Below are 57,671 nucleotides of genomic sequence, written 5' to 3'. Positions count from 1 at the left end.
CGCAGCTCCAAACGCGACGAGCTGGGCTTCTCCCGGCACGAGTTCCTCGGCCAGTTCGGCATCGGGCTGCTCTCCTGCTTCCTGGTCGCCGACGAGATCCGGGTGGTCACCCGGCACGCCGACGAGCCCACGGTGCTCTGGACGGGCTGGTCCGACGGCCGGTACGCGGTGCGGCTCGCCGAGCCGGAGCAGGCCCGCGACGAGCCCGGCACCACAGTGACGCTGGTGCCCCGGCGCGACGCCGACCAGTGGCTCGGCGTACCCACCGTCACCGAGCTGGCCCGCCTCTACGGCAGCCTGCTGCCGGTCGACGTCCGGGTCGGCGACACGCCGACCACCGCCGGGCCGCCGCCGTGGCCCACCACACCCGGCGCGCCCGTCGACCGCGCCGGGCTCCAGCGGTACGCGCAGGAGCTGCTCGGGTTCGTCCCGTTCGACGTGGTGCCGCTGTCGGTGCCCGAGGCCGGCCTCACCGGAGTGGCGTTCATCCTGCCCGCCGCGGTGAACCCGGCCGCCCGCGCCGGGCACCGGGTCTACCTCAAGCGGATGCTGCTCAGCGAGCACGCCGACGGGCTGCTGCCCGAGTGGGCCTTCTTCGCCCACTGCGTGGTCGACGCGAGCGAGCTGCGCCCCACCGCGAGCCGCGAGGCGCTCTACGAGGACGCGCTGCTCACCTCCGTCCGGGAGGCGCTCGGCGACCAGATCCGGGGCTGGCTGGTGCGGCTGGCCAAGCACGACCCGCGCCGGCTCGGCGAGTTCCTCCAGGTGCACCACCTCGGCGTCAAGGCGCTCGCGATGCACGACGACGAGATGCTGCGGCTGGTCGACCAGTGGTGGCCGATGGACACCAACGTGGGCACGATGACGCTCGCCGAGTTCCGGCAGCGCCACGGCGTGCTCCGGTACGCCGCCGGCCTGGACGAGTTCCGCCAGCTCGCCGCCGTGGCCGCCGCGCAGGACCTGGCGGTGGTGAACGGCGGCTACACGTACGACACCGAGCTGATCGAGCGATTGCCCACAGTGGATCGATCGGTGCTCATCGAACGGCTGGAGCCCAGCGACCTCACCACCCGGTTCGAGATCCTCGACCCGGCGACCGAGCTGGCCCTGCGGCCGTTCCTGACCGGCGCGCAGCGGGCGCTGGAACGGCTCGGCTGCGAGGTCGTCATCCGGGCGTACGACCCGGTCTCGCTGCCCGCGCTCTACCTGGTGTCCCGCTCGGCCGCGTTCCACGACCAGCTCGCCGCCAGCCGGGACAAGGCCGACGAGCTGTGGGGCGGAGTGCTCGACGCGCTCGCCGCCTCCGCCCCGCCGGACCGCCCGCAACTCGTGCTCAACCACCGCAACCCGCTGGTCCGCCGGGTGACCACGCTCGCCGACCCGGAGCTGGTCGGGCTGGCCGTCGAGGCGCTCTACGGGCAGGCCCTGCTGCTCGGGCACCACCCGATCCGGGCGGCCGACGCCGCGCTGCTGAACAGTTCCTTCCTCGGCCTGCTCGGCCGGGCCGTACCGGGAGTGACCCGTGACTGACGACGACCTCTGGCGCATGCACCACGAGATCGAGACCATGCCGTACGGCCCGGGGCAGATCGCCGCGCTGGAACAACTGCTGCGCCGCGCCGACGCGGGCGACGACCGGCACCTCGCCTTCGCCGCCCGGGTCACCGGCACCACCGCGTACGTCTACGGCGGCGAACCGGCGAAGTCGTTCGTCACGTTCTCCTGGTGCCTGTCCGAGTACGACAAGGATCCGCAGCCCTACCACCAGGGCTACACGCACCAGCTGCTCTGGGCCTTCAAGTACATGGTCAACGCCATGGTGAAGTTCCCGGAGCTGCCGCTGGACCGGACGTACGCGGTGCTCGACGACATGGAGCGGCGCTACCGCGACGCCGGGCACTCGTTGCAGGCGGTCCACAAGCACCGCTACCTGGTCGCCGCGCACGTGGGCGATGAGGACGCGGCGGAGCAGTGGTACCGCAAGTGGATGACCACGCCCCGCGACACGCTCTCCGACTGCGCCGGCTGCGACCCGACCACGCAGGTCGCGCACCTGGTCCGGCTGGGCCGGCACGAGGAGGCGGTGGCCCTCGCCGAGCCGGTGCTCGCCGGCCGGCTGACCTGCAGCGAGCAGCCGCAGGGGATCCTCACCGCGCTGCTCACGCCCTACCGCGAGACCGGCCGGGGCGACGCCGCGCGGGACGCGCACCGGGAGGCGTACCGGCGGCTGCGCGGGCACCTGGCCAACCTGTGGGACGTCGCCGAGCACATCGAGTTCTGCACCGCGACCGGCAACGAGGCCCGCGCGCTGGAGCTGGTCGAGCGGCACCTGGACTGGCTGGACCGGGCACCCACCCCGGCCGCCGCGATGCACTTCGCGGCCGCCGCGTCGGCGGCGCTGCGTCAGGTGCCGGCCGAGCTGACTGTGCACCGTCGCGCCTCCGGTGACCGGCCGGCCGCCGACGTGCCGGTGGGCGCGCTCGCCGACGAGCTGGCCGGTACGGCCACCGGGCTGGCCGGGCGCTTCGACGCGCGTAACGGCACCACGCACCAGTCCGCGTTGATCGCCCGGAAGCTGGTGGCCGGGCCGGAGGGCGAGCACCTGCCGCTCTCCGCCAGCGTGCGCCGCCCGGTGGTGCCCGCGCCGCGTACCGCGCCGGACGACCGGGCGACGACCGAGCCGCCGGTCAGCGTGCCCGCCGACGCCGGCGCCGACGAGCTGCTGGCGCTGGCCGAGGAGTGCTGGCGTACCAACTGCCGGGAGGGGCTGGGCACCGTGCTGCGCGCGTACGACGAGCGGTACGGCGACGCCGACCTGCCGCCGGCCACCCGGGCGTGGCGGCTGGAGCTGCGGGCGGGTGAGCTGTCCCAGGAGGACGACGACGGCGTGGCGGTGGCGACCGCTGTCAACCGGGAGGCGCTGGCCGCGTGGCGGGAGGTGCCGGACCCGCTGCGGGCGCAGGTGGTGGCCGGGCGGCTCGGTGTGCTGCTGAGCATGACCGAGGAGAGCGCGGACGAGGGGCTGACGCTGGCCCGGGAGTCGGCCGCGTACCTGGCCGCGCACGGCGAACCGCGGGATCGGGCCGCCGGTTGGGACCGGCTCGCGCTCGCCCACGTGCACCGGGAGCGGTGGGCGGAGGCGCTCGACGCGCTCGACCGCGCCGACGCGGAGGCGGACGCCGATCCGTGGCTGGCCGGGCGGGTCGCGCTGCACCGCACGCACGTGCTGGAGCAGTTGGAGCGGGCCGAGGAGTTCCGGGACGCGGCGGCACGGTCCCGCCGGCTCGCCGGCGAGCTGGGCGACGCCGAGATGCTGACCAGCGCCTGCCTGGCGTACGCCCGCTCCACCGACGATCCGGCCGACGCGGTGGCCGCCTGCGACGAGGCGCTGACTGTCGCCCCGGCCGGCGCCCACCTGCCGCTGCGGGTGACCCGGGGCCGGGCGTTGCTGGCCGCCGACCGGGCCGGCGAGGCGGTGGACGATCTGGCCGAGGCGGTCACGCTCTGCGTCGAGCAGGGGCTGGAGGGCGACGCGCTGCTGCGCTGGGAGCTGGCCGAGGCGTACCGGATGGCCGGCCGGCTGGCCGAGGCCGCCGAGGTGGCCGAGGAGGCGGTGCTCGGGCTGGACCGGGCCGGTGCGCAGGCGGAGGCGGACCGGTGCCGGCACATGCTGTCGGGGATCTACGCGGGGCTCGGTGAGACGGATCTGGCGCTCGCGGTGCTCGACACGTTGGCGGAGAACCTGGACGGGCCGGACAATCTTCCCCGCCGGGCGCAGGTGCTGGAGGAGTCCGGCGGCCTGCTCTACGACGCCGACCGGGACGCGCTGGCCGCGCAGCGGTTCGCGGCGGCGGCCAGCGCGTGGCGGCTGGCCGGATTCCAGGTGGACGAGTTGCGGGCCCGGCGGCGGGAACTCCTCGCCCTGCACTGGTCCGGTGACCTGCCGGCCGCGGTGGCCGCGATCGAGGGGGTGGACGCCGCGGCGGCCGCGGTCTCCGGTCAGCCCGACGAGCCGCCCGTGGTCACGTACGAGCGGGCGATGGCCGCCGACGCGGTCGCCCGGGTGCTGATCGGCGAGGACCGGCTCACCGCCGCGCTGGACCGGCTGGAGGGTGTGCCGGGGCGGCTCCGGTCGATCGAGGCGTTCGGCGAGGCGGCGCAGGTCGAGGTGCTGACCGGCGAGCTGCTGTTGCGCGACGGCCGGCCGGAGCAGGCCGAAGGGCTGCTGCGTCCGGTGCTGGGTGGTCTGCCCACCGGCTCCCGGCCCGCCGCGCATGCCGCCTGGCTGCTGGCCCGCGCGCTCGACGACCAGGGCCGGCCGGCCGAGGCGGCGACGGTCCGCGCCGAGCACGGCATCGAGGAGGACTGAGGCGACTGCCGGGTAACCGCGGCTGCTCTAGATCGACGCCGAGGTCTAGGCTGATCCGGTGGCGGTGGAACAGCAGGCACGGGGGACGGCGGGCACGGCCCGGCGCCGGTCCCGGCGGGACGAGATCCTGGAGATCGCGGTCGGCCTCTTCGCGGCGCGCGGCTACCACGGCGTGTCGATGGACGACATCGGCGCGGCGGCCGGTGTCACCGGGCCGGCTCTCTACCACCACTTCGCCGGCAAGGAGGCGATGCTCGTCGCCGCGCTGGTACCGGTCAGCGAGGGGCTGCTCGCGGGCGGGCGGGAGCGGGCCGCCGGGCACCCGGACGACCCGCGTGGCGCGCTGGAGTCGCTGATCGACTTTCACGTCGAGTTCGCGCTGGCCAACCCGGCGGTGATCGCCCTGCACCTGCACGAGCTGGACCGCCTTCCGGACGAGCCGCGCCGGCGCATCCGCCGGCTTCAACGGATGTACGTCGAGGAGTGGGTGACGGTGCTGACCGCGCTGCACCCCGGCCTGCCGGACGGCGCGGCCCGGGTGCTCGCCCACGCGGCGTTCGGCCTGATGAACTCGACGCCGTTCCTCGGTGGCGAGGTCGATCGCCGGCGCCGGGCCGAGCTGCTGCGCGGCGCGACGCTCGCGGCCCTGCTCGCGCCCACCGACCCGACCTGACACGCCGCCCGGACCTTAACGCATGTTAAGAAGAGACCCCGGCTTTGCGTCGAGAAGGGGTCACGTCCGTGCAGAAGATGATCGAATCGTTGTTGGTCGCCAACCGGGGGGAGATCGCGCGCCGGATCATCCGTACCGGCAGGCGGCTCGGGATCCGGACGATCGCTGTGCACTCGGAGGCCGACGGCGCGCTGCCGTTCGTGACCGAGGCCGATGAGGCGGTCTGCGTCGGCCCGGCGAACCCGGCGCAGAGCTACCGGAACGTCGAGGCGATCCTCGAGGCCGCCCGCAGCACCGGCGCGCAGGCGATCCACCCCGGCTACGGCTTCCTGTCCGAGAACGCGGACTTCGCCCGTACCGTCGAGGGGTCGGGCCTGATCTGGGTCGGACCCGGCGCGGACGCGATCACCGCGATGGGCGACAAGATCAACGCCCGGAACCTGATGGCGGCGGCCGGGGTGCCGGTCGCGCCCGGCACCACCGAGCCGGCGGCCGACCTGGACGCGGCGGTCGCGGCGGCCGCGGAGATCGGCTACCCGGTGATGGTCAAGGCCGCCGCCGGTGGCGGTGGCATGGGCATGGGCGTGGCCGCCGACGAGGCGGCGCTGCGCACCGAGTACGACAAGGTCCGCGCGTTCGCGGAGCGGATGTTCGGCGACGGCTCGGTGCTGATCGAGCGGTACTTCCCCCGGGTACGCCATGTCGAGGTGCAGATCCTCGGCCTGGCCGACGGCCGGGTGGTGGCGCTCGGCGAGCGGGAGTGCTCGGTGCAGCGGCGCAACCAGAAGCTGGTCGAGGAGTCGCCGTCCCCGGCGGTCTCGCCGGAGCTGCGCGAGCGTTTCCTGGCCGCCGCGGTACGGGCCGGCGAGGCGGTGAACTACCGCAACGCGGGCACCGTGGAATGTCTGCTCGATCCTTCGACGCAGGAGTTCTTCTTCCTGGAGATGAACACGCGGCTGCAGGTCGAGCACCCGGTCACCGAGTACGTCTACGGCGTCGACCTGGTCGAGGAGCAGCTCCGGGTGGCGGCCGGGCTGGCACCGACGTTCGACCCGGACGCGCTCGCCCCGCGCGGCCACGCCATCGAGCTGCGGATCAACGCCGAGGACCCGAAGCGTTTCCTGCCCGGCCCGGGCGCGATCACCACCTGGAACGAGCCGGCCGGCGCCGGCGTACGGGTGGACTCCGGCTACGTCGCCGGCAACACGGTCACGCCGTTCTACGACAGCCTGATGGCCAAGCTGATCGTCAGCGGGGACACCCGCGAGGAGGCGGTCGAGCGGGCCCGGGCGGCGGTCGCCCAGTTCGAGATCGCCGGCCCGAAGTGCAACCTGCCGTTCTTCGCCGAGCTGCTGGAGAACCCGGAGTTCCTCTCCGGCGACTACGACACCGGCATCGTCTCCCGGATGCGCTGACCTTCGACCCGAACGAGGTGAACCTGATGGCGGAACTCCCCGACTCCGTGAGCATCCGTGAGGTCGGCCCCCGGGACGGCCTCCAGAACGAGGAGCCCATCCCCACCGACGCGAAGGTGCGGCTGCTCGACGCGCTGTCCCGTACCGGGGTGCGGCGCATCGAGGCCGTCTCCTTCGTCCACCCCCGGGCGATTCCGCAGATGGCCGACGCCGACGAGGTGTGGCAGCGGGCGGAGAAGGCCGACGGGGTGCGCTACTCCGCGTTGGTGCCGAACACCCGGGGCGCGCAGCGGGCGCTGGCCGCCGGCTTCACCGAGATCGAGGTGGTGGTCTCGGCCAGCGACACGCACAACCGGCGCAACGTCAACCGCTCCACCGACGAGTCGCTGGACGACATCGCCGAGCTGATCGACCTGCTGCACGGCGCGGGCGCGACCGCCGAGGTGATCGTGGCGACCAGCTTCGGCTGCCCCTACGAGGGCGACGTGGACCCCCGCCGGGTCGCCGCGATCGTGGACCGGGTCGCCCGCGACGGCGCGGACCGCGTCGCCTTCGGCGACACCACAGGCATGGGTACGCCCCGGCGCGTCCGCGAGCTGGTCACGGCGGTGCGGGACGGCAACGCCCACCTGCCGGTGCTGCTGCACTTCCACAACACCCGGGGTACCGCGCTGGCGAACATGCTCACCGCGATGGAGCTGGGCGTCACCGAGTTCGACGCCAGCGTGGGCGGCCTCGGCGGCTGCCCGTACGCGCCGGGCGCCAGCGGCAACCTGGCCACCGAGGAGGCGGTGCACATGCTGCACGACATGGGCATCGACACCGGCATCGACCTGGACGCCCTGATCGCTGCCGCCGAGCTGGCCGAGACCCTGGTGGGCAAGAAGCTCCCGTCGGGAGTCCTCCGAGCCGGCCCCCGTACCCGCCTGACCCCCCTCCCCTCCTGACCGTTTTGCGCGTTGATCAAGGAGTTTGTGTCCTCATTCGGCCGCGCGGAGGACGCAAACTCCTTGATCACGGGAGTGGATGGGTGGGGGTGCGAGGAGCGGGTCGCCGGAGAGGGCAGCGGTGGGGTAGCCTAACGATCGTTCAGGTCGGTGGCGCCCTGCGCGGGCGGTGGCAACGGGAGTCGGCGTGACGCTCGACGGTGAGGCACTGGAGCAGCTGCGCAAGCGCGCCCGCGCCGGTGGTGCGGACAAGTACCACGCGGCGAACGCCGCGAAGGGCAAGCTGTTCGCCCGGGAGCGGGTGGCGTACCTGGTCGACGAGGGCTCCTTCGTCGAGGACGGGCTCTACGCCAACGCGATGGCCGACGGGCTGCCCGCCGACGGCGTCGTCACCGGCACCGCGACCATCGACGGCCGCCAGGTCTGCCTGATGGCGAACGACTCCACGGTCAAGGCCGGCAGCTGGGGCGCGCGTACCGTCGAGAAGATCATCCGGATCATCGAGCGGGCGTACGCGACCGGCGTGCCGATGGTCTACCTGGTCGACTCGGCCGGGGCCCGGATCACCGACCAGGTCGACCTGTTCCCCGGCCGGCGCGGCGCCGGGAAGATCTTCTGGAACCAGGTCCGCGCCTCCGGCTCGATCCCGCAGGTGTGCGCGCTGTTCGGGCCGAGCGCGGCGGGCGGGGCGTACATCCCGGCGTTCTGCGACGTGGTCGCCATGGTGGACGGCAACGCCAGCATGTACCTCGGCTCCGACCGGATGGTCGAGATGGTCACCGGCGAGAAGACCACGCTGGAGGCGATGGGCGGCGCCAAGGTGCACTGCGCCGAGTCCGGCGTCGGTCACTTCCTCTGCAAGACCGAGAACGACGCGCTCGACGTGGTACGGACCTACCTGTCGTACCTGCCGTCGAACTGGAAGCAGGACCCGCCCGCCGCCGAAGCGGTGGACGCGCCGGAGAAGGCCGACCTGGCCGCGCTGGTGCCGGCCAGCGAGCGGCAGGCGTTCGACATGCGCCGGTACGTCAAGGGTCTGCTCGACTCCGGCAGCTTCTTCGAGATCCAGGCGCTGTGGGCCAAGGAGCTGACCATCGGGTTCGGCCGGCTGAACGGCGAGGTCGTCGGCGTGGTCGGCAACAACTCGATGTTCAAGGGCGGCGTGCTCTTCGTCGACTCGGCCGACAAGGCGACCCGGTTCGTGCAGCTCTGCGACGCGTTCAACGTGCCGCTGCTGTTCCTGTCCGACGTGCCCGGCTTCATGGTCGGCAGCGCGGTGGAGAAGCAGGGGATCATCAGGCACGGTGCGAAGATGATCACGGCGATCTCCGAGGCGACCGTACCCAAGATCTGTGTGGTGGTCCGCAAGGCGTACGGCGCGGGTCTCTACGCGATGGCCGGCCCCGGCTTCGAGCCGGACGCCACGATCGCGCTGCCCACCGCGAAGATCGCGGTGATGGGCGCGGAGGCCGCCGTCAACGCGGTCTACGCCAACAAGATCGCCGCCATCTCCGACGAGGCCGAGCGGGCCGCGTTCGTGGCCGCGAAGCGCGAGGAGTACGAGCGCGACATCGACGTGGTCCGCCTCGCCAGCGAGCTGGTGGTGGACGCGATCGTCGAGCCGCACGAGCTGCGCGCCGAGCTGGTACGCCGGTTCGCCGCCGCGCGCGGCAAGGAGCGGCACTTCTCCCGGCGCCGCCACGGCGTCACCCCCGTCTGACCCGGTAAGGAAGGGCCCCCTCTTAACGCCTGGTGCATGTAAAGGGGCCCCTCCTAACGCTTCAGCCGCTCACGGCGTCACGAGCGCCCGGCGGCCCGCCCTTTCCAGGAGGATCGACATGGACTTCCGGCTCGACGAGGAGCAGCAGGCGCTGCGGGAGAGCGTCCGGGAATTCGCCCGCGAGGTGGTCGCGCCCACCATCGCCGAGCACTACGAGCAGCACACCTTCCCGTACGAGATCGTCCGTCAGATGGGCAAGATGGGCCTGTTCGGGCTGCCGTTCGCGGAGGAGCACGGCGGTATGGGCGGCGACTACTTCGCGCTCTGCCTGGCCCTGGAGGAGCTGGCCCGGGTCGACTCCAGCGTGGCGATCACGCTGGAGGCCGCGGTGTCGCTCGGCGCGATGCCGATCTACCGGTTCGGCACCGAGGAGCAGAAGGCGCAGTGGTTGCCGAAGCTGCTCAGCGGTGAGGCGCTGGCCGGGTTCGGGCTCACCGAGCCGGGCACCGGGTCGGACGCGGGCGGCACCCGGACGCGGGCGGTCCTGGACGGCGACGAGTGGGTGATCAACGGCTCGAAGGCGTTCATCACCAACTCCGGCACCGACATCACCGCGCTGGTCACCGTCACCGCAGTCACCGGTACGCGGCCGGACGGCGGCAAGGAGCTGTCCACGATCATCGTGCCGTCGGGTACGCCCGGCTTCACCGTCGCGCCCGGCTACTCGAAGGTCGGCTGGACCGCGTCGGACACGCACGAGCTGACGTTCGACGACTGCCGGGTGCCGGCGACCAACCTGCTCGGCGAGCGCGGCCGGGGCTTCGCCCAGTTCCTGCGCATCCTGGACGAGGGCCGGATCGCCATCGCGGCGCTCGCCGTCGGCCTGGCCCAGGGCTGCGTGGACGAGTCGATCAAGTACGCCAAGGAGCGCCAGGCGTTCGGTCAGCCGATCGGCAACTACCAGGCCATCCAGTTCAAGATCGCGGACATGGAGATGAAGGCGCACACCGCCCGGCTGGCCTACTACGACGCCGCCGCGCGGATGCTCGCCGGTGAGCCGTTCAAGCGCCAGGCGGCGATCGCCAAGCTGCACGCCTCCACCGTCGCGGTGGACAACGCCCGCGAGGCGACGCAGATCCACGGCGGGTACGGCTTCATGAACGAGTACCCGGTGGCGCGCTTCTGGCGCGATTCCAAGATCCTGGAGATCGGTGAGGGCACCAGCGAGGTGCAGCGCATGATCATCGCCCGCGACCTCGGCATGTGAGAGGCGCACTCGTCCGTGTCCTGTCGGATAACGGCAGGGGACGGTCGGGTGGGTGACGATGGGCTGTGGAGCGTCGGAGTCGATCCGTACTCTTCGTGCCCATGACTCCGGATCATGACGGTGCGCGGAGCCCAGGCGGTCGCACCGGTCTGTCCGATCTGTTGCGCGGGCACCGGCTCGCCGCCGGCCTGACCCAGGCCGAGCTGGCGGGCCGGGCCGGCGTGGGCGTGCGGACGGTCCGCGATCTGGAGCGAGGGCGGGCCGTCCGCCCTCAGCGCACCACAGTGGATCTGCTGGCCGACGCGCTCGGCCTGGCCGGTGACGACCGGCGGGAGTTCGTCGCCACCGCCCGGCCCACGCCGGCCCGGCCCGGACCCCGCCTCCCCCACACCGCAGCCGCCGGACCGTCGGCCGCGCCGGTCGCGTTGCCCCAGCCCGTACCCCTGGTGGGCCGCGACCGGGACGTGGCCGAGGTGTCCGGTCTGCTCGACGCCCACCCGGTGGTGAGCCTGGTCGGGCTCGCCGGGGTCGGCAAGACCGCGCTCGCCGTCACTGTCGCGCACGCGGTGGCGGCCCGGCACCCGGGCGGTGTCAGCGGGGTGCTGGTCGGGGAGGGCTCGGACGTCGCCGACGTGCTCGCCGCGTCCGCGTCGGTGTTCGGTGTGAACCGGCTGGCCGACCTCGCCTGCCGGCTCGACGGCCGGCCGGCGTTGCTGGTCGTCGACGCGGTCGACCGGGCACCCGAGCCGGTGGCCGGGGCGCTTCGCGCCCTGACCGCCGCCGCGCCGGATCTCCGGGTGCTGGTGACCGGCCGCCGCCCGGTCGGGTTGCCCGGCGAGCTGGTCCGCCCGGTCGCGCCGCTCGACGTGCCACCGGCGGACGCCGCGCCCGCCAACCGGGCCGACCTGGATCGCTGGCCCGCGGCGGCGCTGTTCGCCGCCCGCCTCGCCCAGGCCCGCCGCGAACCACCCACGGCGGCCGAGCTGCCGGCGCTCGCCGCGCTGGTACGCCGCCTCGGCGGGCTGCCGCTGGCGATCGAGCTGATGGCGGCGCGGGGACGCATCCTCGACGTCACCGAACTGCTCGACCGCTACGGCGACCGCGTGCTGGACCTGACCGGCGCCCATCCCGGGTGGGAGCCCGCCGCCGACCGATCGGCCGGCACGGTGACGCTGCGCGAGGCGGTGGCCAGCAGCTACCACCTGCTCGCGCCCGCCGACCGGGCCGCGTTGCGGCGGCTCTCCGCGTTCCGTAACCGCTGGTCGGTCGAGCTGGCCGAGGAGCTGCTCGCCGGGAGGCTGCTCGCCGGGGAGCTGCTCGCCGGTGGCGGCGAGCGGTGGGACGCGGCGCCGATGCTGGACCGGCTGCGCGAGCTGGGCCTGCTCAGCGTCCGGGGCGCCGGCCCGTTCCGGTTCCGGTTGCTGGACGCGGTCCGTGACTTCGCGGCCGAGCAGGCCGACGTCGAGGGCGAGACCGCCGGGATCCGGCTCCGGCACGCCGCGGTGATCGCCAGGTTCGTCCACCGCACCGCGCCCGGGCTGGTGGGCGCACAGTTGTCCGGCGCGGTACGCCTGCTCGACGAGGCGACGAGCGACATCACCGCCGCCCTCGCGTACGCCGCCGAGCATGCGCCGGAGACGGCGCTGCTGCTGGCCGCGTCGCTGCCCCGGTGGTGGCGGCTGCGCGGGCGGGACGTCTCCGGCCGGCGCTGGCTGCGGCGGCTGCTGGCCGATCCGCGTACCGCCGGCACCCGGTCCACGCTGCGGGCCTGGGCGATGCTCGGCGCGGCCCGGCTGGCCGCCGAGCACGGCGCGGGCGCGGAGGAGTTGCCGGCCGCCCGGGCCGCGCTCGTCATCTTCGCCGAGGCGGGTGACGTGGTCGGGGAGCTGTCGGCCCGGTCCGTGCTCTGCGTGCTGCTGCGCGGGCTCGGTGCGCACGACGAGGCCCGTGAGCAGGCCGAGGCCGCGCTGGCGACGGCCACCCGCCACGGCCGGGTACGCGAGATGGCCGTTGCCCAGTCGCACCTCACCTGGCACGACGTACGCGCGGCGCGGCTGGCCGACGCCCGGCGGCGGCTGGCCACCGTGGACCGCCTGGCGGCGCAGTGCGGCGACCGGCGCCTGCGCCTGCTGGCGCGGGCCGATCAGGCCGAGCTGACCCGTCTGGAGGGCCGGTACGCGGAGGCGGTCGAGCAGGGCCGCCGGGTGGCGACCGCGCTCGCCGAGCTGGGCGATCCCCGCCGACAGCGACGGACGGTCGGCAAGGTCGCGCTGGCGCTCGCCGGCCAGGGCCGGGGCGACGAGGCGCTGGCCGCGGCCGCCGAGCTGTGGCCCTCGGGTGCGGTGCCGGGCCAGCGGCGGCCGCCGGTCATGGAGAGCCTGAATCCACCCGGCGCGGTGGCGGACGCACGCGCCGAGGACGCGCTGCGTGGGCTGATCGAGGGGCACGTGGCGCTGCGCCGGGGGGACCGGGAACTGGCGGTGGAGTGGTTCGCGGCGGCGGCCGACGCGGCGGTGGGCGGCGCGGGCCGGCGCGACCTGGTCGAGGCGCTCGTGGGGCTGGCGGTCAGCAGCGGGGACCCGGCCGTGCTGGACCGCCTGGACGCCGCTCGGCGGGCCACCGGCGTCAGCCTGCTGCCGCAGGAGGAGGAACTGCTCTTCTCCCTGGCGGCCCGGCGTCAGAAGGCACGCTGACCAGCGGCTGCGTGCGCTAGGAGGCGGAGGGCGCGGGGGTGGCGCGAACGAAGTAGCCCCCTGGTGCTGCCCCTCGCTCGACGCTCGCGCCAGCACCCCCCGGTGCCCCCCGCTCCGGGAAGACTACCGATGGGCTGCAAGAGATATGGGGGCTTTTGCGCCCCTTTGCCCGACTGTTTGAGCGGTTCTGCCGGTCATTCTGCCGGTGACCCGCCGGTATCAATCGGCGGATAGTGGAGCTGTGGACCGTCAGGCGGCGTCCTCGTCCGGCTCGGTGCTGCCGGCCGTGGCACCCGGGTGGACCGCGTCCCGGACCCGGCGCAGCCCGTCCAGCAGCCCGTCGAGCTGGCTCGGGTCGAGCTGGCCGGTGAACCACTGCTCGATGATCCGCAGGTGGCCGGGAAGGATGGCGTCCAGCCGGCTCAGGCCCGCTGCGGTCACCACCGCGAAGGAGCTGCGGCGGTCGGACGGGCAGGCGCGCCGGCGGATCAGCCCGTCCCGCTCCATCCGGTCCACCACGCGGGTCACGCCGCTGGTGGAGAGCGAGGTCTGCGCCGCCAGGTCGGTCATCCGCAGCTGGTTGTTGGGTGAGCGGGCGAGTCGGGTGAGCACCTCGAACTCGACCGGGGAGAGGCCGTGCTCGTCGAACTGGGCGGCGAACCGGGCGGAGAGCCCGGCGTGCGCCTCGACGAGGAGGCCGACGGCGGTGATCCGGGGATCGTCGAACACGTTCTGGTCCACGCCACCATCCTAGCAACACTTGACACAGGGAATATTGCTGTAGCTATAGTTGCTCAGTCAGTCGTTGGGATACTAAAGCGTTTTCCCCGGAGGAGAGCACCATGACCAGCAGCACCGAGGCGACTACCCGCGACTGGGAGGGTCTCACCATCCCCACCCCCGGCACCTATCTTCTGGATGCCGCGCACAAGCGTGTCGGATTCGTCGCCCGGCACATGATGGTCAGCAAGGTACGCGGTGAGTTCGCCGACGCGACCGCCACCATCACCATCGCCGACGACCCGATGCAGTCCACGGTCACCGCCAGCATCCAGGCCGCCAGCATCAACACCGCACAGGCGGACCGCGACGCGCACCTGCGCAGCCCGGAGTTCCTCGACGTCGAGCAGTACCCGACGCTGGAGTTCCGCAGCACCGAGGTGAAGTCCCGCGACGGCAACGAGTTCGTGCTCGTCGGCGAGCTGACCATCAAGGGCGTGACCCGTCAGGTCGAGCTGGAGGTCGAGTTCGAGGGCGTCGGCCGCAGCCCCTTCGGGCAGGACATCTTCGGCTTCTCCGCCTCCACCGAGATCGACCGTGAGGACTTCGGCCTGACCTGGAACGTGGCGCTGGAGACCGGCGGCGTCCTGGTCGGCCGCAAGGTCAAGATCGAGATCGAGGGTGAGGCCATCCGCCAGGGCTGAGCCCGGCCAGGCCCGCGGGGCCCGCACCGTCCGCCGACGGTGCGGGCCCTTCCCGTGTACGCGCAGCGGGTGCGAATCGTCACCCGATGTTCTCCGGCGGACCGCGCTGGTGGGGGTGCCGACGGGGTACAGGTGCAGATCTGCCGCCCGTACAGCGGGCTGCGGACGGGGCGCACTTACGCGCACCACGTGAATGGTTCACAATGCGTTGCGGAACGGTACGGTTCCGTCGCACCGGCGTCGGGAGGACACATGGGCAGAGACGTCGACCAGGGCGCCTTCTCCCGCGAGGATCGGGTCCGCTACCGGCAGAAGGTCCGGCGCTGCCTGGACGTCTTCGCACTGATGCTCGACGACTTCGGCTTCGACGCCGACCGGCCGATGACCGGGCTGGAGATTGAGCTGAACCTGATCGACGCCGCCGCGGAACCCGCCATGCGCAACGACCAGATCCTGGCCGACATCGCCGACCCGCTGTTCCAGACCGAGCTGGGGCAGTTCAACCTCGAACTGAACGCCTCGCCCCGGCTGATCGAGGGCAGCGGCTTCGCCGACTACGAGCAGGACCTGCGCAGCAGCCTCAGCCGCGCCGACGAGCGGGCCGCCAAGTCCGACGCGACGATCATGATGGTCGGCATCCTGCCCACGCTCACCGAACGCCACCTGGTCGCCGACAACCTCTCCACGAACGAGCGGTACCGCGTCCTCAACGACCAGATCGTGGGCGCCCGGGGCGAGGACATCGAGCTGGACATCAACGGCGTCGAGCGGCTGCGTACGCACACCGACTCGATCGCGCCGGAGGCCGCCTGCACCAGCCTCCAGTTCCACCTGCAGGTCGCGCCGGACAGCTTCGCCGACTACTGGAACGCGTCCCAGGCGATCGCCGGCGTCCAGGTCGCCGTCGGGGCCAACTCGCCGTTCCTCTACGGCCGGCAGCTCTGGGCGGAGACCCGGATCGCGCTGTTCCAGCAGGCCACCGACACCCGCCCGGACGAGCTGAAGGCCCAGGGAGTACGCCCCCGGGTGTGGTTCGGGGAGCGCTGGATCACCTCGATCTTCGACCTGTTCGAGGAGAACGTCCGCTACTTCCCGCCGCTGCTGCCGATCTGCGAGGACGAGGACCCGGTCGAGGTGCTGCACGCCGGGGGCGTGCCCCAGCTCGGTGAGCTGCGGCTGCACAACGGCACCGTCTACCGCTGGAACCGGCCGGTCTACGACATCATGAACGACCGCCCGCACCTGCGGGTCGAGAACCGGGTGCTGCCCGCCGGCCCGACAGTGGTGGACATGCTCGCCAACGCGGCCTTCTACTTCGGGCTGGCCCGCGGCCTCGCCGAGGCGGACCGTCCCATCTGGAGCCAGCTGACGTTCAGCTCGGCGGAGGAGAACTTCCACGCCGCCGCCCGGCGCGGCATCGAGGCGGTCCTGCACTGGCCGCGCCTCGGCGACGTACCGGTGACCAAGCTCGTCCTCGAGACGCTGCTCCCGGTGGCCGAGCAGGGGCTGGACCGGTTCGGCGTCGCCCCGGCCGAGCGGGACCGCCTGCTGGGCGTGATCGAGGGCCGTTGCCGTACCGGCCGCAACGGCGCGGTCTGGCAGACCGAGACGGTGTGGGCGGCCGAGCGGCACCGCGGCCTGGACCGCGAGGCTGCCCTGCACCACATGGTCAAGCGCTACGCCGAACTCCAGCGCAGCAACGAGCCCGTACACACCTGGCCCGCCGACTAACCCCGCCCCCGCCCCCGCCCCCGCCCTCCCGCCCCCCGCCTCGCCGATCTTGGAGTTGTGGCGCCTGGGATGCCCTTGTTGGGCGGTTTGGGAGGCACCACAACTCCAAGATCGATGGGAGTGGGCGGGATTCGGGCGAGCGCTGAGGAGCCTCGGGGTACTACGAGGGCTTGTCTGAACGTGACGAGGGACCGTCCTGGCTGGTCTGCGGGTGGTCCAGGGCTTCGGGCTGGCGCTGCGGCGGGACGGCCCGACCCCGACGGCCGGTAGCCGACCGGGTGGCACGGCCCTTCTCCGTTCCGGTCCGGCCGACGGCTACGCCAGGCTCGGCTGCGGCCGTCGCCTCACGCGTGCCGGCCGAGGTGTCCGGTGCCTTGTCCGTCCCGGCCGCCCAGTCCGCCGACCGGTCCGACGCTGACCGGTCCGACGCCGACCGGTCCGACGCCGACCGGTCCGACGCTGACCGGTCCGATGCTGACCGGTCCGACGCTGACCGGCCGACCGCTGACGGGCTCGACGGATCTGCCGCCGACGGACCCGACGTGCCGACCGCTGACGGGCTTGACGGATCTGCCGCTGACGGGCGGGCCTTCCGCGCCCCGAACAATCCGGTCGAGCGCCGGCGCGACACGCCCGACGGGCGTTCACCGGAGCTGCCCGCCGACGACGTGCCGGACGGGTCCGACGCGGATTCGGCCGGCTCCGACGGCCCGTCCTTCGAGGCCGGGTCGCCGGTCGCCGGGTCGGCCTCGCCGACGACCGGGTCCGGCTCGCCGGTGCGCTGGCGCGGAACGGTGACCCGCTCGGCGGCGCGACGCTCGGCGCGCTGGGCGAGCGCGGCCGTCAGCATCGAGCCGCCGACACCGGCGATCACCGCGTACGGGGCGATCAGGTGGGCCGACAACTGCTCGGCGGCGATCCCGGCGAGCCGCGGTACGGCGAGCAGGTACGCCAGTGCCACGAGCAGCGGTCCGGCCGCTCCGGAGGCGGCCGCGCCGACCCGTACCTCGGCGGCGCGGGCCGCGCGCCGGGCCGCCAGCACGCCGATCACGAGCGCGGAGAGCACCGACAGCAGCGCGCCGGGCCAGTAGAAGTAGTCGCGGATCCAGAACGCGCCTCGGTCCGCGCTGATCTGCCAGATGCCGAGTTGGGCGGTGGTCAGGCCACGGCCGGCGATCACCCCGTCGACCACCGACACGACGGCGAGCAGCCAGAGCCAGCCCGAGGTGGCGATGAGGTTGGTGGCGGCGGCGCGGGTGTGCAACGCCCAGGTGGCGAGCAGCATCCCGAGAAGCAGTCCGGCTCCCGCGTACGCGGCGGCGACGGTCTGCGGCGCGGACACGTCCGGCACCTGGGCCGCCCGCGCCGGCACCGCCACCAGCAGTACGGTGACGAGCGCGCCGACAGCTGCGGCGAGCACCAGCGCGAACCGGGGCGGCCGGCCCTGCGACTCGTCGTCCCGGCCCCGCAGGCGCTGGGCGCAGACCGCGCCGGCGATGACCGAGGTCGCCGCGATCCAGGTCGCCCACGCGAGGCTCGCCACCCAGGCCGCCTCGATCCGTACCGCGCCGGTCGGCGCCCAGTTGATGATGCCCAACCCGTACCCGAAACCGAGCTGCGCGGCGCCCGCGCCGGCAGCGACGCCGAGCGCGGCGGCGGTCGATCCTCCCCAGCCCCGACTGACCATGCCGGGGAGCGTAACGTCCCGAGGTCGGCGCGGCGAGTCGTGGCGACACGCCGTGACCGTTTGGCAGCGGTGGATACGGTCGTCGATGAGCGGGGGCGGGGGAACATGACGGACGAGCGGCAACCGGACGGCGACGGCACCGGCCCGGGACGGGCCCGGCTGTTCCTCGGGGGTGGCCTGGCAGTGGTTCTGCTGGCGGTGATCGGGGGCAGCGCCGGCTGGATCCTGGCCGGCGACCCGGACCGTCCGGCCGCCTCCGGCGAGGCCACGCCGGTTGTCACCGCCTCGACGTCCGCGCCGGCCACCACGCCTCCCGCGACCACGGCCCCGACCGGTACGCGGACGAGCACGCCCGCCGGGCTCACCGTGCCCGAGGTGGTCGGCGTCGACTTCGAGCAGGCCCGCCGGGAGTTGCGTGACCGCCGGCTCGGCTGGCGACTGGTCTTCGGCACCGGCGCCGGACGCTCGGTGGAGCGCGCCTCCCCGGCGCCGGGTACGCCGGTGAAGCGCGGCGTCACCGTCTCCCTGTTCGTGACCGGACCGGCCCCGGCGGTCAGCGTGCCCGACGTGGGTGCGCTGTCCTGCTCCGACGCCGCTGACGATCTGGTGGACGCCGGGCTCTATCCCCGCTACGGCACTGGTCGCCAGGGCCCGGTCACGGCACAGGAGCCGGTCGCGGGCAGCCCGGCGCGGTGGAACGACCAGGTGGTGCTGACCTGCGGCGACACCCGGTCCGAGTCGCCGTCCGCCACCCCGTCGCCGACTGGCTGACCGGCGCGGGCGCGCTGATCCCGGCCGACCTGGCGGTGGCCCGTTACGGTGGACGATCGAGGGCCGTGCGCCCCGTCCCGGTGGGGAAAGGACGTGCCATGAGCGACGACCGTCAGGATCCTCCCGCCGGTGACGCAGACGAGACCCGCGCCATGCCCCGGCATCCGGCCGGGGAGGACGCCGACGCCACCCGCGCGATGCCGCGCGACTCGGGCGGAGAGGACGTCGACGCGACCCGCGCCATGCCGCGCAATGCCGCCGGGAGCGACGAGACCCAAGCGATGCCGCCGGACGCGGGCGGTGACGCAACCCGTCCGCTGCCCGGCGGGCCGTCGCGGCGTCCGTTGGACGCCACCGCACCGCAGGAGCCGGTGGGCGCCTGGTCTGGCCGGGCCGGGGTGCCGCCGCCGCGACCGGCCGGCTATCCCGAGCCCGGGGGCGAGTGGTACGGCGACGAGCAGGCCGGACGCCGCTGGTGGATGCCGATCCTGCTGGGCATCCTGGCGCTGCTCCTGCTGGGCTTGATCGGGGCGGGCGTGTGGCTGGCGCTGCGTGCCGCCGACCGGGACTCGGATCCGGGCACGGTGCCGTCGGCGGTGCCGAGCACCTCGGCGCAGACCAGTGCCGCCCCGACGAGCGCCGCGCCGAGCAGTTCCCCGCCGAGCACGCCACCCACGACCGAGGCGGTCGAGGTGCCGATGCCACCGCTTGTGGGGCTGCCGGAGGCCGCCGCCCGGGCGGCGCTCGACCGGCTGGACGTGGACTACCGGGTGCAGCGGCGGGCGTCGGACCGGCCGGCCGGCACGGTGATCTCGACCGATCCGGAGGCCGGCTACCCGGTGGGCGAGGACGACCGGGTCACCATCGTGGTGGCCGTACCTGCGCCGCCGACCGCCGGCCCGAGCTCGCCGGGTTCCGCCCCGGCGACCACCACCACGCCCTGACGTCCACGACCGGCGTCGGAACGTTCACCACTGACGCCGGCGGGCGCCGACCAGCCCGAGGCCGGCGAGTGAGATGGCGAGCCCGAGCAGGCCGGAGTAGAACAGCGACCGGCTGAGGTCGTCGGTGGGGTCGGTGGGCCGCTCGGCGAGCGTGCCCTCGCCGCCTCCGGTGCCCGCGGGCGGCGCGTCGGCCTCCGGATCGTCCTCGTCCTGCGACGGGTCGGTGGGAGACCAGCCGTCGTCCTCGCCGGCCGCCGGCCGGGCGTCCTCGCCGGATGCGGCTCGGCTGTCCTCACCGGCCACGGTGATCTCCGGGGCCGGTACCGGCTCGGCGAGCTGCTGGGTGGCGGAGAAGGCGGGGTGCCGCACCACGAGCGCGAGCGCGGTGGCCACGACGAGGAAGGCGAACAGCCCGAGGGCATAGCCGACACGGGACCGGTGGTGCCGCCGCGCGGCGGGCAGATTGACCATGACCATCCCAGGTTCAGGGTCCGTGGCGCGCGGGTGGAACATGCCGGGGTGGGCGTACCGATTCTATGGCGTCGGCACGCCCTCCCGACCGGGAATCGTGAGGTCAGCCCACCCGGACCGGAGTCCGGACCACCGGGCGGCGGGCCGTCCGGACGGTGTGCTGCCGGGGAACCGGCGCAGCGTGGACCTGCTGCAACCCCTCTTCGAGTACGAAGATCGACCGCCGGTTGACCGCGTCCCCCGCCGCGTTCAACTCGTAGCCGTCGAGCCAGAGCCAACCGTCGTAGGTCGGCCAGTCGAGAATCCGGATCACCCGGAACATGATCGGTCGGAAGAACTGGACACTCGCCGCGCGCGTCACGTGCAGTACGTCACCGGAGCGGGGAAGCACATGGGCTCCTGGGGAGGGTCGGCCGGTCGTCGGGACCGGCGAGGCTGAACGAGGTCGGTGCGGTCCGGTGACGGGGGTCTGCCTCGTGGACCGGCGGTCGTTTGGCGGTGCTGGTCGGGCCGTACCCGCGGTGGCGGACCGCCACCCGACCATCACCCGGCTGCTCCCGGTTACCGCTCCCGCCGCCGCAGCCAAGCTGGCTTGCAGCGACGGGGTCTTCATTCCGGGGCAGGTCGCACGGCGCGGGACGGCTCCCCTCCGGCCGTCCCACGGACCGCGGTGTCACCACGCCCGGAGATCGTTCGAAGACGGTGAGTAACCCGTGCCATACGGACAGAGTGCTACAGCGACGTGCGACATGCAAGTTGCACGTCGTGTTTTGCGGATAGGTGAGGAGGACACGTGAACGGGAAACTTGAAGCGTCAGGTATCGGGGCGTCACACTGGACGCCGGTTTCGCCCGTCGCGGCCGGTCGACGACCGGCACCACCCCTGCCGCGAACGCTCGCCCGCCGCCCGCCGGTCGCGCCCGCGGTGGGTGCGGAATCGGGGCGCGACCGACCGGAGGTAGCCGGGTGACTGTGACGCAGTCGCGAGCCGAGGAGATGCCGTGACCGAACGGCGCAGCCCCACCATCCGGCGGCGCCGGCTGGGGGCGGAACTCCGCCGGCAGCGCGAGGCCGCGGGCATCACCATAGAAGCGGTGGCCGAGCAGTTGGAGTGCTCGGCGTCGAAGGTCTCCCGGATCGAGACCGGCCACACCACCGCCACGCCGCGCGACGTGCGCGACATGCTCCGTATCTACGGAGTCGTCGGCGCGGAGAGCGACGAGCTGGTGCAGATCGCCCGTGAGGCCCGGCAGAAGGGCTGGTGGCATCCGTACAGCACGGTGCTGGTCGGGGCGTACGTCGGCCTGGAGGCCGCGGCCAGCTCCATCCGGGCGTACGAGCAGCAGGTCGTGCCGGGGCTGCTGGAGACCGAGGAGTACGCCGGCGCGATGATCCGGGCGGCCCGGCCGGACTTCACCGCCGAACAAGTAGACCAACGGGTGCGTGTCCGATTGGGCCGTCAGTCGTTGTTGACGCAGGACGATCCGGTCGATCTGTGGGTGGTGCTCGATGAGGCGGTGCTGAGCAGGCCGGTTGGCGGCGACGCGGTGATGCGTGGTCAGCTCAAGCGGCTGGTGGAGGTGGCTGAACTGCCGAACGTGACAGTGCAGGTCCTGCCCTTCGAGGTGGGCGCGCACGCGGGCATGGACGGCACCTTCACGATCCTCAGCTTCCCCGAGCCGAGTGATCCCGATGTCGTGTACGCGGAGAACGCCACGGGTGGGCTCTTCCTGGAGAAGAGCGACGAACTGCAGAAGTACAGCTTCATCTTCGATCACATTCGAGCAGCGGCCATACGCCCGGAGGAATCCATCGCACATATCGCGAAACTGGCAGAGGAGCCACTGTGGAAATGGCGACCAAGGAGTTCCCCGTGGACCTGACGCAGGCGACGTGGTTCAAGAGCTCGAAGAGCGGGCCGAACTGCGACAACTGCGTGGAGGTCGCGTACGTGACCGGGGCGGTCGGGGTCCGGGACTCGAAGAACAAGACAGGCCCGGCCCTGATCTTCGCTCCGGACGACTGGCAGACCTTCGTCGCCCGCGCCCGGGGCGGCGCGTTCGGCCGGAGCTGACCGGCACCGCAGCGTGGTCCCGTCCGGCAGCGTTGCCGGGCGGGACCATTCGCGTCCGGACGCCGCACCCGTCGCCAGTTTCGATCCGCCTCGTTGAACCGCACGGATCGGCAACCGAACGAGGCAGGCGAGACGGATGACGACGATCGGTTCAGAGAACCTCACCAGCGGCCCGGGCAAGCCCGAGCGGTTCGGTGGCAAGTACCGCGGCGCCCGCCGGGACACCGTCCTCACCGAGGTGGTCTCCGGCGACGGCGAGGAGGCCCGCGAGGGTGGCGTGCCCGAGCAGGCCGCGACGCCGCTGTCCCTGCCGTCGCTGGACCCCAACCCGCTCACCGAGCCGTCGTTCCCGCCGAGCGGCTGGCCGATCGAGCAGCAGGAGTCCCTGGTGGACCATCCGCTGCTGCGCGGTCTGCTGATGGAACTGCCGCCGAAGGGCAGCGTCCCTCCGCCCGGCTGGCTGGACCGTTGGTTCGAGGCGACCCGCGCGATCCTGGAGCTGCTATACGTGCAGGGCGCGAGCCGGTCGCGCTGACACCGGCTCGGCCGCCGGCATGGCCCGCTCGGCGAGCCGGTTGTGCCGCAGCGCGTGGCGTACCCCGATCGCGCACACACCGAGCACCGCGACGGTGATCACCGGGCCGGCCACTCCGGGCGCGGCGAGCAGGTCGACGCCGAGCGCCGGCAGCACGGCCACCAGCACCGCGAGCGCCGTCGCCTGCAACGGCAGCGCGATCAGCGGATGCGCCGCGGCCGCGCGCAGCCCGTGCGGGGCGGGCGTTCCCGGCGCCGCCGCGAACGCGCCCGCGCCGGAGCGCAGCCGCCGGACCCGCCGTACCGTGCAGACCGCCACCACGGCCGCCGGCGCCGCCGCGAGGCCGAGCGCGGCGGCGGCCCGGTCCACAGCGGTGTCGCCGGCGCTCTGCAGGCCCGCGGCGAGGACCGCCGCGGTGAGCGCGAGGCCGGTCAGCACCAGGGCGGACAACCATCCGGTACGCCGGCGCAGCGCGCGGGCGCGGTCGAGCCCGGGCAGGCCCTCCGCGACCAGTCCGGCGGCGAGCCAGACGGCGGCGACGGGAAGCAGTACGGCGAGACGGTCATCCATGCCCCCTAGCCTTGCCCGTTTCGACGTTCGGCGAATCCGGGACGGCACCCCGGTTCGCCCCGTACCCGGGCCCGTAGGGGTGGGGGCGGCTCAGACGTCGAACGTGGCGGGACGCCCGGTGGCCGGCGCCGGCGGGGTGGCCTTCCACAGGCCGGTCTTCTGGGCGGCGAGCCGGGCCAGGTAGGCCGGGTTGAGGATGACGTACCGGCGCCACAGACGCTTGGGTTCCAGGCCGAGCCGCCAGAACCACTCCAGCCCGGCGCGCTGCATCCACGGTGGCGGGTTGCGCAGCAGGCCGGCGTGGTAGTCGAAGGCCGCGCCGACAGCCATCAGCGGCATGTCCAGCAGCGGGCGCATGGCGTACGCGAAGACCTCCTGGCGCGGGCAGCCCAGCCCGACCAGGACGAGGCGGGCGCCGCTGGCCCGGATCCGGTCGGCGATCTCGGCGTCCTCGCCCGGGGTGGCGGCGCGGAACTTGGACGGCTCGACCCCGGCGATCTTCAGCGCGGGGAACTTGCGCTCCAGCGCCGGGACCAGCCGGGACAGCGTCTCCTCGGTGGAGCCGTAGAGGTAGACCGGCAGCCCCTCCTCGGCGAACCGGGCGAGCACCCGCAGGGTCAGCTCCGGCCCGTAGACGCGGTCGGTGAGCCCGGCGCCGTGCAGCAGGTTGAGCGCCCAGCGCACCGGCTGACCGTCCGGGGTGACCACGTCGAACGAGTTGAGCCGGGCGTTGTGCGCCGGGTCGAGCACGCCGGTCATCACGCCGTGCACGGCGAGCGCGGTGAGCGCCAGTGGGCGGCGTTCGTGCGCGGCCGAGACCACGGCCTCGGTGGCCCGGGCGTAGTCGGTCGCGTCGACCCCGACGCCGAGGACGTTGCGCTTGGTCCCGGCGCTCATGCCTTCGGCACCCACTTGTCGACGTTGGCCTCGTAGATCTCGCGGAGGATCATCGGCACGTCGTACGTGATCTTCCAGGACGGGTAGTGCTCCTCGAAGCGGGCCATGCTGCTGACGTACCACTGGTGGTCGCCGGTGCGGGCCTGCTCGACGTAGTTGATCCGGGCCTCGCGGCCGGTGATCTCCTGGGCGATCCGGAACGCCTCGATGTGCGAGGTGTTCGAGTGCCGGCCGCCGCCGAGGTTGTAGACCTGGGCCGAGCGCGGCTCGCGGAAGAACGCCTCGAAGGCGGTGAGCACGTCGTGCGAGTGGATCGCGTCCCGGACCATCTTCCCCTTGTAGCCGAAGAGGTTGTACGTCCGGCCCTCCATCACGCAGCGCATCAGGTACGCCAGGAAGCCGTGCAGCTCGGCGGCGGAGTGCGCCGGGCCGGTCAGTGTGCCGCCCCGGAAGCAGGCGGTCTTCATGTCGAAGTAGCGGCCGTACTCCTGGACCATCACGTCCGAGGCGACCTTCGAGGCGCCGAAGATCGAGTGCAGCGACTCGTCGATCGACATGTCCTCGGTGATGCCGTCGTACCAGCGGTGGTCCTCGGGCAGCTCGTAGCGGGTCTCCAGCTCGATCAGCGGCAGCGAGTTGGGCCGGTCGCCGTACACCTTGTTCGTGGAGCAGTGGATGAACGGCGCGTCGATCGCGTGCCGCCGGGTGTACTCCAGCACGTTGAGCGTGCCGCCGGCGTTCACGTCGAAGTCGGTGAACGGCTCCTTGGCGGCCCAGTCGTGGCTCGGCTGGGCGGCGCTGTGGATCACCACGGCGATGTCCTTGCCGTACCGCTTGAAGACCTGCTCCAGGCCGTCCCGGTCGCGGATGTCCACGGCGTGGTGGGTGTACGCGGAGCCGAGGTCGGCGGCGAGCCGGTCCAGGCTCCAGGCGGTCGAGCCGTCCTCGCCGAAGAAGTACCGCCGCATGTCGTTGTCGATGCCGACCACGTCGAGACCCAGTCCGGCGAAGTGCCGGGCCGCCTCGGAGCCGATCAGACCGCCGGAACCGGTCACCAACGCGACAGTCACACGCCACTCCTGGTCCGTGGGAGGCAGGGAAACCATCGGAGCATAGCGTGACGTCCGAAACGCCCCGATACGAAGCAAGGGCCCCGCTGTGTGCGGAGCCCTTGTTCTGGTGGGGATGGGGGGAGTTGAACCCCCACGTCCTTTCGGACACACGGACCTGAACCGTGCGCGTCTGCCATTCCGCCACATCCCCGTGGCACGACCCGGAACACCATATCGCATCCCGCGCCCGCCATCTGCGACGGGTGCCGGGACATATTACGCTGTCCACTGGCCACGCCACGAACGATCACCGCTCGTGGCGGGCGAAACTTTAGCACGTCCGCGGGCCTGGTCACGAACGGGCCGACGGCAGCCGGCCGAGCGGCGTGTGAGCTGCGGAGGCGGTGTCCGGATACCATCATTGCCTCGGGACCCGAGGAGGAGCCGGTGAGCGTGCTGCAACGCTTCGAGAAGCGTCTGGAAGGCCTGGTCGAGGGGGCCTTCGCCAAGGTCTTCAAAGGGGTGGTCCACCCCGTGGAGATCCTCAACGCCATGCAGCGGGAGGCCGAGGCGCACAAGGCGATCCTGGCCGGTGGGCGCACCCTTGTGCCCAACCGCTACGTGATCGATCTCTCGCCCTACGACCACAGTCGGCTGGCGCCGTACGCTGCCGCGCTGGCCCAGGAGCTGGCGCAGTCGCAGGCCGAGTTCATCGGCGAGCAGGCGTGGACGGTCTACGGCGACGTGATCGTCGAGGTCGAGCGCGGTGAGGGCCTGGACACCGGCATGTTCAGGGTCACCGCCGAGGTCTACACCGGCGGGGACGTCGCCCCGGTCTCCGCGCCCGGCGGCTACGACGCCGGCCCGGCGTACCCGGCGTACGACCAGGGCGGCGGCTACGGCCCTCCGCCCGGTCACGGCGGTGGCCGCAACGTCCGCCTGGTCTCCGGCGACGGCCGCACCTACCCCCTCCAGATGGGCTCGACCGTGATCGGCCGCGGCGACCAGGCCAACCTGCGCCTGCCCGACGTCGGCATCTCGCGACGCCACGCCCGGCTGGACTTCGACGGCGGGCAGGTCGTGCTGACCGACCTGGGCTCCACGAACGGCACGATGGTCAACGGCCAGCGCGTCTCGGCGGTCGCCCTCAACCCCGGCGACATGATCCAGCTCGGCACCACGACGCTGACCTTCCGCGTGGACGGCTGATCCCCGTTGCCGGAGCTCGTCATCACCGTCGCCCGGTTCGGGTTCCTCATCCTGCTGTGGATCTTCGTGTTCACGGTCGTCGGTGTGATCCGCCGGGACCTGTTCGCGGGCGCCCGGTCGGGCCGCCTGGTGGCCGCGCCGCGGGGGATCGGCGCGTCGACCGGGCAGGCGGGGAAGCCGGCGAAGGCCAAGCGCGGCCGGGCCGCCCACCAGCTCGTGGTCACCGCCGGCCAGCTGGCCGGCACCCGGATCACGCTCGGCGAGGCCCAGATCACCATCGGCCGGGCGGAGGACTCGACGCTGGTGATCACCGACGACTACGCCTCGGCGCGACACGCCCGGCTGGTGCCCCGTGAGGGGCAGTGGTACGTCGAGGACCTCGGATCGACTAACGGCACCTATCTCGATCGCGCTAAGGTCACCGGACCAACCCCCGTCCCCCTCGGCGTGCCGATCCGGATCGGCCGCACTTCCCTCGAATTACGGCCATGACTCTGACCCTGCGCTACGCGGCCCACAGCGACCGCGGTCTGATCCGAGACGGCAATCAGGATTCCGTCTACGCCGGACCGCGGCTGCTCGCCGTGGCCGACGGCATGGGCGGCATGGCCGCCGGTGACGTCGCCAGCAACATCGTCATCGGTGCCATGGCGCCGCTCGACGAGGACGTCCCCGGTGACGCCCTGGTCGACGCGCTCCGCTCCGCCGTGGGCACCGCCAACCAGCAGCTCCGCGACACCGTGGACGCCAACCCGCAGCTGGAGGGGATGGGCACCACGCTCACCGCGACCCTCTTCTCCGGCAGCAAGCTCGGGATGGTCCACATCGGTGACTCGCGGGCCTATCTCCTGCGCAACGGTGAGTTCGCGCAGATCACCAAGGACGACACGTACGTCCAGATGCTCGTCGACGAGGGCCGGATCAGCGCGGAGGAGGCGAGCAGCCACCCCCAGCGCTCGCTGCTCACCCGGGCGCTCGACGGCCGCGACATCGACCCGGAGTACAGCGTCCGGCAGGTGCTGCCCGGCGACCGCTACCTGATCTGCTCCGACGGGCTCTCCGGCGTGGTCAGCGCGGACACCATCGCCGACACCATGCGGGAGTACCCCGACCCGCAGCGGTGCGTGGAACGCCTGGTGCAGCTCGCGCTGCGCGGCGGCGGCCCGGACAACATCACCGTGATCATCGCCGACGCCACCGACCAGGACATCGTCGAGGCGTCCCCGATCGTGGGCGGCGCCGCCGCCCGGGACCGCGGCATGGCGACCTCGGCCGACGACTCCACCCCGGCCGCCCGCGCCTCGGCGCTGTCCGCGCCCCGGCCACCCGTCCCCGAGGAGCCGGCGGACAACCGCGACGACGAGCCCGACGGCCGGCGCCGCCGACCGCTGCGCACCGTCGCGATGGTGCTGGCGCTCGCGGTCATCGTCGGCGGCGGCGTGTTCGGCGGCTGGACGTACACCCAGCGGCAGTACTACGTCGGCGCCACCGACGACGGCCAGCTCGCGGTCTTCCGCGGCGTGCCCGGCCAGGTCGCCGGGCTGGACCTGTCGAACGTGCACGAGCGCAGCGACGCCCGGCTCGACGACCTGACGCTGGCCGCCCAGGAGCGGGTGAAGCAGGGTATCCAGGCCCGCAACGAGCCGGACGCCGAGCGCCGGCTGGCGGAGCTGACCAGCGACGACCCGGGCAACCCGAACCTCAAGCCGCTCTGCCCGCCCGACCCGACGCCCGGTGTGACCAGTCCGACGCCGGTGGCCACCACCGACCCGCTGCCCCCGCCGAGCGGCAGCCCGCTCCCGTCCACGCCGCCCGTGGGCGCGTCGACGCCCACCCCCGACGCGCCGACGCCGACGTTCACCACCACGCCCGACGCCGTTCCCTCCGACACCGTTCCGCCGGCCGATCCGGCGGGTTGCCGGTCGCCGCAGTGAGTGCCGGCTCGATCCCGAGGACGTATCCGTGACCGCAGCCGCCGTACCGGCCGCCTCGCCCGCTTCGACGGGCGAGCAGTCCGGCGTACGCCTGGCCCGGTCCCGGCGTAACGCCGAGCTGTCCCTGCTCCTGCTCGCCATGGTGCTCGTGGCGGCGTACGCGGCGATGGTCGAGGCGAAGGCGCTGGACACGATCACGTCCGACTTCTGGATCCCGGCCGCCGCGCTGGGGCTGGTCTTCCTCGGCCTGCACCTGGTGATCCGCTGGCTGGCGCCGTACGCCGATCCGGCGCTGCTGCCGGCGGTGGCCCTGCTCAACGGCATCGGCGTGGGCTTCCTGCGCCGGTACGACCTGGCCAAGGCCGCGCCCGCGGAGCGGGAGGACCTGGCCATCTTCGCCGGCACCGGTGGCCGGCAGCTCGCCTGGACGCTGGCCGCCGTGGTGCTTGCCGCCGGGCTGCTGGCGATCCTGCGCGACCACCGGTCGCTGTCCCGGTACGCGTACACGCTGGGCCTGGCCGGCATCGTGCTGGTGATGATCCCGGCGGTGCTGCCCAGCCGCTTCTCCGAGATCAACGGCGCCAAGCTGTGGATCAAGTTCGGCGGGTTCTCCATCCAGCCGGGCGAGTTCGCCAAGCTGGCCCTGCTCACGTTCTTCGCCTACTACCTGGTGCGCAAGCGTGAGGTGCTCTCGCTCGCCAGCCGGCGGGTGCTCGGCATCGACTTCCCGCGCGGGCGCGACCTCGGCCCGGTGCTGGTGGTGTGGCTGGTCAGCCTCCTGGTCCTGATCTTCGAGAAGGACCTGGGCACCTCGCTGCTCTACTTCGGCATGTTCGTGGTGACGCTCTACATCGCCACCGAGCGGGTCAGCTGGCTGCTCATCGGTCTGATCCTGTTCTTCGGCGGCGCCTATCTGGCGTACGTGCTGGGCAGCACCGTGGGCGGCCCGTTCGCGAACTTCTACGACCGGGCGCAGATCTGGCTCGACCCGTTCGCCGAGCCGTACGACCGGGGTTACCAGTTGGTGCAGGGCCTGCTCACGCTCGGTACCGGCGGTCTGTTCGGGGCCGGTCCGGGTGGCGGCCAGCCGACGCTGCTGCCCGAGGTGCAGACCGACTTCATCTTCGCCGGCATCGGTGAGGAGATCGGCCTGTTCGGTCTCTCCGCGCTGCTGGTGATCTACCTGCTGATCGTGGAGCGGGGCCTGCGCGCCGCGCTGGCGGTGCGGGACTCGTTCGGCAAGCTGCTCGCCGGTGGCCTGGCGTTCACGCTGGGCCTGCAGGTCTTCGTCATCGTCGGCGGCATCAGCAAGCTCATCCCGCTGACCGGCCAGACCACCCCGTTCCTGTCCGCCGGTGGCTCCTCGCTGATGGCGAACTGGCTGCTGATCGCGGTGCTGCTGCGCGTCTCCGACGGTGCCCGCCGACCGGTGACCGGTGGTGGCGGCCCGGCGGCCCGGCCGTCCGGTGGTCCACCCGAGCAGTTGCACGGCGCCCCGACGGAGGTGATCCGACCGTGAACGCCCCCCTGCGCCGCGTCGGCGTGGTCGTGATGGTCCTGTTCGGGCTCCTCTTCGCGAACCTGAACTGGATCCAGGCCTACAAGGCCGACGAATACCGCAACAGCGACTACAACGGCCGGGTCCAGGTCGCCGAGTACGACCGCAAGCGCGGCAACATCGAGGTCGGCGGCACCGCGTACGCGCTCAGCAAGGAGACCGGCGGTGAGCTGAAGTACCAGCGCACCTACCCGGGCGGTGAGATGTACGCGCACGTGCTCGGCTGGAAGCCGGTCAACGGCAGCGCGAGCGGTATCGAGCGGGTGGAGAACGACTTCCTCGCCGGCACCAGCGACGCGCTGATCGCCAACCGGATCAAGGACATGTTCACCGGTGACGAGACCGGTGGCGGGAACGTGGTGCTGACGCTGTCGAAGCGGGCCCAGGAGACGGCGTACAAGCAGCTGAACGACAACCAGGTGGGCGCGACGAAGGGCGCGGCGATCGCGATCGACCCGCGTACCGGCGCGGTGCAGGCGCTGGTCTCCATGCCGAGCTTCGACCCGAACCCGCTGGCCAGCCACAACAGCACCGAGGCGGACCGGGCGTACAACACGCTGGAGAAGGACAAGGATCGGCCGCTGGCGAACCGGGCGCTGTCCGAGACGCTGCCGCCCGGCTCCACCTTCAAGATCATCATGGCGGCTGCCGCGCTGGAGAACGGCGTCGGCCAGCAGACCCGCATCCCCGCCGGCTCCAGCTACACCGCGCCCGGCGCCGGGCAGCCGATCCGCAACGCCGCGCCGTCGATCTGCCCCGAGTCGCAGGTGACGCTGCGCGAGGCGGTCACCGAGTCCTGCAACACCGGCTTCGCCCAGCTCGGCGTACGGCTCGGCGCGGACAAGGTGAAGGAGAAGGCCAAGCAGTTCGGCTTCGAGCAGGACGACCTCACCGTCGGCCAGCTCGGCGAGGGTGGCCTGCCGGTGGCGGCCAGCCGCACCGGCGACATGCAGAACCCGGACGGCAGCACCGACCCGGCCGCGCTCGCCCAGTCGTCGATCGGCCAGAACAACGTGCGGATGACGCCGCTGCAGGGCGCGCTGATCGCTGCCGCGGTGGCCAACAAGGACGGCAAGCAGATGCGTCCGTACCTGGTCAAGCAGTTGCTCGGGCCGGACCGCACCACCGTCTACGACCCCGCCCAGCCGCGCGAGCTGCGCCGCCCGATCAGCGGCCAGGTCGCCGCCGACCTGCGCGACATGATGCAGAACGTGGTGAAGGAGGGCACCGGCCGCCGGGCCGCCATCGACGGCTACCTGGTCGGCGGCAAGACCGGTACCGCGCAGTCCGGCCCGAACACCCCGGACCACGGCTGGTTCATCGGCTTCGCCCTGGACAAGGACGGCACGCCGCTGTCCGCCGTCTGCGTCGAGCTGGAGCAGGCGGGCAACGGCGGCAGCGCCGAGGCGGCCCGCATCGCCGGCCGGATCATGGCGGCGGCCATCGCGGACTCCGGGAGGCGCTGACGTGCTGAGCCCGGGGGTGAAGCTCGGCAACCGCTACCGCCTCGACGAGCGGATCGCCAGCGGTGGCATGGGCGACGTGTGGCGCGGCACCGACCAGGTGCTGGGCCGTACCGTCGCGGTCAAGAGCCTGCTCCCCGCGCTGCTGGACGAGCCGGGCTTCGCCGAGCGGTTCCGCGGCGAGGCGCGGACCATGGCGACCATCAACCACCCGGGCGTGGTCGACGTCTACGACTTCGGCAGCGACCAGCACATCGCGTTCCTGGTGATGGAGTACGTCGAGGGCGACGCGCTCTCGGCCACGCTCAGCCGGGTCGGCCGGCTGACCCCGGCGCGGACCATGGCGCTGCTGGCCCAGGCCGCCGACGCGCTGCACGCGGCGCACGAGAAGGGCATCGTGCACCGCGACGTGAAGCCCGGCAACCTGCTGGTCCGGCCGAACGGCACGCTCGTGCTCACCGACTTCGGCATCGCCCGCTCCGAGCTGGTGGGCCAGCTCACCGCCGCCGGCTCGGTGCTCGGCACCGCCTCGTACATCTCGCCCGAGCAGGCCACCGGCGCGGTGGCCACGCCCGCCTCGGACGTCTACGCGCTCGGCGTGGTCGCGTACCAGTGCCTCGCGGGCCGACGCCCCTTCGAGGGGGACAACCCGCTCGAAATCGCCATGAAGCACGTTCGGGAGACGCCCCGGGCGCTTCCGGCCGACATCCCGCCGCAGGTCCGGGCCATCGTGGAGCGGGCCATGGCGAAGGACCCTTCCGCCCGCTGGCCCAGCGCCGCCGCGCTGGCGAGCATCGCCCGGCAGGCCAAGCTCGCGCTCTCCCAGGCGGCCCGCGCCGGACGGCCCATCTCGGCCGCGCCCGCCTCACCGGCCGCACCCGTCGCACGCGCTCAGGTGCCGACCGCTCCCCGGCCGCAGCCACCGGCCGCCGCCGCGCATCCGCAGCCCCGTCCGCCGGTCTCCCCGGCCCGTCCGCCCGTTTCGCCGGCCCGCCCGCCGGTGACGCAGCGCCCGGCCGTGATCGCCCACCCGGCCCCGATGCCCCGCCCGCCGGTGGCGCCGCGTGGCGCGGCACCCGTACCGCAGCGGCCCGTGCCCCAGCACAACCCCATGCCGTACGCGCGCCCGGCCGCGCCGCCTCCGCCCCGGCGCTCCCGGTCCGGGCTCTGGACGACGGCGATCGTGGTGGCCGTGCTGGTCATCCTCTGCTCGGGCGTGATTTCGTTCCTGTACCGGAAATACGGTGCTACCGCATCCGCTCCGGCGAGTGTGAGCGTGACCTCCGGCGCGGTGCGGCCGCACGGAGGCGACTATCCGGTCCGCACGTCGTACCGTCGTGAGGTACGCCTCCTGCCGGCCGACGGCGGTACGACGACGAGCGAAGGACGAGACACGCGATGACAGCGCAGGCCCGCCTGCTCGGTGGCAGGTATCAGGTCGGCGAGCTGCTGGGCTACGGCGGCATGGCCGAGGTGCACCGCGGCCGCGACCTCCGGCTCGGGCGGGATGTCGCGATCAAGATGCTCCGTGCCGACCTGGCCCGGGATGCCACCTTCCAGATGCGGTTCCGCCGCGAGGCCCAGAACGCCGCCTCGCTGAACCACCCGGCCATCGTCGCCGTCTACGACACCGGTGAGGAAACCGGCCCGACGGGCGAAACCCTGCCGTTCATCGTGATGGAGTTCGTGAACGGCAGGACGCTCAAGGAGGTCCTCGGCGTCGAGGGGCGGCTCCAGCCGCGCCGGGCGCTGGAGATCTGCGCCGACATGTGCGCGGCGCTGGAGTTCAGCCACCGGCACGGGATCATCCACCGGGACATCAAGCCCGGCAACGTGATGCTCACCCAGACCGGCCAGGTCAAGGTGATGGACTTCGGCATCGCCCGCGCGCTGGCCAGCGGCGCCACCACGATGACGCAGACCAGCGCGGTCATCGGCACCGCACAATACCTCTCTCCCGAGCAGGCGCGCGGCGAGGCGGTCGACGCCCGCTCCGACGTCTACGCGGCCGGCTGCGTGCTGTTCGAGCTGCTCTGCGGCCACCCGCCGTTCGTCGGCGACAGCCCGGTCAGCGTCGCGTACCAGCACGTGCGGGAGCAGCCGCCGACGCCGAGCACGATCAACCCGGACGTCAACCCGGCGGTCGACGCCATCGTGCTCAAGGCGCTGTCGAAGAACCCGCTCAACCGCTACCAGAGCGCCGGTGAGATGCGGGCGGACCTGCTCCGCGCCGCTGCCGGCCGGCCGGTGCTGGCCACCCCGGTGATGCCGGCCGAGGAGACCATGCCGATGGGCGCCGCCGCGGGCGGCTACCAGCAGGCGCAGCAGACCCAGATGATGGGCCCGCAGACCCGCCCGCAGCCGGTGGCGCGGGTCGGCGATCCGGGCAAGCGAAAGAGCTCGTCCTGGGTCATCGCGGCGTTCGCCGCGCTCGGCGTGCTCGCGGTGATCGCGCTGGGGACAGCGCTCTGGCTCAACCAGGCCGGCAACGAGAAGGTGTCGGTGCCCCAGCTGGTGGGCCGGTCGGCGGACGACGCGAAGGCCGCGCTCACCCAGGCCGGGCTGCGGTACGGCACAGGCGATCCGGTGCAGAACACCACCTGCGAGAAGGGCTCGGTGGTCGAGCAGAGCCCGACGTTCGGCCAGCGGGTGGACAAGGACACCGAGGTCACCGTCAAGGTCTGCACCGGTCCGGGCCAGGTGACCGTCCCCACCGGGCTGAAGGGCAGTACCTACAACGCCGCGAAGGACCGACTGACGGAACTTGAGCTGGTTCCCGTTCGCGAGGATGTCAACGACAGCGCGCCGGAGGGTCAGGTCATTTCCGTCTCGCCCACCGAGGGCAGCTCGGTCGCCGAGGGCAGCAAGGTGACGCTCAAGGTCTCCAAGGGCAACGTCGGCGAGGTGCCGACCGTCATCGGCTACACCGAGGAGCAGGCGACACAACAGCTCAAGGAGGCCGGCTACACGGTCCGGGTCCGGGAGGGCAACGAGGTCGACCCGTCCCAGGCGGGCAAGGTCAGCAAACAGTCGCCGGCCGGCAAGACGAAGCTGGCCAAGGGCGAGCGGGTGACCATCGAGGTCGACGTGCCGCGCGAGGACGAGGAGCCGACCAGCCCGACGCCGAGCGGCAGCCCCAGCACGACGCCGACCACGCCGGGCGGTGGCGGCGGCAACGGCGGCGGCAGTGGTTTCCCGTTCCCGACCATCGCGCCCAGCCGTACCGAACGCTGAGCATCACCTGACCGACGACGCGGCGGCGTCCCCGATCCCGGGGCCGCCGCCGCGCCCGTCCCAGCGCCCGCCCCTTCCCCGTCGATCATGAACTTGACGGCGACAAATCGGGCGTCGAACGCCGTCAACTTCATGATCGTCGGGGCGAGCGGTCAGGCTGCGGCGAAGGCGGCCCGGCGGCGGGCGTCGACCTCGGCGGCCAGCTCCGGGGCACGCTCCAGCGCTTCCGGGAAGCCGCAGGCGGCCAGCCAGTTCGCCAGCATGAGGTGACCGCCCTCGGTCAGCACCGACTCCGGGTGGAACTGCACGCCCTCGATCGGCAGCGTCCGGTGCCGCATCGCCATCACCACGCCGGAGCCGGTCCGGCCGGTGACCTCCAGCTCGTCCGGCAGCGTCTCGGGCAGTACGGCGAGCGAGTGGTAACGGGTGGCGGTGAACGGGTCGGGCAGGCCGGCGAGCACGCCCACGCCGTCGTGGCGTACCTCGGAGGTCTTGCCGTGCAGCAGTTCCGGCGCGCGCGCCACTGTGGCGCCGAACGCCTCGCCGATCGCCTGGTGACCGAGGCAGACGCCGAAGATCGGGAGCTTGCCGGCGTACTCGCGGATGACGTCCAGGCAGATGCCGGCCCGGTCCGGGCTGCCCGGACCGGGCGACAGCAGGATGCCACCGGCGCCCGCCCGGCCCACCTCGGCGACGTCGATCTCGTCGTTGCGCCGTACGTCGCAGTCGGCCCCGAGCTGGCCGAGGTACTGCACGAGGTTGAAGACGAACGAGTCGTAGTTGTCGATCACCAGGACACGCATCGGGGTCACCTGTTCGGGGTGGGGGGCGGGGCGTTGTTCGTCTCGGTGCTGTACGGCAGCTCCTCGTCGCCGGGCAGCCCGGTCGGCTCGGTGAGCCCGCCGTCACCCGGTACGCCGGAGTCCTGGGTGACCTGCACGTCGTCGAAGGGCAGCAGCGGCTCGGCCCACGGGAACACCACGAACCAGAGCAGCGCGACGGTGGCGGTGGCCAGCAGCAGCGAGCCGATCAGCTTTCCGGGCAGCCCGAAGGGAAGTTTCCGCCAGATCCAGGAGTACACGGCTCACGTCTCCAGTTCGGCCGGGCGGCCCGCCGACTTGGCCTGGACGGTGTCCAGCCGGGCGTGGATGATCAGCCGCTGGTAGTTGTCGAACTTCGGGTTGCAGGTGGTGAGCGTGAGCAGCTTCTCGGTGGGCTTCTGGCCCGGCTTGCCCGGCACCGGCGCGACCACCTCGACCTGGGACGGCTTGACGATGCGCTGCTCGTACACGCGGTAGACGAGCCAGTCGGTGCGGGTCTCGACCACTATGGCGTCGCCGGTCTTCAGCTCGTCCAGCCGCCAGAACGTGGAGCGGATCCGGTGGCCCGCCACGGCGAAGTTGCCCACCTCGCCGGGCATGGCGCTGTCCGGGTATCGGCCCGGGGCGTACCGGATGTCGTTGGGGGTGACCCCCTCGACCACCACCCAGTGCTTGTCGAACTTGGGGATGTAGAGGCCGGCGACCGGTTTTCCGTTGGCCGGCGGCTTCGGCTTCACGGTCGGCCCGGTGGTCGGGGCGACCGTCGGGTCCGCGCCCCACTCCTGGGCGAGCTGGCTGTTCAGGTCGCTCTGGTGGGCGTCGACGATGACCGCCTTGCCCCAGATCTCGTAGCCGGCGAAGAGGAGCACCACCAGGCCGAACGTGATGAGCAGTTCGCCGGCGCCGCGTACGACGGTGCGCAGCCGGGAGCCGGCGCTGGGGCGGGTCAGCTCGGAGTAGACGCTCCGGTAGCCCTCGCCGGTCTGCTCGGGCCGCAACTGCACCACCCGCTCGCCGCGCCGGGGGCGGGGCGGCTCGGCCGGTGGCTCGTCGCCGCTGTCCGCCGCGTCCGGCGCCGGAGGCACCGCGCCCATCAGCCCGGTGGCGTCCATCCGGGGGTCCGCGGGCGGCCGGGTGACGGCGGGCAGCACCGCCGTCGCTCCCGGGTCGGCCGGCGGGGTCCGGTCCGCGTCGGCCGGGCCGCCGAACCGGGGTACGCCGGGCGCACCGGCCGCCTGCCGTCCCTCGCCCCCCGGCGTACGTCCTCCGTTCTCCCACGGCTGCGGGCCGGTGTGCGGCGGCTGGGCCCCGCGCACACCGCGTTCCGGCGGGAGCGCGCCGCCGGCCGGGCGGGCGGGATTCTGGTGCGCCGCCGGTCCGTACGCGCCCGGCCGCATCTGCCGCTCACCCGTCCCGGGCGGGGCATCGCCGGGTCGCGTCCGGCGTTCACCCGCCGGGGGTGGGACGTCGCCCGGTCGCGTCGTGCGTTCGCCCGTCCGGGGCGGCACGTCGGCCGGCGTGGCGGGACGCATCCCGGGCCCGCGCTGGGGCGCGGCCGTGTGCTGCGGTGGACCGCCCGGCTGGCCGGTGCCGGGTCCGGCCGGCCCGGCGAAACGCGCCGGGCCGGGCCCGCCCGCGCCCGGACGGCCGGGCGATCGGTGCGCCGACTCGGGGATCCCGTCACCGGAAGGCTGGAACCCGGACTCGGGAACTCTGCCACCGGAGGGCTGGAACCCGGATTCGGGAATCCCGCCGGCGGAGGGGCGGAACCGCCTGTCGGCCTCGACGTGGTGCGGGCCGACCGGCGGATGGGCCTGGTTGCCCGGCCAGGGCGGCGGAGCGGACCGTGGCGGGCCGGGCGGTGGCGGGGCGGTCGACGGTGGGGCGGTCCGTGGCGGGGCGGGCGTCGGTGGGAACGGGCCCCGTCGCGCCGGAGAGGTGTGCGACGGTCCGGCGTCGGGCCAGGGCAGGTCGAGCGGGGGCGGCGACGCCGGGGCGGGGGCCGGGCGCTCGACCTTGGGGAGGAACGCGGTGGGCTCCTCCTGGCGGTCGTGGCCGCGGCGGTCCCGGGGGTCGCCGCCGCTCACCGGGGCACCGTCGCCGACTGCAACGCGGTGGAGTCCTCGAACGCCGGCACGGTGACTGTGGAGACGCGCTCGACGTAGCCGAGTTGGTAGTGCTCAGCCACTTCCTTGAACACCCGCACTCCCTCAGAGGCGGCGAGCGCCCGCTGGAGTTCCGCGGGGTCGCCGATTGCCACGATCTTGAAAGGAGGGGAGTACACCCGGCCGTGCAGCAGCAGGGTGTTACCGACGCAGCGTACCGCGCTGGTGCTGAGCACGCGGACGTTCATGATTGACATGGCCTCCGCGCCGCCGGCCCAGAGCGCGTTGACCACCGCCTGGACGTCGCCCTGGTGCACGACCAGGTCGTCGTTGCTGGCGCCCTTGGGCAGCGGCTGGTCGGGCCGGCGGTCGGCGTCGTTCAGCTCGACCGTCACGCCGCTGCCGGTGAGCGCGGTGAACCCGGCGGCCTGCCGGCTCGCGGCGGCCCGGTCCCGTTCGGTCTTGATCGGCCCGTCGGCGCCGGCCAGCGCGGCGGTCTGCTCCTCCACCTCGGTGCGGAGCCGGGCGGCCTTCGCCTCGCTCGCCGCCACCTGCTCCCGGCGGTCCTCGATCAGCTGGGTGAGCTGGGGACGACGGTCCTCGCGCAGCGGCGTGCCGCCCGCGGTGGTGGCGGTGGTGGTGAACAGCAGCCCGGCCGCGGCGGCGATCAGGGGTACGCCGATCGACCAGCCCGGACGGCGCTGGCGGGCGCGCCGGGGCAGCAGGGCGGCTGCCGCGCGGCGGAGGACCTTCTGCCAGGAGGCGGCGCCGGACGTGTACTCCACCGGGCGTTCCCTTTCCCGTCGTCTCGTTCCGGCTCGCGCCGATGCGAACCGACCTGATCGACCCGGAAAGTCCGCTCTTTCCGGTTACTGAGTGCACCGGCCTGGCCCCATTCGTGGCCTGGACGGTCCGTCGGGACTACGCTAGCTGTCGAACATTATTGGCCATGGACCGTCGCCCTCGCGCCCGGTTGTCAGGCCGGACGAGGTCGTACCCCCCTCTGGAGAGCGTCGTGCCCAAGTCTCAGGTCCGCAAGAAGAAGGTGTACACCCCGCCCACGGACGTTCGTCCGACGGCGACGGCGTCGACGCGCAAGCCTAGCCCGGTCTGGCTGCCGGTCACGGCGGTCGCGCTGATCGTGATCGGCATCGGCTGGCTGGTGCTCTACTACCTGTCCGAGCAGGCGTACCCGGTCGCCACCTGGGGTTACTGGAACCTCGCTGTCGGCTTCGGCGCGATGGTCTCCTCGCTGATCCTGCTCTCCCGCTGGCGCTGAGCCGGCCGCCCGTCGACCCGGCGTAGGTCACGCCACGCCGCCCCTGCCAGGCGCTTCGTCGCCGCTACACCTAAGGTGTGCGCAGGGCGGCGTGGCCTGGTGCGAGAAGACTCACGTTACTGCTGGGTAACCTTGCGCGTAGGCTGCACGGACAAGCAGCAGACCGGGAGGCCAACTCGATGGGCAGCGTCCAGATCGTCACCACGATCCTCGCGGCCGCCATCACCGCTGTCGCGGTGTGGCTTGCGGTGCGCGCGGTCATGAAGATGACCGCCGTCATCCGGCTCGGTCAGCCCGCGCCGGAGCGCTTCGGCGACAAGGGCGCGCGTACCAAGAAGATGCTGGTGGAGACCGCAGGTCACACCCGCATGCTGAAGTGGAGCGTGGTCGGCGCCGCTCACTGGTTCGTGATGGTCGGCTTCATCGTGCTGTCGCTGCTGGTGCTGGAGGCCTACTTCGAGGTCGTCTCGACCGGTGGCGGGTTGCCGATCATCGGGCACTGGACGATCTTCGGCCTGGTCACCGAGTGGATCGGCATCCTCGGCCTGGCCGGCATCCTGGTACTGATGGCGATCCGCCTGCGCAACCGGCCGGGCCGCGCGGAGAACCGCTCCCGGTTCACCGGTTCGAGCATGTGGCAGGGCTACTTCGTCGAGTGGGTCGTCCTGCTGGTCCTGATCTTCGGGTTCGTGATCCGGGGCTTCAAGGTCGCCACCGACCACTTCGAGTACCCGGTCTGGGCCGCCCCGCTCAGCCACGCGATCGGCTCGGTCCTCCCGAACTGGGAGGCCGGCGTCAGCGTCGCCGCGCTCATCAAGATCTGCATCTCGATGACCTGGCTCATCGTGATCTCGCTGAACGTCACCATGGGCGTGGCCTGGCACCGCTTCCTGGCCTTCCCGAACATCTTCTTCAAGCGCGACCCGGAGAAGCCGGCCGGCTCGGGCCTCGGCCCGCTGCGCCCGATGACCAGCGAGGGCAAGCCGCTGGACTTCGAGGAGGCCGACCCGGAGAAGGACCAGTTCGGCGTCGCCCAGGTCGAGCAGTTCAGCTGGAAGGGCCTGCTCGACTTCAGCACCTGCACCGAGTGCGGCCGCTGCCAGTCGCAGTGCCCGGCCTGGAACACCGGCAAGCCGCTGTCGCCGAAGCTGCTGGTGCTGAGCCTGCGCGACCACGCGTACGCCAAGGCGCCCTACCTCCTGGCCGGCGGCGGCAAGGACCTCGCCGGCGAGGAGAAGGCGACGCAGGAGCAGCTGGCCGGCGTCGACGTGCTCGCCATGGCCGAGGCCGACCGGCCGCTTATCGGCACCGCCGAAGAGGGCGGCGTCATCGACCCGGACGTGCTCTGGTCCTGCACCACCTGTGGCGCGTGCGTCGAGCAGTGCCCGGTGGACATCGAGCACGTGGACCACATCGTCGACATGCGCCGCTACCAGGTGCTGATCGAGTCGAGCTTCCCGTCCGAGGCCGGCGTCATGCTGCGCAACCTGGAGAACAAGGGCAACCCGTGGGGCGCCCCGCAGAACACCCGCGAGGACTGGACCAAGGGCCTCGGGTTCGAGGTGCCGCGGGTCGGCGAGGTCGACGACTTCGAGTACCTGTTCTGGGTCGGCTGCGCCGGCGCGTTCGAGGACCGGGCCAAGAAGACCACCCGTGCGGTCGCCACGCTGCTCAACGAGGCGGGCGTCTCCTTCGCCATCCTCGGCGAGGGCGAGACCTGCTCCGGTGACCCGGCCCGCCGCATCGGCAACGAGTTCGTCTTCCAGATGCTCGCCCAGCAGAACGTCGAGACGCTGAACGAGGCGTTCGAGGGCCGGGAGAAGAGCAAGCGCAAGATTATCGCCACCTGCCCGCACTGCTTCAACACGCTCGGCAACGAGTACGGCCAGCTCGGCGGCGAGTTCGAGGTCGTGCACCACACCCAGTTGCTGGCCCACCTGGTCAGCGCCGGCAAGCTCACCCCGGTGCAGCCGGTGGACGGCGGCGTCACCTACCACGACCCGTGCTACCTGGGCCGCCACAACCGGATCTTCGCCGCGCCGCGTGAGGTGCTCGGCGATTCGATCCAGGGCGAGCTGACCGAGATGCCGCGTAACAGCGAGCGCTCCTTCTGCTGCGGCGCCGGCGGCGCCCGGATGTGGATGGAGGAGAAGATCGGCAAGCGGATCAACGTGGACCGGGTCGAGGAGGCCATGTCCACCGGGGCGAAGACCATCGCGGTCGGCTGCCCGTTCTGCTCGACGATGCTGAACGACGGCGTGAACGGCAAGGGCGCGGGCGAACAGGTCGAGGTGGTCGACGTGGCCAGCGTGCTGCTGCGCTCGGTCAAGCCGGAGGCCCCGGCCGGTGAGCCGGAGGTCGCGCCGAGCGCGAGCTGAGGCGTACCCCGGCAGAAGCCGGACCACGACGGCGGCGGCACCCGTGCGGTGCCGCCGCCGTCGCGCGCCACGGGGGCCCACCGTCGGCGCTCGCGTGCCACAATCACGCCCATCGACGGCCTTCTTCTTCTGACGCTGTTGCCCCTGGTCGGTTTCGTGCTGCTGACCGCCGGCAACGCCTTCTTCGTCGCGGCCGAGTTCGCCCTCGTCACCGTGGACCGGGCGGAGATCGACAGGCGGGCCGGCGAGGGCGACGGCCGGGCCGCCACGGTACGCCGCGCGCTGCGCGAACTGTCCTTCCAGCTCTCCGGCGCGCAACTCGGCATCACCCTCACCGCGTTGCTCACCGGCTACCTCGCCGAACCCGCGCTGGCCCGGATCTTCGCCCCGCTGCTGCATCCGCTCGGCGGCGCGGAACGCTTCTCCGGCCTGCTCGCGCTGGCCCTCGCCACGCTCATCTCGATGCTCTTCGGCGAGCTGGTGCCGAAGAACCTGGCGCTGGCCCGCCCGATGCCGGCGGCGCTCGCCACCGCCGCGCCGATGCGCGCGTTCTCCCGCATGTTCGGCTGGCTGATCCGGCTGTTGAACGAATCAGCCAACCGGCTGGTGCGCCGCCTCGGCGTGGAGCCGCAGGAGGAGCTGGCCAGCGCCCGCTCCCCGGAGGAGCTGGGCCTGCTCGCCGCCATCTCGGCGCGGGCCGGCGCGCTGCCGCCGGACACCGCGATGCTGCTGCGGCGCACGATCCGCTTCGGTGACAAGCGGGCCGCCGAGGCGATGACGCCCCGGGTGGACGTGACAGCGCTGCGCGCCACCGCGTCCGTCGCCGACCTGCTGGACCTCTCCCGGCAGACCGGCCGGACCCGGTTCCCGGTCTACGAGGAGACGCTCGACCTGGTCACCGGCGTCGCCGGGGTGCCCGACGCGCTGGGGGTGCCGCTGGCCCGCCGGGCCGTCACCTCGGTGGCCGCGGTGGCCCGGGAACCGGTGTACGTGCCGGAGAGCCTCAACCTGAACGGGGTGCTGGCCGCGCTGAAGGCCGCCGGGGCGGACCTGGCGATCGTGGTGGACGAGTACGGCGGCACCGACGGCGTGGTGACGGTGGAGGACCTGGTCGAGGAACTGGTCGGGGAGATCGCCGACGAGTTCGACCCGGACGCGGTCGACGACGCCGGGCCGGTGGAGCTCACCGTGCCGGGCGGCGAGCGGACCGTCCTGGCCGACGGCGTGCTGCGCGCCGACGAACTGGTCGAGCAGACCGGGTTCCGGCTGCCCGACGGGCCGTACGAGACGCTGGGCGGCTTCCTGATGGCGCGGCTGGGCCACATCCCGGTGCCGGGCGAGACGGTCGACGAGGCCGGGTACGAGTTCACGGTGGTGGAGGTCGACCGGCACCGGATCGAGCAGGTGCGGGTGGTGCGCCCCGAGGAGCCCGACGACGGTGCCTGAGCTACTCGTGGCGGTGGTGTTGCTGCTCGGCAACGCGTTCTTCGTGGGCAGCGAGTTCGCGCTGATCGCCTCCCGCCGTACCGTGATCGAACCGCTTGCGGCGACGTCGAAGCGGGCCCGGTGGGCGCTGGCCGCGATGAACCAGATTCCGCTGATGATCGCCGGAGCGCAGCTCGGCATCACCGTCTGTTCGCTCGGCCTCGGCGCGATCGCCGAGCCGGCGCTGGCCCACCTGCTGGAGGGGCCGTTCGCCGCGCTGGGGATGCCCGCCTCGGCGGTGCACCCGGTGACCTTCGTCATCGCGCTGGCGGTGGTGGTGTTCCTGCACACGGTGGTCGGCGAGATGGTGCCGAAGAACATCACGCTGGCCGGTCCGGAGCCCTCGGCGCTCTGGCTCGGCCCGGCCATGCTGGCGTTCTGCCTGGTCACCAAGCCGCTGCTGCTGGCGATGAAGTGGGCGTCCCGGCAGGTCCTGCGGTGGTGGCGGGTGGAGGCGACAGACGCGGTGAAAACCGTGTTCACCGCCGAGGAACTGGCCGGGCTGGTCTCGCAGGCGCGTACCGAGGGGTTGCTGGACGCCGAGGAGCACGCCCGGATCACCGGCGCGTTGGCCCTGCACAGCCGTACGGCGGCGGACGCGCTGCAACAGTGGTCCACTGTCACCACAGTCGCCGAGGACGTCTCACCGGCGTCGCTGGAGGTGCTGGCGACCCGCACCGGCCGGTCCCGCTTCCCGGTGGTGCAGCGGTCCACCCGCCGGGTGCTCGGTTTCGTGCACGTGAAGGACGTGCTCGGGTACGCCGGCGCGAGTCGCCGGGCCCCCGTGCCGGCCGCTGTCTACCGGCCGCTGGCGGTGGTGCCGCCGGACCGTACGCTCGCCGACCTGCTGCTCGCGATGCGCCGCGAACGCCGCCACATGGTGCTGGTCAGCGACGGACGGCGGCCGATGGGCGTGGTGACGCTCGACGACGTATTGACAGCCATCGTCGGAAGATGAAATGAATACCCTTGGTGTGCAATCGATTGCGGATACGTGATTGAACAAACGGTCGCCTTGATTCCACCGGACGCCTTCCCTAATGTGGGGCACCGACCGCTGTGGGTCGTCTGCCTCGATCTTCCCTCTCGCGAGGCGCCCGGCGGTCGGTTGCAAAGGAGTCCGTGCCGGTGGCAACCACGCCCCCTCAACGTCACGCCCCGAGCGCTCCACCCGGCCGACGTGCCGGGTTCCACCGGATGGCACGCCGTCTGGTCACCCTGGTCGCGGCCGCCGCGGTCGGCGCCGGGATGCTGACGGCTCCGGCGCACGCGGCGCCGTCGGTGGACGAGATCGACGCGCAGATCGACAAGCAGTGGGAGCAGCTCGAACCCACCATCGAGCAGTTCAACAAGGTCCGCTCGCAGCTTCGCGCCAACCAGAAGAAGTCCAAGGCGCTGAAGGACAAGATGGTGCCGCTGGAGCTGGCCTCCACGCTCGCCATGAACAAGGTCGGCGACATCGCGGCCCGCTACTACATCCAGGGCCCGTCGCAGGAGCTGGGCGCGCTGCTGGTGAGCACCAAGCCGGGCACGCTGGCCGAGCAGCTGGTCATGCTGGACCGGATCGCCGACGACCAGCGCCGTCAGATCGCCGGTGTGCTCAAGGTGCGGGACGAGTACAACAGGCAGAAGGAGAAGCTCGACGAGCTGATCGAGCTGGAGACCAAGCAGCAGAACGACCTCGCGGCGAAGAAGAAGCAGATCGACTCGGAGATCAAGCGACTCACCGCGATGCTGCCGGTGACCTCGATCCGCCCGGCGGGCTGCCCGAAGATCGACGGCGTGGTGAGCAGCGCCGCGCGTACCGCGATCGCGACGGCGTGCGCCCAGGTCGGCGACCCGTACGTGTGGGGCGCCACCGGCCCGAACGCGTTCGACTGCTCCGGCCTCACGCAGTACGCGTACAAGGCGGCGGGCATCTCGCTCACCCACTTCACCGGCGCGCAGTGGAACGAGGGCCGCAAGGTGTCCCGTTCCGAGGCGCGCCCGGGTGACCTGGTGTTCTTCGGCTCCGATCTGCATCACGTCGGGCTCTATCTCGGCAACGGGGTGATGGTGCACGCGCCCCGGACAGGCAAACCGGTCCAGGTGTCGAGCATCAACACCCAGCCGCTCGCCGGCTTCGTCCGGGTCACCTGACCTCGGTCACACCGAAAGGCCCCCGGTCCGCATGGACCGGGGGCCTTCGCGTTCTCGGGGAGGGGTCAGCGCGGCGCGCCGACCGGGGACGGCAGGATCAGCACGTCGTCCAGGTTCACGAACATGATCCGGTGGCCGAACTGGACCTGCACGTACTGGTTCTTCCCGCGTACCACGGTCCGGTCACCCGGCGCGGAACCGTCGAACGAGACCGCCCGGTAGTACTCGCCGGGCAGCACCCCGCCGACCGCGTACCGCTGGCCGGCGGCGAACGTGTACTGCAGCGGAGAGATGGCCTGGTACGGGATGGTGTCCGGGTAGGCGGACTGCTCCGGGTAGGCGCGGCCGTACACCGGGATGGTGGCCTTGCCGGGCCGCGGGGTCACCACGAAGCCGGTGGCCCACTTGGCGGTGGGCGCGGAGGCCGGGTTGTGGAACCACGCCTTCTGGCCGAGGTACCAGATCGCGGTCCAGTCGCCCTGCCGGCCGGCGAGCGCGTACGTCTGGCCGGCCGAGGCGCGGGCGCCGTGGTCGGAGATGTACATGGTGTCCGGCGTGCCGTCCGGGCGCAGCCCGAGGTCGTTGACGAGCGGGGCGTCCGGGCTCGGCGCGGTCCGCAGGATCACCGCGGAGGAGCCGCGCGAGGGGCACGGCTGCGCCGGCGGGGTGGGCGTCGGGACGCCCGGCGGCTGCTGGTTGCAACCGGTGAACGCGGGCCGGTTGGTGGCGAAGTCCGGGTCGATGGTGACCAGGCCGGTCTTCGCCGTGCCGGTGCCGCGGAACGGCGCCTTCATCAGGTCGAAGTAGTGCGACCAGTCCCAGTAGGGCCCCGGGTCCCAGTGCATGCCGCCCACGTTGGCGGCGGTGATGCCGGGCACGTTGTCGTGGCCGATGATGTGCTGCCGGTCCATCGGGATGCCGAACTTCAGCGCCAGGTGGCGGACCAGCTTGGCGGAGGTGCGGTACATCGCCTCGGTGTACCAGGTGCCCTGGCCGGCGAAGCCCTCGTGCTCCAGGCCGATGGACTTGGCATTGACGTACCAGTTGCCGGCGTGCCAGCCGACGTCCTTGGTCTTGATGTGCTGGGCGATGTAGCCGTCCACCGAGCGCAGCGTGTAGTGCCAGCCCAGGTAGTCGGCCCGCTTCACCAGGTCGACGCTCGGGCCGAAGTAGCCCTCGGTGTCGTGGATGACGATGTACTCGATCTTCTGCTGCTTCGGCCGGTCAGCCAGGTCGTGGTTGCCGTAGTCGCCCGGGTCGTCGCTGAGCTGCTCGTAGGGCGCGGGAATCCACTCGCAGGCCAGCCGGACCGGGCACTCCAGCCCGTCCGGCCGCTGCGCGGTGCGCAGGCCGAGGCGGGCCAGCCGGGAGCGGTCCGGCTTCGCGGCGGTGGCGGCGAGCGTGACCCGCTGGCCGTCGTCGGTGGTCCGGGTGGCGCCCTGGCCGAGCTGGTCGTAGACCTCGTCGGCGAAGGCCGCCGCCGCGTCGGCGGTGTCCGCGCCGGAGTAGCGGGCCACCGCGGCGTACCAGGCCGCCGGGTCGGTGCCGGCGCCGACCGGCCCGCCCAGAGCCTTCTGGTACGACGACAGCAGCGCCGCGCCGCCGCGGATGTTCGCGGCCGGGTCGGTGCGCAGCGTCCCCGCGTCCAGCCCGGTGAGCGCGGCGGCCGCGTCGAGCGTCTGGAGCGAGGCGCTCGGCAGCGGCGTCTCCCGCGTCGGCGCGGCGGCGGTGGCCGGGTCGAGCTTCAGCGGCCGGGAGTCGTCGCCGCGCGGGTCCTCGTCCTCGTCGACGTGGGCGCTGCCCGGCGTGGCGAGGATGTGCGCGGCGTCGGTCAGGTGCATCGGGCCGTAGCCGCCGCTGGTGCTGGGCTGACCCGGGTGGGTGTCCCAGCGGGACTCCAGATAGGAGACACCGAGCAGCACGTTCTGGGGCACGCCGTACTCGGCCGCGGCGGCGGCGTATTGTTGTTGCCGGTCGCTCGCGGGCGCGGACGTGTCCGGCGCGGCGGTAACCGGGCCGGTGGTCGCCAGCGCGGTGGCCGTGGCCACGGCGGCGGCGAGCAGTATCCGTCTGCCCGACGGCGGGGCGGAGAGATGCATCGAACCTCCTGGACAGGGATGGGGGTCACTGCGTTTCCACCCTCACTCCGCACACCCGCGACGGTCAATACCTTTCCAGTAAGTAATCAGTCGTGAAAGAAAATTTCACCTCCGTGCGCGGTGTGGCGCTGGATCGCGTACGGAGTGTCACGGCGCTGGAAGTTGCGGATCGATAACGGTGGTCCCTACTCTGGTGAATCGTCGGCCGCACGTCTCACCGTCCAACCCGGTCGGTGACGGTCCGACACCGCCGAGTCGCCTCCGGGCGAGCCGGGGAACCAGGTACCTGGGGTGAATCCGCAGCGCTGCTGCGGTAGGGCGGCTCCCTTCCCGCCCGAATCCGTCAGCTAACCCGGTAGGCGGTACGGAAGAAGGAGTACGGACGCCCGGTGGCACTCCATGCCCCGCGGCCGTCGTCGAACCGGTCGGTCGACCGGTCCAGCGCCGCGCCGCGTTCCCGCTGGTCCCGCTTCACCACCGCCCTCGCCGCACTGGTCGGCACCGCCGTCGTACTGACCGGCGGCGCCACTGCGGCACACGCCGAACCCTCGGTCGCCGAGATCGAGGCCCAGATCGACCGCGACTGGAACAAGCTCGAACCGGTCATCGAGCAGGTCAACGACGTACGCGAGCAGCTCGCCGCGCGGCGCAGGCAGGCCGACGCGCTCGGCCGCCAGATCGCACCCCTCCAGGCGCGGGTGGACGCCGCGCTCGGTCAGGTCGGCGGCCTCGCCGCCGACGCCTACAAGGCCGACAACCTCTCCACGGTCAACGCGCTGCTCGGCAGCCGCTCACCCGGTGACCTGGTCGACGGCCTGGAGCTGCTCGACCGCTTCGCGCACCGCCAGCACGAGCAGGTGCGCTCGGTCGCCGCGCTGCGCGACGAGCTGGCGGCGAAGAAGAAGCCGCTGGACGAGATGATCGCCGGCCTGGCGCGCACCGAGGCCCAGCTCGCGGCGAAGAAGAAGCAGATCGACGCCGAGATCGCCAAGCTGGAGAAGCTGCGGCTCAAGGTGTACGGCAAGGGCGGCGGCGGCCCGCTGCGCCCGGCGCCCTGCCCGGCCGGCTATCCCGGCGGCCCGGCCGGAGCGGCGGTGAAGTTCGCCTGCGCCCAGATCGGCAAGATCTACGTCTGGGGCGCCGCCGGCCCGGACCACTTCGACTGCTCGGGCCTCACCATGGCGGCCTGGGCCAAGGGCGGCGTCTCGCTGCCGCACAGCGCACGCCAGCAGCACGGCGTGACGAAGCGCATCAGCCGGGCCGAGCTGCGCGCCGGCGACCTCGTCTTCTACTACAGCGACCTGCACCACGTGGCGATGTACGTGGGCGACGGCTGGGTGGTGCACGCCTCCCAGTCCGGCAAGCCCATCACGATGAAGCGGGTCGACGACGGCGACATCAACAGCTACGGCCGCGTGTAAGGAAGGGCCCCCTCTTAACGCCTCCGGTAGAGGAGGGGGCCCTTCTTAACAACTGCGGGCGGCGTCAGCGCGTCGGCCAGGTGCGCCAGCTCTGCCAGGACCGGCTCGGCGTCGGGCCGCGCTGCCCCTGGTAACGCGAGCCGTAGACGGCCGAGCCGTACGGGTGCTCGGCCGGCGAGGAGAGCCGGAAGATGCAGAGCTGGCCGATCTTCATGCCGGGCCAGAGCGTGATCGGCAGGTTCGCCACGTTCGACAGCTCCAGCGTGACGTGGCCGGAGAAGCCGGGGTCGATGAAGCCGGCTGTCGAGTGGGTCAGCAGCCCCAGCCGCCCCAGGCTCGACTTGCCCTCGAGCCGGCCCGCGAGCTGGTCGCCCAGCGAGATCACCTCAAGCGTGGAGGCGAGCACGAACTCGCCCGGGTGCAGCACGAACGGCTGGCCCTCGGGCACCTCCACCATCGAGGTGAGGTCGTCCTGCTGGACCGACGGGTCGATGTGTGTGTAGAGGTGGTTGTTGAAGACCCGGAAGAGCCGGTCCAGGCGTACGTCGATGCTCGACGGCTGCACCAGCGTGGGCTCGAAGGGCTCCAGCGCGAGCGTGCCGGCCTTGATCTCGGAGATCAGGTCGCGGTCGGAGAGCAGCATCGGAACACCATAGCGACCGGTATGGGTGACCTGCGTGTCGCACTACTTCTTCGTACACGTGTTCGATAGGATGTCCGCATGGCTTCCTGGTCCGAATTCGCCGCCGACGAGCCCCGCCTCGCCGGCGAGATCCGCCTCCTGATGCAGCAGTACGGGCCGGGCTTCGGCTACCTCGCCACGGTCCGCGCCGACGGCGGCCCCCGCGTCCACCCGGTCTCCCCGGTGTTCACCGACGACGGCCTATGGTGCTTCGTCATCGACTCGCCGAAGCGCCGCGACCTCGAACGCGACGGCCGCTACGCGCTGCACTCGTTCCCGCCCGAGGAGAGCGACGACGAGGCGTACGTCGCGGGGCGCGCGCGGCCGGTGACCGACCCGGCCACCGTGACGCGGCTGGCCCGGATCGCCCGCGCGTCGCCACATGGTGACTGGCGGCTGTTCGAGTTCACAGTCGAGGCGGCGATGCTGACCCGGCGCGACCCTGTCGCCCAGCCCGGCGCCGCTCCGCCGCAGGTGCGGGTGTGGCTCGACCCGCTCGGGGCCGAACCGGCCCGGCGTGAGCCGGTGGGCGCGGAGGGCCGGCGCGGCCGGCACGGCTTCGACACCCGCCGCCCGGCCGCCTGACCCCGACCCCGAAACGAGCGGTGCCGGCCCCGTCCGAGGACAGGGCCGGCACCGGTACGCGGTACGAGGCGGTCAGGCTGCGCGGTAGGCGTTCCACGCGGTGAGCATGCGGCTCGCCTGGCCGGCGGTGAACTGGTACATGCAGGAGTCGTACGTGTAGTCCATGAAGTTGGTGATCGGGTCCTTGCCGGCGGTCGAGCAGGTGTCGCGGCCGGTCGGGCACTGGTACGCCGGGGACGCCTCGGCCGGGGTGTCGGAGACGCTGTCGCCCGAGCCGGAGCAGCCGCCCTGGAAGGTGTGGTAGAGGTTCAGCCAGTGGCCGACCTCGTGGGTGCCGGTGTCACCCTGGTTGTAGTTGGTGGCGGTGCCGCCGGGCAGCGACTCGTTGAGCACGACCACGCCGTCCATCTTGTCCAGCGTCCGCTTCGGGAACGTCGCCCAGCCCAGCAGGCTGTCGCTCAGCTCGCCGAGGTAGATGTTCAGCGTGTTCTTGCCGCCCTCACGCAGCGAGGTCTTCATCGAGCGCTCGGCGGAGGAGCCCTGCACGATCGGGTACCACGACGGGTTGGTCACCCGGTTGATCTTCGTGAGCTGGAAGCCGAAGGCGGTGGCGGCGCCGCCGGTCGAGCCCGCGTACGACTGGTTCAGCACGGTGATCTGCTGGTTGATCATCGAGTCGGTGATGTTGCCGCCGGCCCGGGTGCTGTTCTCCTGGATGACGTGCACGACGACCGGGATCGTCACGGTGGCCAGCGGGGTGACCGCGCCGGTCCGGAAGTTGGCCCGCTCGCGCTGCGCGGCGGCGAGGTCGGCCTCCCGGTCCTGGACCTGCTTGGCGGTCAGGTGGTTGGGGTCGAGCTTGGCGTTGCCGCCCTTCGCGACGCGAGCGTTCGCGTGCTCGTCGGCGTGGGCGTCAGCAGGCTCGGCGCAGACGCCGGCCGGGGCGGCCGAGAAGGCCGAAGCAGCGGGAACGACGCCGACGGCGGCGGTGCTGAGCAGCAGCGCGAGGGTCGACGTCGCGACACCGGCGGTACGCCGGGTCAGCAGGTTGGGACGGAGTCCCATGGGCCCACCTCTTTCTGACGGCGTGCCAGGGGGTGTGTCACGCCGGTGCGGAAACGTGGGGCAGACGTTACATCCCATCGATGCATTTGAGAATGCCCATACGTTTCCGACGTGCAACTTCGCGCCTGCCGGCGCCGGTGAGTGCTTGATCCACTCCAGTTCGGGGAGGTGGCTGGGTCAACCGCCCGCCGATGCCGCCACCTCGCCGAGGTGGCGCGCGCACCTGAGTGCACGGGGGTGGGGGGCTTCAGGTAGAGTGGTGCCGCTGCGGGTGTAGTTCAATGGCAGAACATCAGCTTCCCAAGCTGACAGTGCGGGTTCGATTCCCGTCACCCGCTCCAACGTGAGGCCCCAGCTCAGGACAGCTTTCCTGGCTGGGGCCTCGTTCGTTGCTACCGCTTCTTGCGCTGGCCGTGCCCGCTACGTGCCCGATCACGGCCCTTCTTGATCTGCTCGCTGAGCCCGCTCGCGATGTGCTCGTCGCGCTCCTTGGCGGTGTGCTGGTAGATCAATGCCGCGCGAGTCGAGGCGTGACCCATCCTGGCCATGAGGTCGGCAAGGCTCGCCCCGGTCCGGGACGCCAGGGTATTACCGGTGTGCCGCAGGTCGTGGAAGTGGAAGCCGGGCAGGCCAGCCGCAGCCACGCAGTCACGCCACTTGCAGGCGGTCTGGAAGTTGGAGCGGCGCAGGACAGCACCCTTCGCGCCGGTGAAGACGAGCGCGTCCTGGTCCTCGTCGCGAAGTCGTCCAGGTGTGGGCGGATGTCACGGCGGATCGCGTCGGGAATGGTGACGGTCCGAATGTCGGCATCGGCGACTGGGCCTGCCGGGGGAGGGGCCGTTCGTGCGTCAAGTCCGTCTTGAAGTTGGCGGGTCGGGCAGCGGCCTGCCCCCGCGAGGCCGGGTCGACGGCAGAAAGTCCGGATGGCGAGGATAAGCAGAGTGACGAATGTCACAAATTTCCCCGGCGTGTCGCGTCTTTGAAGCACCCGGCCCCGACTAGGCTCCGGCGCTCAAAGGCTAGGATAGCTAGCCGGAGCCTAGTCGGGGCCGGGTGCGCGGGACTTGACAGCATCCACTACGCTCAGGCCGTCGCTCCGCGATGCTTGCACCCAACGGGCGGCCTGAGCGTAGTGGATGCTCCCTCTTTCGCCCTCTTGTCGCAGGCTCCTGTAGGCCGGTTTGGTGCGAAGCGAACCCCCGCCTTGCCGGCCCTGGCGGTTGCATACCCGCAGGTCAGAGCGTGGAAGCGTCGAGGGGTTGGGTGCTTCGGCCCAAAAAAAACCCGGCCCCTCTAGGGGAACCGGGTGGTATATGCGGTGAACTGTAGCGCAGCCTAGTTCGACCTGCAACCGAGACAGACTATAGAGCTACCAGCCGGCTGGGCGCGCGTAGGTGCCGGCAGGGCTCACTACAGGGTCACTGAGCTGACAGGCTTGGAGGTCTCCCGCCGTGAGCTGCTTCCACCAGTGGCTGCCGACCCCGTCCCCTCGTTGTCCCTTCAAGGCTCCTGCCAGGTAGTTCCGCGAGGGGTTAATCGTGCCGACGGGGACGAGTGTCCTCGCATATGACACCGGAAATTTAAGATCGCTGTCGTTGGAGATCACGAGGGCCGCGTCTACCTGCGACGTGAGTACGTCGACCAGGAGGTGGGAAGCCACGTTGACGTCGGAACCCTTTTCCTCTCGGTGGGCGTACGACACCATGAATGTCGCGTTTTGTACTGGATTGCCCTGCGCGTCCTGAACCATGATCGGCCACTGCGAGGTTACGAGCTGGGGGCCTGCGCTGCGGCTCTGGGCCTTTACTGCAAGCGGGGCGTACTTCACGCGAGAGACATAGCTGCCGTACTCGATGAGGTCGACGCTCGATGACGCCATCAGAGCCTTGAGGTAGATGTCTTGATCGATGAAGCCCGAGGGGTTGCTAGCCGCGTCGATTACAGCAGTGCAGTAGACGATTCGGTGCGCCTGAGCACCAGCCCAGGTCGGCACGTTGGCTAGCAGGCGCTCTGCAAGGGCCCGGATGTCGAGCCAGCGCCAGCCAGGGGTTCCCTGTCCGCATAGCCCTCGGCCACCGTAGTAGAGGTTGTACCCATCGACATACACTCCAACGCGCACCGGCGAACGCTACCAGTAACGAGCCGGAGTCTTCGACTCTCACGTGCCCGTGGCATGCCCGTTCGGGCGGCCAACAGAGGTCAAGGCGAGGTTCCAGGCAAGGGCCGCCAGTCCAATCACGGTCAAATAAAAAGTACAAAGACTGCCATCTATTCGTGATTGAGCCTGATTCCCAAGCTGACAGTGCGGGTTCGATTCTCGTCACCCGCTCCAGCGTGAAGGCCCTGATCAGGACGTCAGTCCCGGTCAGGGCCTTCGATGTTCCACGAGTGCGGGCCCGGTGGTCCGCCCGGCGGCAAGCCGCCGACAGCCGACGGGTTGCCACGCCCGCATCGGGCAGACAGTCGATCGCGGCCAGGCAATGACGATCGCCAAGGTGGCTGGCGGCCGTCGAGCTTTCGGCGATCGGCTGCCGCACCGGCTACGCCGGCTTGCCCTCGGCCCTCCGGCCTCACCCACACCGCACCGGAACTGACCGCTCAGCGCCGCCTACGCTGTCGCGATGGACGCGGGCAGGGTGTGGCGGCTGTACCGCCGGGGCGAGCTGGCCGGCGAGATCGATGAGCAGACTCACGACTTCCCGTGGACGTACGGCCGATTCCGTCCGCTGCCTGCATTCGAGCCGCTGCGTCCGCTCTTCGTCGCCCGGAACGCCGCCCTCGACGCGGCCGATGACGAGGCCATGATCCGGATCGACGACGAGATTCGGGTCGCCCTCACGATAACCCACCCGGACGGCCACCAGGTGGCCGAGTTTCTTCTCAGCATCGAGGGCGACGAAGCCGGCGCCTATGGTTCTGCACATGAGTGAGAACGCGTTCGTCTTCCCGGCCGTGTCCAGGGCGGACGTGTTGCGGCTCCTGGGTTCCCTCGGTGAGACCCAGTCTGATCAGTGGGTCGCGCCGGGCTCGGTCTTCCTCTGGCTGGTGGAGGAACACCGTGACCTGTACCTCGACTGGGAGCGCGAGATGGTGGCGGAGTTGGAGCGCGTTGTCGGCGAGCGGCCGCCGTGGGCGGTCCAGGTGAACTACCGGTTGTCGCGGCGGCAGGACGCAGTGGCAGCGATCCGGACGCTGCTCGGACGCGGTGGCGTCGCAGTGGACGACTTCGTCGGTCACGTCTGGACGGTCCAGGAAGTCGAGACCGATTCCGTCGTTCGTGGTGGCAGATTCGGCGAGCCGCCGGTTCGCACCTGACGTGCGGACGAGATAGGGCTGCTGACCCCGGCGAGCAGGGCGGTGAGCATCGGGAGAAGCGGCTTATGGTTGAGACGCAGGCCGGCGAGATCGGACGTCGCGAACCAGACCACGGCGTCGTGCTCGTCCGGCGTCCTGCGAGCCGTCGCGAGGCCGCTGCTTGTCGGCCGTCGTCGGTACGATCGCAAGATCCCCATCTGTTGATTAACGGAGAGAACCGTGCAACTGCGCCTGAAGTACGCGCCCGTCCCGGAGAACGCAGCCCGGTTCGCTGGCGACATCGTGGTGTCAGCGGCCCAGGTCAGCGGTGTGCACCTGGACTACACGCCGGACAGCCTGGCATCCGTGGACGCCATCCTCGACGGCTTTCGGGCCGAGGGCCTCATGGCTGGGCAGGTGGCGGAGACCCTCTTCGGCTTCGGTTGCTACGTCGGCGAGGTGTTGAACCGGCATGCCGGTGGACGGTGGCGCGCAACGGCGGCAGACGAACTGACCGTCGTCGGGTGGCCTATGGTGGTGGAGCTCGGCGGGCAGCGCTGGTGCAATCCGATCGCGAAGGCCTTCAAGCGATTGGAGAACGGCCCGGAGGACAGCCTCCGGTACTTCTATGCCGTGTTCGCACCGAGCGGAGCCCGCTAGGGAGGGCGCCGTAGCGCTGATCTCGCCCCCACCGTCGGCGGATCGACTGACACAATGCGGCGTGCGCTCGCGTCTGCGGTTGATCAGGGTGACGACGTCTGCGGTCCAGGTACGGGAGGCGGCCACCGTCGACCTGCCCACGAGTGCGGAGGCAGCCTTCGGCTTCATGGAGGATCCGGCGTCGTCGGTGGCGCTGCACGACTCGACGGAGCTCGGCGTGACGCTGCCCGGCCCGAAGGGAGTCGGCGAGATCCAGGCGTTCGTGGATCGGAGCCCCGGCGGTCGAACGGGCATGATGCACGAGGTGGTCGAGGTGGAACCGGGACGCCGCGCCGTCACCCGCAACCTGACGGCCGGCTGTCCCAGCGGCGGCGTGCTCACCGTTGTGCCGCTCGGGCCCGACTCGTGCCGTCTCACCCAGGAGTTCTGGGCAGAGCTTCCGGCAGGCTCACTGGTGGGCGCCGATGCGCAGGTGCGCCACGAGTACCAGATGTTGCTCGCGGACCTGATGCGGCGGCTCGCCGCCTGGGCCGCTCACGTGCCCCGGGACGCCGCCTAGGTCCAAGGCGGCGAGCACCCCGAAGACAGCGTCCAGGACGGCTTGTCGGTCCGCCGTCACAAGGACGTCGACATCGAGGTGGGAGCCGTGCTCCACGAAATCCATCACGTACACCTCGGCGATGAGTTGCGGGTCGTTGACGGGTCTGACGGGGGACGAGCGGAAACCGGAGGAGCAGACCCATGGGTACGTTGATCGTGACCGAGTTCCTGACCCTCGACGGCGTGGCGCAGGCGCCCGGCGAGCCTGACGAGGACCGCGACGGCGGCTTCAGCCACGGCGGATGGCAGATGCTGCTGCTGGACGACGAGTCCGGCACGGTGATGTTCCAGCAGGCGAGCAGCATGGACGCGCTGCTGCTGGGCCGCAAGACGTACGACATCTTCGCCGGCTACTGGCCGAAGGCGCCGGAGGAGATCCCCTTCACCGGCCTGCTCAACGGCGTGCCCAAGTACGTGGCCAGCCGTACCCTCACCGAGCCGCTGACCTGGGCGAACTCCACGCTGGTGAACGGTGACCTCGCCGAGCGCGTCACCGAGATCAAGGCCCGCCACGACGAGGTGCACGTGATCGGCAGCCTCGACCTGGCGCAGTCGCTGCTGCGCGCCGGCCTCGTGGACCGGCTCAACCTGTGGGTGTACCCGGTGCTGCTCGGCACCGGCAAGCGGCTGTTCGGCGACGGCACGGTGCCGACCGCGCTGCGGCTCACCGAGTCGGTCACCCACGCCCACGGCACGCTCCAGTTGACGTACGAGCCGGCCGGCGCGCCCGCCTACGGCGACGCGGCCGCGTAGGGCACGTCGAGGTCGAGCGTGTGCCGCAGGCCGGGCTCCCCGTCCAGTTCCACCGGACCGTCCGGTACGAAGCCGGCACGCGTGAGCACCGCCAGTGAGGCCGGGTTCGCCAGCGCCGCCGAGGCGACGAGCCGGCGCAGCCCGTACTCGCTGCGGGCCAGTTCGCAGACGCGCCGTACGCCTTCGCCGGCGAGCCCGCCCCCGGCGGCGCGCTCGGCCACGCGGTAGCCCAGCTCGGCGCTGCCGCCTGCGACGTCGACCAGGTTGAAGCGCCCGAGTACGGCGCCGTAGTCGCCGACCAGCACGTGGAAGTGGCAGGTGCCGCGGTCCTGCTCGGCCAGCAGGGCCGCGTGCCGGGCGGCGTAGCCGGTGAAGAAGTCGTCGCCCCGGTCGGGGACGTACCGGGCGAAGTAGGCGCGGTTCTCCCGCTCGAACCGCAGCACGGCGGGCGCGTGGCGGGCGGCGAGTCGTTCCAGCTCCGGCATCGGGCCAGGTTAGGCGTCGGCCGGGTAGGAACGCAGTTCGATTGTGTTGCCGTCCGGGTCGCTGACGTAGATCGAGGTGGCGGTGCCCCGCGCCCCGAAGCGCGGGACCGGGCCGGTCAGCACCGTGAACACCCCGGAGTCGACCACCCGCTGCCAGTCGACCGGCTCCACGACGAGGCAGAAGTGGTCCACGTTGGACCCGGTCGGGTCGCCCGCGATCAGGTCGATGATGGTGCCGGCGTCGATGCGTACGGAGGGGAACGGCACCTCGCCGGCCCGCCACCTGTCGACCCGCACCGGGGCCAGCCCGAGCGTGCCGCAGTAGAAGTCGAGGGAACGCTCGACGTCGCTCACCGAGAGCACGAGATGGTCGAACCCGGTCACCGTCACGAGATCGTTCCGCATGCCGTCAACTCTGGCCCGGCGCGGCGGCGGGACCAACCCCCGATCGCACTACGATCGTTGACTCACGGGCAACGACGGAGGCGCCTTGTGCTGGAGCGGTACGAGATCGAGACGTTCCTGACCCTGGCCGGGGAGCTGCACTTCGGGCGGACCGCCGAGCGGCTGCGGGTGAGCACCGGACGGGTCAGCCACGTGGTGCGCAAGCTGGAACGCCGCATCGGTGCGCCGCTGTTCGAGCGCACCAGCCGGGTCGTCCGGCTCACCCCGATCGGTGCCCGCCTGGCCGAGGAGATGCGCCCGCTGGTGGCCGGCATCGAGGCGGCGGTGCAGCGGGCCGTGGACGCCGGGCGCGGGCTCACCGGCGAGCTGCGGGTGGCGTACGTCGGCGAGTCGACAGCGCCGGTGCTGCTGCGGGCGGTCGCGCTGTTCACCGAGCGTCATCCGGACTGCGAGGTGCACGTGCACGAGGCGCCGCTGGCCAGCACCCGGTCGAGCCTGCTGGACGGCACGATCGACGTCCTGATCGCCTCGTACCCCTTCGACGGCATGGCGAACGGCCCGGTGCTGCTGCGCGAGCGCCGGGTGCTCGCGGTGGCCGCGGGCCATCCGCTGGCGGCCGAGGAGTCGGTGTCGCTGGAGGTGCTCGGCGACCATCCGGTGGTGCAGTACCCGGCGGTGACGTCGACCGCGTTCAAGCAGGACCGCACGCCGGACCGCACCCCGTCCGGCCGTCCGGTGCCGAAGGGCCCAGTGGGTGGCAGCTTCTCCGAGATGCTG

52 protein-coding genes, 2 tRNA genes, 1 pseudogene and 1 riboswitch (2 of these 56 running past the window's edge) are annotated in these 57,671 nt (G+C 72.0%); of the genes and pseudogenes, 36 read left to right on the top strand and 19 right to left on the bottom strand.

Annotation, left to right across the window (positions count from 1 at the left end; genetic code table 11):
- From O7542_RS25745 to O7542_RS25710, 8 genes are all read left to right on the top strand, one after another.
- Positions 1–1,530: the 3' portion of an HSP90 family protein gene (locus O7542_RS25745; RefSeq protein ID WP_069088780.1), read on the top strand. It extends 264 nt beyond the left edge of the window; 1,530 of the gene's 1,794 nt are visible here — the last part of the coding sequence; the start codon falls outside the window, past its left edge; it ends in the stop codon at positions 1,528–1,530.
- Positions 1,523–4,369, top strand: a complete 2,847-nt coding sequence (locus tag O7542_RS25740; protein ID WP_043327637.1) for a hypothetical protein — start codon at positions 1,523–1,525, stop codon at positions 4,367–4,369. The genes O7542_RS25745 and O7542_RS25740 overlap by 8 nt, the downstream gene beginning before the upstream one ends.
- A gap of 58 nt (positions 4,370–4,427) precedes the next feature.
- Positions 4,428–5,042, top strand: coding sequence for a TetR/AcrR family transcriptional regulator (locus O7542_RS25735; protein ID WP_043327636.1), 615 nt, complete (start codon positions 4,428–4,430; stop codon positions 5,040–5,042).
- 77 nt (positions 5,043–5,119) lie between these two features.
- Positions 5,120–6,457, top strand: a complete 1,338-nt coding sequence (locus O7542_RS25730) for a biotin carboxylase N-terminal domain-containing protein (RefSeq protein ID WP_043330792.1) — start codon at positions 5,120–5,122, stop codon at positions 6,455–6,457.
- A 26-nt stretch (positions 6,458–6,483) separates the two neighbouring features.
- Complete coding sequence (locus tag O7542_RS25725; protein WP_281605316.1) at positions 6,484–7,404, top strand: hydroxymethylglutaryl-CoA lyase; 921 nt, start codon at positions 6,484–6,486, stop codon at positions 7,402–7,404.
- A gap of 187 nt (positions 7,405–7,591) precedes the next feature.
- Positions 7,592–9,124, top strand: a complete 1,533-nt coding sequence (locus O7542_RS25720; RefSeq protein ID WP_064448130.1) for an acyl-CoA carboxylase subunit beta — start codon at positions 7,592–7,594, stop codon at positions 9,122–9,124.
- Between the two features lie 118 nt (positions 9,125–9,242).
- Positions 9,243–10,391 (top strand): acyl-CoA dehydrogenase family protein, encoded by a 1,149-nt coding sequence (locus tag O7542_RS25715; RefSeq protein ID WP_113972303.1) that lies wholly within the window; start codon positions 9,243–9,245, stop codon positions 10,389–10,391.
- Between the two features lie 101 nt (positions 10,392–10,492).
- A complete protein-coding gene (locus tag O7542_RS25710; RefSeq protein ID WP_281605315.1) occupies positions 10,493–13,084 on the top strand; it encodes a helix-turn-helix domain-containing protein in 2,592 nt (863 codons plus the stop codon).
- Positions 13,085–13,333: 249 nt separating this feature from the next.
- Here O7542_RS25710 and O7542_RS25705 read toward each other — a convergent pair whose 3' ends face one another.
- Positions 13,334–13,825: a MarR family transcriptional regulator gene (locus tag O7542_RS25705; RefSeq protein WP_043327632.1), complete on the bottom strand. Its 492-nt coding sequence runs from the start codon at positions 13,823–13,825 to the stop codon at positions 13,334–13,336.
- 101 nt (positions 13,826–13,926) lie between these two features.
- Here O7542_RS25705 and O7542_RS25700 point away from each other — a divergent pair, with 101 nt between their 5' ends.
- Entirely contained in the window at positions 13,927–14,508 is a 582-nt protein-coding gene (locus O7542_RS25700) for a YceI family protein (protein WP_043327631.1), read from the top strand.
- 252 nt (positions 14,509–14,760) lie between these two features.
- A complete protein-coding gene (locus O7542_RS25695; RefSeq protein ID WP_043327630.1) occupies positions 14,761–16,239 on the top strand; it encodes a hypothetical protein in 1,479 nt (492 codons plus the stop codon).
- A 502-nt stretch (positions 16,240–16,741) separates the two neighbouring features.
- Here the strand turns inward: O7542_RS25695 and O7542_RS25690 are convergent.
- Positions 16,742–17,926, bottom strand: a pseudogene (locus tag O7542_RS25690) (hypothetical protein); the annotation flags it as partial.
- 105 nt (positions 17,927–18,031) lie between these two features.
- Here O7542_RS25690 and O7542_RS25685 point away from each other — a divergent pair.
- Both O7542_RS25685 and O7542_RS25680 read left to right on the top strand, forming a co-directional pair.
- The gene (locus tag O7542_RS25685) at positions 18,032–18,697 is read left to right on the top strand and encodes a PASTA domain-containing protein (RefSeq protein WP_113972301.1); all 666 of its coding nucleotides are present in this window, start codon (positions 18,032–18,034) and stop codon (positions 18,695–18,697) included.
- Between the two features lie 98 nt (positions 18,698–18,795).
- On the top strand, positions 18,796–19,641 hold the full coding sequence (locus O7542_RS25680; protein WP_187693987.1) for a PASTA domain-containing protein: 846 nt from the start codon (positions 18,796–18,798) through the stop codon (positions 19,639–19,641).
- A 24-nt stretch (positions 19,642–19,665) separates the two neighbouring features.
- On the opposite strand, the gene O7542_RS25675 is transcribed toward O7542_RS25680, so the two are convergent.
- Positions 19,666–20,118, bottom strand: a complete 453-nt coding sequence (locus tag O7542_RS25675; protein WP_281605314.1) for a hypothetical protein — start codon at positions 20,116–20,118, stop codon at positions 19,666–19,668.
- A 97-nt stretch (positions 20,119–20,215) separates the two neighbouring features.
- Entirely contained in the window at positions 20,216–20,503 is a 288-nt protein-coding gene (locus O7542_RS25670) for a hypothetical protein (protein ID WP_030500482.1), read from the bottom strand.
- A 610-nt stretch (positions 20,504–21,113) separates the two neighbouring features.
- Here O7542_RS25670 and O7542_RS25665 point away from each other — a divergent pair.
- The 3 genes from O7542_RS25665 (at position 21,114) to O7542_RS25655 (ending at position 22,721) form a co-directional block, all read left to right on the top strand.
- Positions 21,114–21,995, top strand: coding sequence for a helix-turn-helix transcriptional regulator (locus O7542_RS25665; protein WP_043327628.1), 882 nt, complete (start codon positions 21,114–21,116; stop codon positions 21,993–21,995).
- Complete coding sequence (locus O7542_RS25660; protein WP_281605313.1) at positions 21,965–22,186, top strand: DUF397 domain-containing protein; 222 nt, start codon at positions 21,965–21,967, stop codon at positions 22,184–22,186. The genes O7542_RS25665 and O7542_RS25660 overlap by 31 nt, the downstream gene beginning before the upstream one ends.
- A 136-nt stretch (positions 22,187–22,322) precedes the next feature.
- Positions 22,323–22,721 (top strand): hypothetical protein, encoded by a 399-nt coding sequence (locus O7542_RS25655; protein WP_043327626.1) that lies wholly within the window; start codon positions 22,323–22,325, stop codon positions 22,719–22,721.
- Here O7542_RS25655 and O7542_RS25650 read toward each other — a convergent pair.
- The 4 genes from O7542_RS25650 to O7542_RS25635 form a co-directional block, all read right to left on the bottom strand.
- Complete coding sequence (locus O7542_RS25650) at positions 22,689–23,291, bottom strand: hypothetical protein (protein ID WP_043327625.1); 603 nt, start codon at positions 23,289–23,291, stop codon at positions 22,689–22,691. The genes O7542_RS25655 and O7542_RS25650 overlap by 33 nt on opposite strands.
- 90 nt (positions 23,292–23,381) lie before the next feature.
- Positions 23,382–24,188 carry a WecB/TagA/CpsF family glycosyltransferase gene (locus tag O7542_RS25645; RefSeq protein WP_281605312.1) on the bottom strand — a complete coding sequence of 269 codons (807 nt, stop codon included), beginning with the start codon at positions 24,186–24,188 and terminating at the stop codon, positions 23,382–23,384.
- The gene (locus O7542_RS25640; protein WP_051611303.1) at positions 24,185–25,294 is read right to left on the bottom strand and encodes an NAD-dependent epimerase/dehydratase family protein; all 1,110 of its coding nucleotides are present in this window, start codon (positions 25,292–25,294) and stop codon (positions 24,185–24,187) included. Before O7542_RS25640 ends, O7542_RS25645 begins: the two co-directional genes overlap by 4 nt.
- 71 nt (positions 25,295–25,365) lie before the next feature.
- A tRNA-Leu gene (locus tag O7542_RS25635) sits at positions 25,366–25,451 on the bottom strand.
- Between the two features lie 209 nt (positions 25,452–25,660).
- Here O7542_RS25635 and O7542_RS25630 point away from each other — a divergent pair.
- Genes O7542_RS25630 through pknB form a run of 7 tightly spaced genes read left to right on the top strand, consistent with a single transcriptional unit; the run spans position 25,661 to position 34,638 of the window.
- Positions 25,661–26,449 carry a DUF3662 and FHA domain-containing protein gene (locus tag O7542_RS25630; protein WP_026267912.1) on the top strand — a complete coding sequence of 263 codons (789 nt, stop codon included), beginning with the start codon at positions 25,661–25,663 and terminating at the stop codon, positions 26,447–26,449.
- A gap of 6 nt (positions 26,450–26,455) precedes the next feature.
- Positions 26,456–26,941: an FHA domain-containing protein gene (locus O7542_RS25625; RefSeq protein WP_030500489.1), complete on the top strand. Its 486-nt coding sequence runs from the start codon at positions 26,456–26,458 to the stop codon at positions 26,939–26,941.
- Positions 26,938–28,383 carry a PP2C family serine/threonine-protein phosphatase gene (locus tag O7542_RS25620; protein ID WP_064447998.1) on the top strand — a complete coding sequence of 482 codons (1,446 nt, stop codon included), beginning with the start codon at positions 26,938–26,940 and terminating at the stop codon, positions 28,381–28,383. The genes O7542_RS25625 and O7542_RS25620 overlap by 4 nt, the downstream gene beginning before the upstream one ends.
- Before the next feature lie 28 nt (positions 28,384–28,411).
- Entirely contained in the window at positions 28,412–29,902 is a 1,491-nt protein-coding gene (locus tag O7542_RS25615; RefSeq protein WP_043327622.1) for an FtsW/RodA/SpoVE family cell cycle protein, read from the top strand.
- On the top strand, positions 29,899–31,407 hold the full coding sequence (locus O7542_RS25610) for a penicillin-binding transpeptidase domain-containing protein (protein ID WP_043327621.1): 1,509 nt from the start codon (positions 29,899–29,901) through the stop codon (positions 31,405–31,407). The genes O7542_RS25615 and O7542_RS25610 overlap by 4 nt, the downstream gene beginning before the upstream one ends.
- Before the next feature lies 1 nt (position 31,408).
- On the top strand, positions 31,409–32,806 hold the full coding sequence (locus tag O7542_RS25605; protein WP_043327620.1) for a serine/threonine-protein kinase: 1,398 nt from the start codon (positions 31,409–31,411) through the stop codon (positions 32,804–32,806).
- Positions 32,803–34,638, top strand: a complete 1,836-nt coding sequence (gene pknB, locus O7542_RS25600; protein WP_113972300.1) for a Stk1 family PASTA domain-containing Ser/Thr kinase — start codon at positions 32,803–32,805, stop codon at positions 34,636–34,638. Before O7542_RS25605 ends, pknB begins: the two co-directional genes overlap by 4 nt.
- Positions 34,639–34,790: 152 nt before the next feature.
- Here the strand turns inward: pknB and O7542_RS25595 are convergent, their stop codons facing one another.
- From O7542_RS25595 to O7542_RS25580, 4 genes are read right to left on the bottom strand one after another with little or no spacing between them, the layout of a single operon-like run.
- The gene (locus tag O7542_RS25595; protein WP_064448127.1) at positions 34,791–35,441 is read right to left on the bottom strand and encodes an aminodeoxychorismate/anthranilate synthase component II; all 651 of its coding nucleotides are present in this window, start codon (positions 35,439–35,441) and stop codon (positions 34,791–34,793) included.
- Positions 35,442–35,446: 5 nt separating this feature from the next.
- Positions 35,447–35,719, bottom strand: a complete 273-nt coding sequence (locus O7542_RS25590; RefSeq protein WP_030500496.1) for a hypothetical protein — start codon at positions 35,717–35,719, stop codon at positions 35,447–35,449.
- A gap of 3 nt (positions 35,720–35,722) precedes the next feature.
- Complete coding sequence (locus tag O7542_RS25585; protein WP_281605311.1) at positions 35,723–37,546, bottom strand: class E sortase; 1,824 nt, start codon at positions 37,544–37,546, stop codon at positions 35,723–35,725.
- A complete protein-coding gene (locus tag O7542_RS25580) occupies positions 37,543–38,349 on the bottom strand; it encodes a DUF881 domain-containing protein (protein WP_043327617.1) in 807 nt (268 codons plus the stop codon). The genes O7542_RS25585 and O7542_RS25580 overlap by 4 nt, the downstream gene beginning before the upstream one ends.
- 230 nt (positions 38,350–38,579) lie before the next feature.
- On the opposite strand from O7542_RS25580, the gene O7542_RS25575 reads away from it, so the two are divergent.
- The 5 genes from O7542_RS25575 (at position 38,580) to O7542_RS25555 (ending at position 44,845) form a co-directional block, all read left to right on the top strand.
- Positions 38,580–38,843, top strand: coding sequence for a cell division protein CrgA (locus O7542_RS25575; protein WP_209963882.1), 264 nt, complete (start codon positions 38,580–38,582; stop codon positions 38,841–38,843).
- 179 nt (positions 38,844–39,022) lie between these two features.
- Positions 39,023–41,221 carry a (Fe-S)-binding protein gene (locus tag O7542_RS25570; RefSeq protein WP_281605310.1) on the top strand — a complete coding sequence of 733 codons (2,199 nt, stop codon included), beginning with the start codon at positions 39,023–39,025 and terminating at the stop codon, positions 41,219–41,221.
- A gap of 138 nt (positions 41,222–41,359) precedes the next feature.
- Entirely contained in the window at positions 41,360–42,667 is a 1,308-nt protein-coding gene (locus O7542_RS25565) for a hemolysin family protein (RefSeq protein WP_043327614.1), read from the top strand.
- On the top strand, positions 42,660–43,664 hold the full coding sequence (locus O7542_RS25560; RefSeq protein WP_064447992.1) for a hemolysin family protein: 1,005 nt from the start codon (positions 42,660–42,662) through the stop codon (positions 43,662–43,664). The genes O7542_RS25565 and O7542_RS25560 overlap by 8 nt, the downstream gene beginning before the upstream one ends.
- A gap of 170 nt (positions 43,665–43,834) precedes the next feature.
- Positions 43,835–44,845, top strand: coding sequence for a C40 family peptidase (locus tag O7542_RS25555; RefSeq protein ID WP_064448126.1), 1,011 nt, complete (start codon positions 43,835–43,837; stop codon positions 44,843–44,845).
- Positions 44,846–44,910: 65 nt separating this feature from the next.
- Here the strand turns inward: O7542_RS25555 and O7542_RS25550 are convergent, their stop codons facing one another.
- Positions 44,911–46,944, bottom strand: a complete 2,034-nt coding sequence (locus O7542_RS25550) for a peptidoglycan recognition family protein (protein ID WP_064447991.1) — start codon at positions 46,942–46,944, stop codon at positions 44,911–44,913.
- 238 nt (positions 46,945–47,182) lie between these two features.
- Positions 47,183–47,320, top strand: a riboswitch (cyclic di-AMP (ydaO/yuaA leader).
- A gap of 13 nt (positions 47,321–47,333) precedes the next feature.
- On the opposite strand from O7542_RS25550, the gene O7542_RS25545 reads away from it, so the two are divergent.
- Positions 47,334–48,365 carry a C40 family peptidase gene (locus O7542_RS25545; protein ID WP_043327611.1) on the top strand — a complete coding sequence of 344 codons (1,032 nt, stop codon included), beginning with the start codon at positions 47,334–47,336 and terminating at the stop codon, positions 48,363–48,365.
- Between the two features lie 64 nt (positions 48,366–48,429).
- Here the strand turns inward: O7542_RS25545 and dcd are convergent, their stop codons facing one another.
- The gene (gene dcd, locus O7542_RS25540; protein ID WP_043327610.1) at positions 48,430–49,008 is read right to left on the bottom strand and encodes a dCTP deaminase; all 579 of its coding nucleotides are present in this window, start codon (positions 49,006–49,008) and stop codon (positions 48,430–48,432) included.
- A 78-nt stretch (positions 49,009–49,086) separates the two neighbouring features.
- Here dcd and O7542_RS25535 point away from each other — a divergent pair, with 78 nt between their 5' ends.
- Positions 49,087–49,632 carry a pyridoxamine 5'-phosphate oxidase family protein gene (locus O7542_RS25535; RefSeq protein ID WP_064447989.1) on the top strand — a complete coding sequence of 182 codons (546 nt, stop codon included), beginning with the start codon at positions 49,087–49,089 and terminating at the stop codon, positions 49,630–49,632.
- A gap of 72 nt (positions 49,633–49,704) precedes the next feature.
- On the opposite strand, the gene O7542_RS25530 is transcribed toward O7542_RS25535, so the two are convergent.
- Positions 49,705–50,697, bottom strand: a complete 993-nt coding sequence (locus tag O7542_RS25530; RefSeq protein ID WP_043327608.1) for a zinc metalloprotease — start codon at positions 50,695–50,697, stop codon at positions 49,705–49,707.
- A gap of 267 nt (positions 50,698–50,964) precedes the next feature.
- Here O7542_RS25530 and O7542_RS25525 point away from each other — a divergent pair.
- A tRNA-Gly gene (locus O7542_RS25525) sits at positions 50,965–51,038 on the top strand.
- 51 nt (positions 51,039–51,089) lie between these two features.
- Here the strand turns inward: O7542_RS25525 and O7542_RS25520 are convergent.
- A complete protein-coding gene (locus O7542_RS25520) occupies positions 51,090–51,386 on the bottom strand; it encodes a tyrosine-type recombinase/integrase (protein ID WP_281606506.1) in 297 nt (98 codons plus the stop codon).
- Positions 51,387–52,066: 680 nt separating this feature from the next.
- Complete coding sequence (locus tag O7542_RS25515) at positions 52,067–52,816, bottom strand: NYN domain-containing protein (protein WP_064447980.1); 750 nt, start codon at positions 52,814–52,816, stop codon at positions 52,067–52,069.
- 502 nt (positions 52,817–53,318) lie between these two features.
- Between O7542_RS25515 and O7542_RS25510 the strand changes: the two genes are divergently transcribed.
- The 5 genes from O7542_RS25510 (at position 53,319) to O7542_RS25490 (ending at position 56,004) form a co-directional block, all read left to right on the top strand.
- A complete protein-coding gene (locus tag O7542_RS25510) occupies positions 53,319–53,627 on the top strand; it encodes a hypothetical protein (RefSeq protein ID WP_064447979.1) in 309 nt (102 codons plus the stop codon).
- Entirely contained in the window at positions 53,620–54,012 is a 393-nt protein-coding gene (locus O7542_RS25505; RefSeq protein WP_043327605.1) for a hypothetical protein, read from the top strand. The genes O7542_RS25510 and O7542_RS25505 overlap by 8 nt, the downstream gene beginning before the upstream one ends.
- Before the next feature lie 219 nt (positions 54,013–54,231).
- Positions 54,232–54,651 (top strand): hypothetical protein, encoded by a 420-nt coding sequence (locus O7542_RS25500; protein WP_043327604.1) that lies wholly within the window; start codon positions 54,232–54,234, stop codon positions 54,649–54,651.
- 88 nt (positions 54,652–54,739) lie between these two features.
- Positions 54,740–55,210, top strand: a complete 471-nt coding sequence (locus tag O7542_RS25495) for a hypothetical protein (RefSeq protein WP_043327603.1) — start codon at positions 54,740–54,742, stop codon at positions 55,208–55,210.
- Positions 55,211–55,392: 182 nt separating this feature from the next.
- On the top strand, positions 55,393–56,004 hold the full coding sequence (locus tag O7542_RS25490; protein WP_281605309.1) for a dihydrofolate reductase family protein: 612 nt from the start codon (positions 55,393–55,395) through the stop codon (positions 56,002–56,004).
- On the opposite strand, the gene O7542_RS25485 is transcribed toward O7542_RS25490, so the two are convergent.
- The gene (locus tag O7542_RS25485; protein ID WP_281605308.1) at positions 55,983–56,489 is read right to left on the bottom strand and encodes a GNAT family N-acetyltransferase; all 507 of its coding nucleotides are present in this window, start codon (positions 56,487–56,489) and stop codon (positions 55,983–55,985) included. The two genes, O7542_RS25490 and O7542_RS25485, sit on opposite strands and share 22 nt — an antisense overlap.
- 9 nt (positions 56,490–56,498) lie before the next feature.
- Positions 56,499–56,894, bottom strand: coding sequence for a VOC family protein (locus O7542_RS25480; protein ID WP_064447975.1), 396 nt, complete (start codon positions 56,892–56,894; stop codon positions 56,499–56,501).
- A gap of 87 nt (positions 56,895–56,981) precedes the next feature.
- On the opposite strand from O7542_RS25480, the gene O7542_RS25475 reads away from it, so the two are divergent.
- A protein-coding gene (locus O7542_RS25475; protein ID WP_209963909.1) for a LysR family transcriptional regulator crosses the window boundary here: on the top strand, positions 56,982–57,671 show its 5' portion. It continues 204 nt past the right edge of the window; the window shows 690 of its 894 coding nt (coding positions 1–690); it begins with the start codon at positions 56,982–56,984; the stop codon falls past the right edge of the window.

The organism is Micromonospora sp. WMMC264 (assembly GCF_027497275.1).
Classification (GTDB): Bacteria; Actinomycetota; Actinomycetes; order Mycobacteriales; family Micromonosporaceae; genus Micromonospora; species Micromonospora chalcea.
This window is presented reverse-complemented; position numbering and strand designations above follow the sequence as displayed.

Coding starts and splice junctions, on each gene's coding strand:
- O7542_RS25650 (WP_043327625.1), bottom strand. CDS start 23,291: ATGGATGACCGTCTCGCCGTACTGCTTCCCGTCGCCGCCGTCTGGCTC.
- O7542_RS25505 (WP_043327605.1), top strand. CDS start 53,620: ATGAGTGAGAACGCGTTCGTCTTCCCGGCCGTGTCCAGGGCGGACGTG.
- O7542_RS25550 (WP_064447991.1), bottom strand. CDS start 46,944: ATGCATCTCTCCGCCCCGCCGTCGGGCAGACGGATACTGCTCGCCGCC.
- O7542_RS25570 (WP_281605310.1), top strand. CDS start 39,023: ATGGGCAGCGTCCAGATCGTCACCACGATCCTCGCGGCCGCCATCACC.
- O7542_RS25660 (WP_281605313.1), top strand. CDS start 21,965: ATGGCGACCAAGGAGTTCCCCGTGGACCTGACGCAGGCGACGTGGTTC.
- O7542_RS25700 (WP_043327631.1), top strand. CDS start 13,927: ATGACCAGCAGCACCGAGGCGACTACCCGCGACTGGGAGGGTCTCACC.
- O7542_RS25490 (WP_281605309.1), top strand. CDS start 55,393: ATGGGTACGTTGATCGTGACCGAGTTCCTGACCCTCGACGGCGTGGCG.
- O7542_RS25640 (WP_051611303.1), bottom strand. CDS start 25,294: ATGGTTTCCCTGCCTCCCACGGACCAGGAGTGGCGTGTGACTGTCGCG.
- O7542_RS25480 (WP_064447975.1), bottom strand. CDS start 56,894: ATGCGGAACGATCTCGTGACGGTGACCGGGTTCGACCATCTCGTGCTC.
- O7542_RS25595 (WP_064448127.1), bottom strand. CDS start 35,441: ATGCGTGTCCTGGTGATCGACAACTACGACTCGTTCGTCTTCAACCTC.
- O7542_RS25730 (WP_043330792.1), top strand. CDS start 5,120: ATGATCGAATCGTTGTTGGTCGCCAACCGGGGGGAGATCGCGCGCCGG.
- O7542_RS25535 (WP_064447989.1), top strand. CDS start 49,087: ATGGCTTCCTGGTCCGAATTCGCCGCCGACGAGCCCCGCCTCGCCGGC.
- O7542_RS25530 (WP_043327608.1), bottom strand. CDS start 50,697: ATGGGACTCCGTCCCAACCTGCTGACCCGGCGTACCGCCGGTGTCGCG.
- pknB (WP_113972300.1), top strand. CDS start 32,803: ATGACAGCGCAGGCCCGCCTGCTCGGTGGCAGGTATCAGGTCGGCGAG.
- O7542_RS25485 (WP_281605308.1), bottom strand. CDS start 56,489: ATGCCGGAGCTGGAACGACTCGCCGCCCGCCACGCGCCCGCCGTGCTG.
- O7542_RS25725 (WP_281605316.1), top strand. CDS start 6,484: ATGGCGGAACTCCCCGACTCCGTGAGCATCCGTGAGGTCGGCCCCCGG.
- O7542_RS25685 (WP_113972301.1), top strand. CDS start 18,032: ATGACGGACGAGCGGCAACCGGACGGCGACGGCACCGGCCCGGGACGG.
- O7542_RS25620 (WP_064447998.1), top strand. CDS start 26,938: ATGACTCTGACCCTGCGCTACGCGGCCCACAGCGACCGCGGTCTGATC.
- O7542_RS25645 (WP_281605312.1), bottom strand. CDS start 24,188: ATGAGCGCCGGGACCAAGCGCAACGTCCTCGGCGTCGGGGTCGACGCG.
- O7542_RS25680 (WP_187693987.1), top strand. CDS start 18,796: ATGAGCGACGACCGTCAGGATCCTCCCGCCGGTGACGCAGACGAGACC.
- O7542_RS25715 (WP_113972303.1), top strand. CDS start 9,243: ATGGACTTCCGGCTCGACGAGGAGCAGCAGGCGCTGCGGGAGAGCGTC.
- O7542_RS25695 (WP_043327630.1), top strand. CDS start 14,761: ATGGGCAGAGACGTCGACCAGGGCGCCTTCTCCCGCGAGGATCGGGTC.
- O7542_RS25510 (WP_064447979.1), top strand. CDS start 53,319: ATGGACGCGGGCAGGGTGTGGCGGCTGTACCGCCGGGGCGAGCTGGCC.
- dcd (WP_043327610.1), bottom strand. CDS start 49,008: ATGCTGCTCTCCGACCGCGACCTGATCTCCGAGATCAAGGCCGGCACG.
- O7542_RS25710 (WP_281605315.1), top strand. CDS start 10,493: ATGACTCCGGATCATGACGGTGCGCGGAGCCCAGGCGGTCGCACCGGT.
- O7542_RS25675 (WP_281605314.1), bottom strand. CDS start 20,118: ATGGTCATGGTCAATCTGCCCGCCGCGCGGCGGCACCACCGGTCCCGT.
- O7542_RS25655 (WP_043327626.1), top strand. CDS start 22,323: ATGACGACGATCGGTTCAGAGAACCTCACCAGCGGCCCGGGCAAGCCC.